Below are 43,976 nucleotides of genomic sequence, written 5' to 3'. Positions count from 1 at the left end.
CCGATGGTACTGCAGGGGGGACCCTGTGGGAGAGTAGGACACCGCCGGACTCCTTTTAGACAAGAAGGCCACCCAATGCTGGGTGGCCTTCTTGCGTTAACACGTGAGGCTTCGCCTCAGCGGGCCAGGCGCGCCTCGAGCGTGGCAGCGGTCTCGCGCACCGCGTTCGCCAGCACGACCTCTGCACCGTCGTCGCCGGCCCAGGTGACCGCGACCGCGGCGACGGGCCAGCCGGCCGCGTCGCGTACGACGGCGCCCACCGAACGCAGACCCTCCGCGACCTCGCCGTCCTCCGTCGCATACCCCCGCGAGCGCACCTCCCTGAGGTGATCGCGCAGCTCGCCGGGGCGTCGCGGGCCCCGCCCGGTGCGGTCGGAGAAAGCAGACGTGTCCGGGTACAGCGCGCGAACCTGTTCGCGGGGCAGAGCGGCGAGCATCGCCCGACCGGTCGCTGTCAGGTGCGCAGGGAGCCGCACGCCCACGTCGGTCACCAGGGCCGGCCGCCGCGGAGCGCGCTCCTCGACGATGTACAGCACGTCGCCGCCGCTCATGACCGCCAGGTGCGCGCTCTCCCCGAGCTGGTCGGAGAGGCCGGCGATGAGCGGTCGTCCGAGCCGTGCCAACGGCTGCTGTCGGGCGTAGCCTCCGGCCAGCTCGAAGGCCGACGTCCCGAGTCCCCACCGACGCTCCTCGCGGAGGTGCAGCACGAAGCCGTGGGCGGCGAGCGTGCGCAGCAGGTGATAGACCGTCGATCGCGGAAGCGTCAGCTCGCGGGCGATCGCGGACGCCGCGACCGGTGCCGGCCGGCCCGCCAGATAGCTCAGGATGCGCAGGGTCTGCGCCGCGGCGGGCACCTGGGCGTCGTCGCTCTCGGACATGTCTGGGATCACAGACACAGGTTGCCACGAAGCCGCGCGCGCGTCGACCCGGCGGGTGTGGAATCGAGACATGAGCGATCCAGCCCCTGTCCTCGTCGGCGCCGCCCCCCTTTCCCCGGCCGAGGTCGTCCGCGTCGTCCGTCACGATGTGCCCGTCGTCGTCGACCCCGCTGCGCTTGCCAGGGTCGCCGAGACCCGGCGTGTGATCGACGGCCTCGCCGCGGACCCGCACCCGCATTACGGGGTGTCCACGGGCTTCGGTGCGCTGGCGACGACGTTCATCGCTCCGGAACGGCGACTGCAGTTGCAGGCGAGCCTCATCCGCTCCCACGCCGCCGGGACCGGCACCGAGGTCGAGCGGGAGGTCGTGCGCGGGCTCCAGCTGCTGCGCCTCCAGACGCTCTCGTCCGGGCGCACGGGGGTTCGTCCCGTCGTGGTCGAGACCTATGCCGCGCTGCTCAACGCGGGCATCGTGCCGGTGGTCCGCGAGTACGGATCGTTGGGGTGCTCCGGGGATCTCGCGCCCCTCGCCCACATCGCCCTCGCGGCCATGGGCGAGGGCGATGTGCGCGACGCCACGGGCCGACTCGTCCCGGCGGCTGATGCCCTCGCGGACGCCGGCATCGCGCCCCTCACGCTCGTGGAGAAGGAGGGACTGGCCCTCATCAACGGCACGGACGGGATGCTCGGCACTCTGGTGCTCGCGCTCCATGACCTGGAGATGCTGCTGCTCACTGCCGATGTGGCGGCGGCGATGTCCGTCGAGTCGCAGCTCGGCACCGATGCGGTGTTCGCCGCCGATCTCATGGCGCTGCGTCCGCAGGCGGGACAGGCCGTATCCGCGGGCCACCTCCGGGCCCTGCTCGCCGGGTCGCCGATGGTCGCGAGCCACAAGGGCCCGGAAGACGGCCGGGTGCAGGACGCGTACTCGCTGCGGTGTTCCCCGCAGGTGCACGGCGCCGCACGTGACACGCTCGGGCATGCTGAGATGATCGCGGAGCGCGAGCTCTCCAGCGTCATCGACAACCCGATCATCACCCTCGACGGGCGCATCGAGTCCAACGGCAACTTCCATGGGGCGCCCGTCGCCGCCGTCCTCGACTTCCTCGCGATCTCGGTCGCCGACGTCGCGTCCGTGTCCGAGCGCCGCACGGACCGGGCCCTGGACCCGGCGCGCAGTCACGGACTCCCGCCCTTCCTGGCGGCGGAGGTCGGGGTCGACTCCGGCCTGATGATCGCACAGTACGCAGCGGCCGGCATCGTCTCCGAGCTGAAGCGTCTCGCCGTTCCCGCCTCGGTCGACTCCATCCCCTCCTCGGCGATGCAGGAGGACCACGTCTCGATGGGCTGGGCCGCAGCGCGGAAGCTGCGCCGGGCGATCGACGGCCTCTCCCGCGTCCTGGCGATCGAGATCCTCACCGCCGCCCGCGCCCTGGATCTCCGCGCGCCGCTCGAGGCGGGGCCGGCGACCGGAGCCGTGCGCGACCTCGTCCGCACGGTCGCCGCGGGCCCCGGCCCCGACCGCCACCTCTCGCCCGAGATGGAAGCCGTGACCGCCCTCGTCCAGTCGGGTGCCATCGCCCGTGTCGCAAAGGAGCACATGCATGACTGAGGAGAACGCAGCGCGCACGGTACGCGCAGCCCGTGGTGCCGAGCGCACCGCCAAGAGCTGGGGCGCGGAAGCGGCCAAGCGCATGCTCATGAACAACCTCGATCCCGAGGTCGCCGAGCACCCCGAAGCTCTCGTGGTCTACGGCGGGACGGGCAAGGCGGCGCGTAGTTGGGCGGCGTACGAGGCGATCGTCCGCACGCTCGACGAGCTGGAGCCGGACGAGACGCTGCTCGTCCAGTCCGGCAAGCCGGTGGGCGTGTTCCGCACCCATGAGTGGGCGCCGCGCGTGCTCATCGCCAACTCGAACCTCGTGGGCGATTGGGCGACATGGCCGGAGTTCCGCCGTCTGGAGGAGCTGGGGCTGACCATGTACGGCCAGATGACCGCCGGCTCCTGGATCTACATCGGCACGCAGGGCATCCTGCAGGGGACGTACGAGACGTTCGCGGCGGTGGCCCGGTCGCTCGGGCGGGACTCCCTGCGAGGGACGCTGACGCTGACTGCCGGCGCGGGCGGGATGGGCGGGGCGCAGCCTCTGGCCGTGACCCTCAACGAGGGCGCGGTCCTGATCGTGGACGTCGACGAGACGCGGCTCGCGCGCCGCGTCGAGCACCGGTACCTCGACGAGTACACCACCGACCTCGATGCGGCGGTGGCCCGGGTCGTCGCGGCGAAGGACGCCGGTCACGCCCTCTCGGTCGGCGTCGTGGGCAACGCCGCGGAGATCTTCCCCGAGCTCCTGCGTCGGGGCGTGCCGATCGACGTCGTGACCGACCAGACCAGCGCCCACGACCCGCTCGCCTACCTGCCGATCGGCATCGACGTGGACCGCTGGAAGGGGGAGGCGGCGCGCGACCCCGAGGAGTTCACCCGCCGGTCGAGGGAATCCATGGCCGCCCACGTCGCCGCGATGGTCGGCTTCCAGGACGCGGGGGCGGCTGTCTTCGACTACGGCAACTCGATCCGCGCGGAGGCGCAGCTCGGCGGCTTCGACCGGGCGTTCGCGTTCCCGGGCTTCGTCCCCGCCTACATCCGCCCGCAGTTCGAGGAAGGGCGAGGACCGTTCCGCTGGGTAGCGCTGTCCGGGGACCCGGAGGACATCTACAAGACGGACCGCGCGATCGCCGAGCTCTTCCCCGAGGATACCGCCCTGCACCGCTGGCTCGACAAGGCGGGGTCGGCCGTCCACTTCGAGGGCCTGCCGGCACGCATCTGCTGGCTCGGCTACCAGGAGCGGCACCTCGCCGGACTCAAGTTCAACGAGATGGTCGCCTCGGGAGAGCTGTCCGCGCCGATCGTCATCGGCCGCGACCACCTCGACTCCGGCTCCGTCGCATCGCCGTACCGGGAGACCGAGGCCATGAAGGACGGCTCCGACGCGATCGCCGACTGGCCGCTGCTCAACGCCCTCCTCAACACCGCCTCCGGAGCGTCGTGGGTGTCGCTGCACCACGGCGGCGGGGTGGGGATCGGTCGCTCGATCCACGCCGGGCAGGTCACGGTGGCGGACGGTTCGGCCCTCGCGGCGGAGAAGCTCGCCCGGGTGCTGACGAACGACCCCGGGACCGGCGTCATGCGGCACGTGGACGCCGGGTACGACCACGCCAAGGAGGTCGCGCGCGACCGCGGACTGAAGGTGCCGATGCTGTGACGACGACGCTCATCTCGGGGATCGGGGAACTGACCACCAACGCCGCCGAAGCCGACCCGAGCGGCACGCTCCACGACGCGGCCGTGCTGATCGACGGCGAGCGGATCGCGTGGGTGGGCTCGTCGGCCACGGCTCCCGCGGCCGACGAGGTCGTCGACGCCGGGGGCCGGGCCGCGATCCCCGGATTCGTCGACAGTCACAGTCACCTCGTCTTCGGCGGCGATCGGGCGGCGGAGTTCGAGGCGCGCATGGCGGGGCAGCCGTACGCGGCGGGCGGCATCCGGTCGACGGTCCAGGCGACGCGGGCGGCGACCGACGACGAGCTGCGCGCCCGACTGCGCGGGTTCATCGAGGAGCTGTGGACGCAGGGGACCACCACGGTCGAGATCAAGAGCGGCTACGGTCTCGCCGTCGCGGAGGAGGAGCGCCTCGTGCGCCTCGCCGCCGAGGTGACGCCGGAGGTCACGTTCCTCGGTGCGCACGTGGTTCCGGTCGAGTACGCCGACGATCCCGACGCCTATGTCGATCTCGTCGTCGGGCCGATGCTCGACGCCTGCGCCCCGCACTCCCGATGGATCGACGTCTTCTGCGAGACCGGCGCCTTCACGGTGGCGCAGTCACGACGGATCTTGGAGGCGGGCATCACCCGGGGCCTTGCTCCTCGGGTGCACGCGAGCCAGCTCGGTCCGGGCGACGGCGTGCGGATGGCGGTCGAGCTGGGGGCGGCATCGGTGGATCACGGCACCTACCTCACCGACGCGGACGTCGCCGCGCTCGCCGCGTCGGACACGGTGCTCACGCTGCTGCCCGGCGTGGAGTTCTCCACGCGCCAGCCCTATCCGGATGCGCGCCGGCTCCTCGACGCAGGCGTGACGGTCGCGCTGGCGTGCGACACGAACCCGGGGTCCAGCTTCACGTCGTCCATGGCCTTCTGCATCGCCATCGCCGTGCGGGACATGGGCATGACCACGGCGGAGGCGGTCTGGGCCGCCACCGCCGGCGGGGCGCGGGCACTCCGGCGCGACGACATCGGCCGGATCACTCCCGGGGCGCGCGCCGACCTCGTGCTGCTCGACGCCCCCTCCCGCGTGCACCTGGCGTATCGCCCGGGTGTGCCGCTGGTGCAGCGCGTCTGGAAGGACGGCCTCGCGGTCGTGTGAGGGCCGCTCGGGCTAGCGCGCCGCGAGGCCGGCGAGCAGCTCGAGCACGCAGAGGGCAGCGAGTCGCACGGTTCGGGCGTCCTCCGCGTCCGCGGTCGCATCGACCTCGGCGATGTCGGCGCTCCGGACCCGCGGGTCGGCGGCGACCGCCCGGGTGAGGGCGCGCAGCTCCCACGCCGCCAGGCCTCCGGGGACGCTGGCCGGGCATCCCGGGGCGACCGCGCGGTCGCACACGTCCACGTCGATGTCGAGGTGCACCCGGGCGGCGTCGCCCGCCCCCGCGATCTCGACCGCCTCGGCCACGACGTCGGCGATGCCGCGACGGCGCACGTCGTCGAGGGCGACGACCCGGATGCCCCAGTCGGCCGCGCGGCGGGCGTAGGCGGCGGAGTTCGCGAAGTCGGCGAGGCCGATCTGCACGATCCGGGTGGGGTCGATGCGTGCCGTCGGGACGCCTGCCGCGGTGGGGACGTCCTCGACGAGTCGCCGCACCGGGGTGCCGTTGGACACGCCGTCGCGCAGGTCGAAGTGCGCGTCGAACGTGATCAGGCCCGTGGCCTCCGCCCCGAGCGCGACCGGGTAGGTGAGGGAGTTGTCGCCGCCGAGGGCGATGACGAGGTCCGACGCGTCCGCGAGCTCCCGGACCCGCTCGATCGTCCGCGCCTCTCCCGCGTCGCCGTCCGGCTCCGGAACGTCCCCGGCGTCGGCGATGCGGAGCACCTCGTCGAGGTCGACCGTCGGCGGGCCGAGCACCGTCGTGCCGTAGCGGGGGAGCGCCTCGCGGATCGCGGCCGGTGTCGCGTGCGCCCCGGTCGGGGACAGGGAGGTGCGCCAGGTCGGGACGCCGAGGAGCACCGCATCGGCCGTCTCCTCGAACGCGGGCCAGGCGCCGGCACGCGGCCAGAGCGGATCGTGGGACAGTGCCATGTCAGACTCCCGGGATCAGGGCGTGGGCGACGGTGAAGATCGCGAGGCCGGCGAGGGCGCCGACGACGGTGCCGTTGAGGCGGATGTACTGCAGGTCGCGGCCGACCATGAGCTCGATCTTCTCCGTGGTCTCGGCGGGGTCCCAGCGCTCGACGGTGTCGGTGATGATCGAGGCGATGTCGTGTCGGTACCGGTCGACGAGGAAGACGGCCGCATCGGAGACCCACGTGTCGACGCGGCGCTGCAGGGCGGCATCGGTCGTGAGCCGCTCGCCGACCTCCTGCAGCGCCTGCACGGCGCGGCGCCGCAGGCCGCTCTCCGGATCGGCGAGGGACGTGAGGAGTCCGCTCTTGGCGGTGTTCCAGGCCTCTGCGGCGAGGGCGCCGACGCGCGGGCTGTCGAAGAGGGCGGCCTTGGCGTTCTCCAGCTTCTCGCGCGTCGCGGGATCGTTCTGCAGGGCGTCCGCGAGGCGGGACAGATACCCGTCGATCGCGAGGCGGGCCGGGTGCCGCGGGTCGACCTGCACGGCGCGGACGAACTTGACCGCCTCGTTGTACACCGTGTCGTCGATGAGGCGGTGCGCGATCTTCGGCATCCACCCGGGGAGCCGCCGGGAGACGAGCCCGGTGAAGGAGGCCGCGTTCGCATCGAGCCATCGCCCGATGCTGTCCACCGCGAGGTCGACGGCACCGTGATGGGCTTCGGCGTCTACGATCTTCTCCAGCCACGCCCCGGCGGGCGGCCCCCACTCCGGTGCGACGAGGTGCTCGCGGGCGAGGTCAGCGAGGAGGTCGCGCACGTCGTCGTCGCTCAGCGCGTTCAGCACCGCGGTCGCGATCGTCGCTCCCTCGGCCGCCACGCGCTCGGCATGCGGGGTCTCGCGGAGCCACTCCCCGGCGCGGACGGCGATCGCGGTGCTGGTGAGTTTGGTGCGCACGACGTCGGCGGCGAGGAAGTTCGTCTCCACGAACTCGCCCAGCGTGCGGCCGATCTCGTCCTTGCGGTTCGGGATGATCGCGGTGTGCGGGATGGGAAGGCCCAGCGGACGCCGGAACAGCGCGGTCACCGCGAACCAGTCCGCCAGCGCGCCGACCATGCCGCCCTCCGCCGCGGCTCGGACGTACGCGAGCCCGCCGACCCGCTCCTGGAACGCGAACGCGACGATGAAGGCGAGGGCCATGAAGATGAGCGCCCCGAGCGCAACGGCCTTCATCCGCCGCAGCGCGCGCCGGCGCTCCTGGTCGGCGACGGAGAGCAGCGTCGTGGGTGTTCGCGGCATGACGTCATCCTTTCACGGGGCGAGTAGCCTCGATACGTGATCGAAGACATCAAGAAGCGCGCCCTGCACCGCACCAGCATCCTCGAGGGTCAGATGCGCGGCGTCGCGCGGATGATCGAGAGCGAGGAGTACTGCATGGACATCATCACGCAGTCCCGCGCGATCCAGCGCTCCCTCGAGTCGCTCAACCGTCTGCTGTTGGAGAATCACCTGCGCACCCACGTCACCCACATGTTCGAGGACGGCGGCGAGGAGCGCGACAAGGCCGTCGGCGAGCTCCTCAAGGCGTTCGACTTCGACCGCAAGTAGCGGCCGGCGGGGGACGCCTCTCAGCCGACCGCGTACCCGTCGGCGACCGCCAGCGCCTCCTCGATCGCCGCCAACCCCCGCACCAGCTCCGCCTCCTCGATCACCAGCGGCGGGGCGATGTGCACGCGGTGGAAGTGCGTGAAGGGCCACACCCCTGCCCGTTTCGCGGCGGCGGCGAACGCCGTCATCGGTGCGGCGTCGGCACCGGTCGCGTTGAACGGCACCAGCGGCTCCCTGGTCTGCTGATCCCGCACGAGCTCCACCGCCCAGAACAGACCGCGGCCGCGCACCTCGCCCACGCTCGGATGCGATCGCGCCCACGAGCGCAGGGTCGGACCGACGATCCGCTCGCCGAGGTCGCGCACCCGTTCCAGGATGCCGTCGCGACGGAACACCTCGAACGTGGCCACACCGGCCGCGCAGGCGAGAGGGTGCCCGGAGTACGTCAGTCCGCCCGCGAACGGGACGGTGTCGAAGGCCGCGGCGATGCGGTCGGAGATCACGACGCCGCCGAGGGGCACGTAGCCCGAGTTCACGCCCTTCGCGAAGGTGATCAGGTCGGGGCGGCCCTCGAAGGCGTCGATCCCGAACCACTCGCCGAGCCGGCCGAATCCCACCATCACCTCGTCCGCGATGAAGACGATCCCGTAGCGGTCGCAGAGCGCGCGCACCCCGGGCAGATAGCCGGGTGGCGGGAGCAGCACGCCGTTGGTGCCGACGACCGTCTCGATGATGATCGCGGCGATCGTCTGCGGCCCTTCGAGCTGGATGGTCTGCTCCAGATGCGCGAGGGCGCGCTCCGTCTCCTGCTCGAGCGTCTCGCTGTGGAACGGGGAGCGGTAGAGGTACGGTCCGAAGAACCGCACGGCCCCGGTGTCCGTGACGTCGTTCGCCCAGCGGCGCGGGTCGCCGGTGAGGGAGATCGCGGTCGCGGTGGAGCCGTGGTAGCTGCGGTACATCGACAGCACCTTCCGGCGGCCCGTGGCCTGCCGGGCCATGCGCACCGCGTACTCGTTCGCCTCCGCGCCGCCGTTCGTGAAGAACACCTTCTCGAACCCGTCGGGAGCGACCTCGGCGATGAGGCGGGCGAGCTCACCGCGCACATCGTTGGCCATCGACGGCTGGATGGTCGCGAGCCGCCCGGCCTGCTGCTGGATCGCGGCGACGAGGTCCGGGTGCTGGTGGCCGAGGTTGAGGTTCACGAGCTGGCTGGAGAAGTCGAGGTAGGCGGTGCCCTCGTAGTCCCAGAACGTCGAGCCCCGACCGGTGGCGACCGGCAGCGGGTCGATCAGCGCCTGCGCGCTCCAGGAGTGGAAGACGTGGGCGCGGTCGTCGGCGCGCACCTGCGCCTCGGCGTCCGGGGCGGGGAGGGGGGAGGAGAGTCCGTGGCGGTCGGTGAAGGTCGTCATCGTGATCGCTCCTCGTCAGTGGTTGCTCGGGAAGCCGAGGTCGATCTGCGACGGGGTGTGGTCGGGCCACCGCGTCGTCACGACCTTCGACCGTGTGTAGAAGTGCACGGACTCCGGGCCGTAGATGTGCGCGTCGCCGAAGAGGGAGTCCTTCCACCCGCCGAACGAATACGCGCCGATGGGCACCGGGATCGGGACGTTGACGCCGACCATGCCGACCTCGATGTCGAACTCGTACTGCCGTGCCGTCCCGCCGTCGCGCGTGAAGATCGCGGTCCCGTTGCCGTAGGCGTTCGCGTTGACGAGCGCGACAGCCTCCGCGTAGGAGCCCACGCGCACGACGGACAGGACCGGGCCGAAGATCTCGTCGTCGTAGACGCGCATGCCGGCCGTGACGTCGTCGATCAGGCTCACGCCGAGGAAGAAGCCATCGCCGTCGAACGGCTTCGTCGTGCCGTCGACGACGACCGTGGCGCCCTCGCCGGGAGCTTCCGTGACGTAGGAGGCGACCCGGTCACGGTGCTCCGCGGTGATGAGCGGGCCCATCTCGCTCGCCGGGTCCGTGCCGGGGCCGATCGAGAGGCCGTCGATGCGGCGGGCGATCGCGGCGACGAGATCGTCGGCGATGTCGCCCACGGCGACGAGCACGGACACCGCCATGCAGCGCTCGCCCGCGGAGCCGTACGCTGCGGAGACGGCGGCGTCGGCGGCCGCGTCGATGTCGGCGTCGGGCATCACGACCATGTGGTTCTTCGCGCCGCCGAGCGCCTGGACCCGCTTCCCGGCGCCGGACGCCCGTTCGTAGATCGAGCGGGCGATCGGGGTCGAGCCGACGAAGCTCACCGCCTGCACCCGCGGGGAGTCGAGAAGCGCGTCGACGGCCTCCCGGTCGCCGTGCACGACGTTGAGGACGCCGTCCGGGAGACCGGCCTCGCGGAACAGCCGTGCGAGCCAGACCGCCGCGGACGGATCCTTCTCGCTGGGCTTGAGGACGACGGTGTTGCCGCACGCGATGGCGGAGGCGACCATCCACAGCGGCACCATGACCGGGAAGTTGAACGGGGTGATGGCCGCGACCACGCCGACCGGCTGCTTCACGGAGTGCACGTCGACCCCGCGAGCGACCTGCTCGCTGCGCTCGCCCTTGAGCAGGTGCACGAGACCGGCGGCGAACTCGACGTTCTCGATGCCGCGGGACACCTCGCCAGCGGCGTCGGACAGGACCTTGCCGTGCTCGGACGTGACGATCGCCGCCAGCTCGTCCGTCCGTTCCTTCAGGAGCTGACGGAGCCGGAAGAACACGTCGGCGCGCTTGATGAGGCTCGTCTCCCGCCACGCCGGGAGGGCCGCGGCCGCGGCGGCCACGGCAGCGTCGACCTCGCCGGCCGATGCGAAGGCGACCTCCTTCGTGACGGCTCCTGTCGCCGGATCGAAGACGAGGCCTCGGCGAGCGGCCTCGCCCGTCTCGGTGCCGTTGATGAGATGACGGACGATGTCCATAGGGACTCCTTCGCAGAGGGTCGCGTCTCGCACACTCTGACCGAGGGTCGCTACGCTGGGGCTCGGCCCATGCTGACAGGAAACAGAGCAGGTGCGAAGTGGCAGAGCGTCAGGACTTCGCGGTGGATCGGACAGATCGTCCGGATCGATCGCCTTCGGTGCTGCGCGTCGGGGACGTGCTCGCGCTCCCTGCGGTGCAGGAGGGGGCGCCGACCGTCCTCGTCGGTGGGCCGGCGCTCGACGCCGGGGTGCGGTGGGTCCACGCCTCGGACAGCGCCGCCGTCGCCCGCCTGCTCGACGGCGGGGAGCTGCTGCTCACGACCGGCGCGGCCTGGCCGACGAGCCCCGCAGCGCTGCGCGTGCTCGTGGCGGAGCTGGCGGCGGTCGGGGTATCCGGCATCGTCGTCGAACTCGGCTCGCGGATGCCCCGCGTCCCGGCCGCGGTCGTCGAGGCCTGTGCCGCCTCCGGCCTCGCTCTGATCGCGCTCGGGGTGGAGGTCAAGTTCGTCGCGGTGACCGAGGCCGTGCACCGGGCGCTGATCGAGGCCCAGACGGCAGCGCTCCGCAAGCGTCAGCGACTGCACGACCTCTTCACCGCCCTCAGCCTCCGTGGCGCGCCGGCCGACCTCATCGTTTCCGAGGTCGCCCGCGCACTCGACGCCCCGGTCCACCTCGAGAATCCGGCGGGAGAGGTCGTCGCGATCGAAGCGCTCCGCGTCCCGGTCGGTGAGGCCCTCCGACAGACGGAGCGGGGTGGCGATCGGGTGCCCGTGCAGGCGCGCGGTGTGCGCTGGGGCCGGCTGGTCGCAGCGGAGGGTCCTCCGCATCCCGCCGGTCGGGCCACCGTTCTGGAGCTGGGGGCGACGGCCCTCGCCTTCGGCTGCCTCGCCGATGGGGAGGGGGCGTGGACCGTGCTCGCCCATCGCCGCCTCGTCGAGGATCTTCTCGGCGCGCGGTTCGCCCGCGAGGAAGACGTCGAGGTCCGGCTCCGGAGACTCGGACTCGACCCGTCGGGCGGAACCGTCTCCGGCCTCGTCTTCCGCACCGACGAGGACGCGGAGAGGCTCGTCGCCCGCGCGCGTGCGGCGGGACTGTCCGTGGTGGGGGCCCGGCGCGGAGCCGACGTGGTCCTCCTCGTGGCCGCCGGAGCCGATGCGCTGACCGATGGCGTCCTCGCACGCCTCTCCGAGGGTGCGCCCGTGACCGTCGGACCGGGCGCCGAAGGCGTCCTCGGGCTCCTGGCCTCGATCCGCGCCGCGCTCGACCTCGCCGCACGGCCGTCCGGGGGCGACGTGCCGGTGGTCCGCCGCGTCGCCGACCGGCCGCTCGAACGCCTCGTGTCGGCCCTGCGCGACGATCGGCGGCTCCAGGCGCACAGTGAGCAGATGCTGGATCCCCTCGTCCGTCACGACCGGGATCGCCGCGGAGACCTGCTCGCGGTCCTTGCCGCCCTCGTCGCGCACCCCGGCAACCGCTCCGCGGCGGCGGCCGCGAGCCACCTCTCCCGTTCGGTGTTCTATCAGCGCCTCGCGCTCATCGGCGACCTGCTCGGCGCGGATCTGGACGACGGGGAGACCCTCGCCGCTCTGCACCTCGCCCTCCTCGCCCGCCGCCGCGAGGAGACGCGGCAGCGCTGAGGCCGACCGTCAGCGTGTGCCCCAGGCGAACTGCTGCTTCTGGAGCTTCGCGTAGATGAAGGTCTCGGTCGACACCACCCCCGGGATCGGGCGGATGCGATCGTTGACGAGTGCCAGCAGATGGTCGTCGTCCTCGCACACCGCCTCGACGAGCACGTCGAACGATCCGACCGTGATCACGACGTAGTCGACCTCGTCGATGTCGGCGATCGCCTCCGCCACGCCTCGGGCGTCCCCGGCCACCTTGACGCCCACCATCGCCTGCCGGTGGAAGCCGAGCTGCATCGGGTCGGTCACCGCGACGATCTGCATCACCCCGGACTCGGTGAGCCGCTGCACCCGCTGCCGGACGGCGGCCTCGCTCAGGCCGACGATCCGGCCGATCTCGGAGTACGAGCGCCGCCCGTCCTCCTGCAGCATCTCGACGATGGTCTTGGAGATCGCGTCGAGGGTATGGTCCTTCTTCGACGGTGCCATGGTGTGATCTTGGCACCGTGCACGGTCGTGGACAACGGGGTGTGCGTGCGCCCGCTCAGGCCTCGATCGGGCCCAGCCAGGCGCTCGCCGCGGTGGCGTGCGCCGACTCCGGGTCGGAGGGGTGGAACGCGCCGGCGAGGACGTCGCGGTAGAGCCGGGAGAGCTCGTTGGCGCTGAAGTACGAGCCGCCGCCGGCCACCAGCATGGCCTCGTCGACGACCTGCTTGGCCATCGTCACCGCGCGATGCTTGACGCCCGAGAGTGCGGGGAACCAGCCGGCGCCGCGGTCCGCGCGCTCGTCGACATCGCGGGCGAGGGCGGCGATCTGCGGAGGGAGTGCGTCGTAGGTGAGGACCATGTCGGCGATCCGCCAGCGGATGTCCGGATCCTGGCTGTACGCGGCGCCGCTCTTCTTGGAGCGACGCCGGTGGGCCGTCGCCACGGCCAGCTCGAGGGCCCGCCGGGCGATGCCGGTGTAGACGGAGGCGAGGAGGATCTCGAAGACCGCGAAGATGCCGAAGACGATCGGGTCGGGGCTCGGGCCGGGGTCGATGCGCCGCACGACGTGCGCCGCGTCCGCGACGGCCCCGTCGAGGCGCGTGGTCCGGCTCTGGGTGCCGCGCATGCCGAGGGTGTCCCAGTCGTCGGCGGTGGTGACCGCGGACGTGCGGTCGACGAAGGCGAACACGAGCTTCGGCGCGTCCGGGCTCGTGGTGTCGAGTCCGTGCAGGCCGAGCTTCGTCCACACCGGGGCGAGCGAGGTGAAGATCTTGGTGCCGGTGAAGGCGTAACCCCCGGCGCCGTCCGGGACTGCCGCCGTGTCGCTCCCGAACAGCACGAGGTCGTTGCCGCCCTCGCTGATGCCGAACGCGAAGACCTCGCCGGCCACGGCGCCGTCCTGCACGAACTCGAGACCGGGGACCCCGCGGTCCGAGAAGACCTTGGCGACGCCGGTCCAGACGAGGTGCATGTTGATTGCCAGAGCGGTCGCGGGCGCGGCCCCCGCGAGCCGCTGCTGGAGCAGGGCGGCCTGCTCGAGGCCGAGTCCCGCGCCGCCGCGCTCCCGGGGTACGAGGATCGACAGGTAGCCGGCCGCGCGGAGCTCATCCAGGTCGGCCTGGGGGAAGGTGTTCTCCCTGTCGTGGATGGGGGCGCGCTCGCGGATGCGGTCGAGCAGGTCGTCGGGGAGATACGCCGACGGGTCGAAGTCGGTCATGTCAGAGCCTCCAGCAGCTGTCGGATCGATTCCTCCGGGCGGTCGCGATGCACCGAGTGGCCGGCGCCGGCCACGACCGACAGGGAGATGCGGGGGTTGCTCGCGAGCACCTCGTCGGCGAGGGCTCCGGTGAAGATGCTGGAGACGGCGGGATCGCCCCCGATCACGTGCGTGGGCACGGTCAGACGGGCCGCGTGTGCACGGACGTCCCACGGCTGGTTCTGCGCGCTGGTCTGCTCGACCGCCCACGCGCTCGCCCGCCGGACGGCGTCGACCTTGAGCTCCTGATCCTGCGGGTGCCAGTGCGGGTGCTCCTGCCGCACCGCGTCGAGGCGGTTGTCGGCGAAGGCGCGTTCCTGGCTGCGGCGGACGTCGGCCGCGTCCTGCTGGACGACGTGGATCGCGGGATCGATGAGGACGAGGCGTCGTGTCCAGTCCGCGTCGTCCGCGGCGGCCACCGTCCCGGCGGCACCGCCGAGCGAGTGTCCGACGACCGCGTCCCAGGCGCCCGCACCGGGAGGGCGCGTGGCGGCGAGGTCTGCGGCATACGCTGCGACGGAGTAGTCGAGCGTCCGCGGGGCGTCGCCGTGGCCGCGCAGGTCCACCGCCGTCGCGTGCCAGCCGGCTGTCGCGAGGGCGTCGCCGAGCCGCCACATGAGCGCGCCGGACGATCCCAGGCCGTGCACGAGGAGTGCGCGTCGCGGTGCAGCGGCATCGCCCCAGCTCAGGCGGGGGAGGGTGACGGGAGCGGGCATGGCACCAGCCTACGACCGCGCCGGGTCGCGGCGGGCGGCGTCAGCGCGCGGGCTCCAGGGGTGGCAGGTCGGCCGCGATGCGGAGCACCCGCGCGGCGGCCTCGTGTCCGGCGGCCAGGCGGGTCTCGAGGTCGGCGCCGTCGAGCGTCGCGGCGAGGAACCCGGAGGCGAAGGCGTCGCCGGCGCCGACGGGCTCGACGACGTCGACGGTCGGCGCGGGCACGAACACCGGGTCCGCGTCGCCGAGGAAGGCCGTCGCGCCGACGTCGCCGTCCTTGACGACGAGCAGTCCGCAGTGCGGGAGGTGGGCGCGGATCTCCGCTGCTGTGGCGGTGCCCCAGATGCGCTCGCCCTCATCGCGGCCGACGAAGGCGATGTCGGCGGCGTCGGCCAGACGAGCCAGGGTGGCGGACGCCTCCTCGGGGCTCCACAGAGCCCGGCGGTCGTTCACATCGAACGAGACGACGGCCCCGGCGGTGCGCGCATCGGCGAAGAGCTGGTCGACCATCGCCACGCAGGTCGGCGATAGCGCCGGGGTGATGCCCGTGGTGTGCACGATGCGTACGCCGGCGAGCTGCGCGGGCGACAGGAACCCCGGTGCCATGCGCGAGGCAGCGGAGCCGCGGCGGTAGTAGTAGACGGCCGAGGACTCCACACCGGGATCCTTGAACATCACACCGGTCGGCGCCTCGGCGTCGATCTCGGTCCACAGCTCGACGCGACGCCGTTCCAGCTCGGCGGTGAGACGTCGGCCGAGGGGATCGTCGCCGAGGCGGGAGGCCCAGACGGCGCGGTGGCCCGCGGCCGCCACGCCGACCGCGACGTTCGCCTCCGCGCCCGCGTGCGTGATCGACGCCGCGTCGGCGGACGCGAGGTCGGCGCCGGTGGGCGTGATCAGCGCCATCGACTCGCCGACGCACACGATCGCGGGGGAGGAGGACGGGACGGAGGGGCTCATGAGGGGGTGACCGCCAGGGGCTCGGTGTCGGGATGGGGGCTCGCGTCGCGGTGACGCAGATCGGGGAAGGAGCGCACGAACACGATCGAGACGAGCAGTCCGACGCCCGCGAAGATGGTGGCGGCCAGGTAGGCGCCGCGCCAGTCGCCGACGTCGACGAGGAAGCCGGCGACCGCCGATCCGGCTGCGGCGCCGATGAGCTGTCCGGTGCCCGCCCAGCCGAAGGCCTCGGCGGTCTCGCTGAACTTCACGCTGGCCGTGGTGATGGCGAACAGCACCGCGAGGGCGGGAGCGATGCCGATGCCGGCGAGGATGAGCGTGCCGCCCAGCCAGAAGACGTTGAGCATCACCATCGTGAGGGCCAGGCCCACGGTGACGATGAGCAGGCGGCGCGCCATGGCCCACGGGCCGATCGGGATGTGGCCGAAGGCGAGACCGCCGGCCAGGCTGCCGGCGGAGAAGACGGCGAGGATGAGGCCCGCCGCGAGGCTGCCGTGCTCGAACGTCGCGACCACGCCGACCTCGACCGCCGAGCAGGCGCCGATGAGGAGGAAGCCGATGACCGTCGCGAGGAGCACGGGCGGCTTGAGGACGACCTTGCCCAGCGCATTGCGGCTGCGGGGGATGCGCACGCGGCCGACCTCGGGGGAGAGGATGAACCACGCGCCGCCGGCGACGAGGACGATCGCCACCAGGAGCAGACCCTCCATGGTGCCGACCTGGGTGGAGACGAGGGTGATGACCACCGGGGCCAGCACCCAGATGATCTCCTGCAGGGACGCGTCGAGGGAGAACAGCGGCGTGAGCTGGCCGGCGTTCACGAGCTTGGGGTAGATCGTGCGGACGGCCGCCTGCACGGGCGGGGTCGACAGGCCGGCGATCATGCCGAGAGCCATGTAGCCGGGGACGGAGAGCGGCAGCAGTCCCAGGCCGAGCACCGCGATGACGCAGACGGACAGGGTGAGGGTCAGCACCCGCCGCATGCCCCAGGCGCCCATCCAGCGGCTGGTGATGGGGCCGGCGACCGCCTGGCCGACGCTGGTCGCGGCGAGCACGAGGCCCGCCGATCCGTACGATCCGGTCTGCTGCTCGACGTGCAGCAGGATCGCCAAGGACATCATCCCGTTGGGGAAGCGCGCGGTGAGCTGGGCGGCGATCATGCGGCCCACTCCCGGCGTGCGAAGAAGATCCCGATAGCCCGCCACCAGACAACGGTACCGGGCCGCGGGGACGTCGGGGAGACGGGCCGGGGACCGCGTCGCCGCGACACGCCGTGGACACGCCGACGGACGAATTCCACAGGCGTGGGGATGTCCGAAGCCCCTCGTAAGGTGCCGCCTGTGGATGGATCCCTCACAGGCTCCTCCCAGCCGCGATTTCCCGCGGCTCGACGACCACGGGAGAGGGGGTCCGCCTGTGGAAGAAACGGTGGACAACCTGTGTTGTATCTGTAGAGAGCGGTGGAAAAACTACACGGATGTAACTACTACCCCTTGTGGTCGCACCGAATGTCCGTCCCTATATGTAGTATTGAGATCCCGGCGGAGGTCTGCCGGAGAAACCAGAGATTTGAGGGGTTCAGATGTCGATCACGGTGTACACCAAGCCTTCCTGCGTCCAGTGCAACGCGACCTATCGTGCCCTGGATGCCAAGGGCATCGAGTACGAGATCCACGACCTGTCGGAGGACCCGACGGCCCTGGAGCAGGTCAAGGCGCTCGGCTACATGCAGGCGCCGGTCGTCGTCACCGACGAGGACCACTGGTCGGGCTTCCGTCCCGACAAGATCGACGAGCTCGCGTCCCGCCTGGCGTGACCCTTCGGCGTCGCTCAGGGACCGGGGTGAATCATGCACCTAGTCGCGACCGCAGCGCCGCTCCTGGTCTACTTCTCGAGCGTGTCGGGTAACACCGCGCGCTTCATCGAGAAGCTCGGGCTTCCCGCCCGACGCATCCCCCTCCACCGGAACGAAGAGGACCTCGTCGTCGACGAGCACTTCGTCCTGGTCACCCCCACCTACGGCGGGGGTGCCGGGCGCGGGGTCGAGAAGGGGGCCGTGCCCAAGCAGGTGATCCGGTTCCTCAACGACGAGCGCAACCGGCGTCACATCCGCGGGGTCATCTCCGCGGGCAACACCAACTTCGGCGACGCGTTCTGCCTCGCCGGCGACATCATCAGCCGCAAGTGCCACGTGCCTCACTTGTATCGGCTCGAGATCTTCGGCACACAGGACGACGTGGATCGCGTGAGCGACGGATTGGAACGACGGTGGAATCTTCAGTGACCGAGACAGTGGCATTCAAGGTGAACCCCGCATACGAGGGCCTGGACTACCACGCCCTCAACGCGATGCTGAACCTGTACGACGCGAACGGGAAGATCCAGTTCGACGCCGACAAGCGCGCCGCGCGGGAGTACTTCCTGCAGCACGTGAACCAGAACACGGTGTTCTTCCACTCGCTCAAGGAGCGCCTGGACTACCTCGTGGAGAAGGAGTACTACGAGGGCGCCGTCATCGAGAAGTACTCGTTCGACTTCGTGCAGAAGCTCAACGACCTCGCCTACTCGAAGAAGTTCCGCTTCGAGACGTTCCTCGGCGCGTTCAAGTACTACACGAGCTACACGCTGAAGACGTTCGACGGCAAGCGCTACCTCGAGCGCTTCGAGGACCGCGTCGTGATGACCGCGCTCGCCCTCGCGGACGGCGACGAGAAGCTCGCCGTGAACCTCGTCGAGGAGATCATCTCCGGTCGCTTCCAGCCGGCCACCCCGACCTTCCTCAACGCGGGCAAGGCCCAGCGCGGCGAGCTCGTCAGCTGCTTCCTGCTGCGCATCGAGGACAACATGGAGTCGATCGCCCGCGGCATCAACTCCGCGCTGCAGCTCTCCAAGCGCGGCGGCGGCGTGGCCCTGCTGCTGTCGAACATCCGCGAGTCGGGTGCCCCGATCAAGCAGATCGAGAACCAGTCCTCGGGCATCATCCCCGTCATGAAGCTCCTCGAAGACAGCTTCAGCTACGCCAACCAGCTCGGCGCGCGTCAGGGCGCGGGTGCGGTGTACCTCAACGCCCACCACCCCGACATCATGCGCTTCCTCGACACCAAGCGCGAGAACGCCGACGAGAAGATCCGCATCAAGACGCTGTCGCTCGGTGTCGTGGTGCCGGACATCACGTTCGAGCTCGCCAAGAACGACGAGGACATGTACCTGTTCTCGCCGTACGACGTGGAGAAGGTCTACGGCGTCCCGTTCGGCGACATCTCGGTCACCGAGAAGTACCGCGAGATGGTCGACGACCCGCGCATCAAGAAGACCAAGATCAACGCGCGCGAGTTCTTCCAGACCGTCGCCGAGATCCAGTTCGAGTCCGGCTACCCGTACGTCATGTTCGAGGACACGGTCAACAAGGCCAACCCCATCAAGGGGCGCATCAACATGTCCAACCTCTGCAGCGAGATCCTGCAGGTGAACACGCCGACCACCTACAACGACGACCTGTCGTACAAGGAGATCGGCAAGGACATCTCCTGCAACCTCGGCTCGATGAACATCGCGCTGTCGATGGACGCCGACGACCTCGGCCAGACGGTCGAGACCGCCATCCGCGCGCTCACCGCGGTCAGCGACCAGAGCCACATCGGCTCGGTCCGCTCGATCGAGGACGGCAACGACCGATCGCACGCGATCGGCCTCGGCCAGATGAACCTGCACGGCTACCTCGCTCGCGAGCACGTGTTCTACGGCTCGGAGGAGGGTGTCGACTTCACGAACATCTACTTCTACACCGTGCTGTTCCACGCGCTGCGCGCCTCGAACCAGCTCGCGATCGAGCGCGGCACGACGTTCGACGGGTTCGCCGACTCCACCTACGCGTCCGGCGAGTTCTTCGACAAGTACATCGACCGCGCCTGGGTCCCGGAGACCGAGAAGGTCAAGGAGCTCTTCGCGGGCAAGCACATCCCGACGCAGGAGGACTGGGTCCAGCTCAAGGCGTCGATCCAGGAGCACGGCATCTACAACCAGAACCTGCAGGCCGTGCCGCCGACCGGCTCGATCTCGTACATCAACAACTCCACGTCGTCGATCCACCCGATCGCCTCGAAGATCGAGATCCGCAAGGAAGGCAAGCTCGGTCGCGTCTACTACCCGGCGGCGTTCATGACGAACGACAACCTGGAGTACTACCAGGACGCGTACGAGATCGGCTACGAGAAGGTCATCGACACGTACGCCGCGGCCACGCAGCATGTCGACCAGGGTCTGTCGCTGACGCTGTTCTTCAAGGACACCGCCACCACGCGTGACATCAACAAGGCCCAGATCTACGCATGGCGCAAGGGCATCAAGACGATCTACTACATCCGTCTGCGTCAGCTGGCGCTCGAGGGCACCGACATGACCGAGTGCGTCTCGTGCATGCTCTGACACTTCGACAGGCTCAGTGACCCAGGAACTAGGACAAGAATGACTCCGCACTCCCCGCTCAAGCTGGTCTCCAGCGTGCAGGCGATCAACTGGAACCGCATCCAGGACGACAAGGACCTCGAGGTCTGGAACCGTCTGGTGAACAACTTCTGGCTGCCGGAGAAGGTGCCGCTGTCGAACGACGTGCAGTCGTGGAACACGCTCACCCCCGACGAGCAGCTGCTCACCATGCGGGTGTTCACCGGGCTCACGCTCCTCGACACGATCCAGGGCACCGTCGGCGCGGTGTCGCTGATCCCCGACGCGATCACGCCTCACGAGGAGGCCGTCTACACGAACATCGCGTTCATGGAGTCGGTGCACGCGAAGAGCTACTCCTCGATCTTCTCGACGCTCGCGTCGACGAAGGAGATCGACGAGGCGTTCCGCTGGTCCACGGAGAATGCGAACCTTCAGAAGAAGGCGCAGATCATCATGGACTACTACCAGGGAGACGACCCGCTCAAGCGCAAGGTCGCCTCGACGCTGCTGGAGTCGTTCCTGTTCTACTCGGGCTTCTACCTGCCGATCTACTGGTCGTCGAAGGCGAAGCTGACGAACACGGCCGACCTCATCCGCCTCATCATCCGCGACGAGGCCGTGCACGGGTACTACATCGGCTACAAGTTCCAGCGCGGACTCGAGACGGCCGACCAGGCGCGCAAGGACGAGCTCAAGGACTACACGTTCTCCCTGCTCTACGAGCTCTACGACAACGAGGTGCAGTACACGCAGGACCTCTACGACGGCGTCGGGCTGACCGAGGACGTCAAGAAGTTCCTGCACTACAACGCCAACAAGGCCCTGATGAACCTGGGCTACGAGGCGATGTTCCCCTCCAGCGTCACCAACGTGAACCCGGCGATCCTGTCGGCGCTCTCCCCGAACGCGGACGAGAACCACGACTTCTTCTCCGGCTCGGGCTCCTCCTACGTCATCGGCAAGGCCGAGGCCACGGAAGACGACGACTGGGACTTCTGAGTGCGTGTGTGCGGCGTCACGCATTGTGACGCCGCACCTCGGTGATCTTCGCGCACGTATTAGGACAGCACTGGTTCGCTACGTGGCATGAGACCCCTTTGAGAGTGGAGTGCGAGGCGTAGACGAAGGGGCGGGGATGAGCTGGTTCAAGAGGCTGTTCGATGGCGGAAGGACAAAGACGGACGAGGCACCGGCCGTGCGAACTCGGGCCCAGTCGCCGTACTTCGCCATCATCGATGTGGAGACCACGGGCCTGTCGCCCAAGAGGGACCGTGTGCTCGAACTCGCGGTGGTGCGTGTAGATCAGCGGGGCCAGATCGTCGACGAGTGGTCGACGCGGTTCAACCCGGAGGGCCCCGTCGGAGCGACTCACATCCACGGCATCACGGAGGCAGACGTCGCCCATGCGCCACTGTTCCGCGATGTTGCGTCCTCCATCGTCCCTTACATCTCCGGTCTTCCTATCGCTGCACACAACGCGCGCTTCGACCTCGGGTTCCTCCGTGCGGAGTTCCGACGGGCGGGGTGGGACGTCCCGTGGCTTCCTGCATACTGCACGCTCGACGGCAGCCACCACTATCTCCCGAACCTCGATCGACGTCGTCTGATCGACTGCTGTTGGAGCGCCCGAGTACCTCTGAACGACGCGCACTCGGCTCTCGGGGACGCTCGTGCGACAGCCGGCCTCTTGCGCCACTACCTCCAGGCTCAGGGGCGAGTGTCGCCGCACCCCGCGCTCATGTCGGTTCCGAACGAGGCGCGCGGCGTCGTCTGGCCGACAGGACCCAGCCGCCCGCCGCTTACGTTCTTGCCGGACGAGTCGGCGACTCGTCGCCGCACTCGGCGGACCGTCACGGCACCGGAGCGACCCGCGCTCATCGCACAGCTGACGAAACTGAGCCTCGCGGAAGTACTGGACGAGGGCGCTCCAGTCGGGTCCCTCACCTACGTCGAGACCGTCCTCGACGCTCTTGAGGACGGCGTCATCACCGACGCTGAGGCGGCCGCGCTCCAAGACCTCGTCGAGGCGTACGACCTCAGCGCGACTGACATCACAGCGGCGCACACCGCGCTACTCCTGGCGCTAGCCCACAACGCGCTCGACGACGGGCATGTCTCTGGTGATGAGCGAGCGCAGCTCGAGGCCATCGCTTCGGCATTGCAGCTGCCCTCGAAAATGGTGCCGGGCCTCATCGCCGAAGCTGATGCTGCCCGCGCTGCGCGTCTGAGCGCAGGCCTGCGGCCGCTGCCGGCAACGTGGGTGTACGGAGACCCTCTGCGCGTGGGGGACAAGGTCGTGTTCACGGGCTTCGTGGGGCAGGACCGACAGCGTGCACGACTCGAGGATCGCTCTCGGGAGCTGGGTGTGCGAGTTCTTGGCTCGGTATCGGGATTGACGGCGATGCTGGTCACCGACGGGTCGTTCTCCGGCGGAAAGCTCGAGCGCGCACACGAGCTGGGAACCCGCATCGTCGCCCCTGAGACGTATGCTGCCCTGTTGAAGCACCTGCAGCCCGCGCTCACTGCCGCCCCGAAGGTCGCACCGAAAGCACCGGCCGCGCAACGCAATGATCCGGGGGTGGCCGCCGGGTCGCCGGCGGAGATCCGCGCGTGGGGGATCGCTAACGGCTATGCGGTCGGTGTACGAGGCAGACTGTCCGCGGAGCTGAAGGCCGCGTACGAGGAAGCGACATCGCTGACCGGGGTGTGAGATCGCTCGAATGGCGCGGACCATTCTGTGGCGCTGTGCTGCGCAGTAGCGTGGCGGATGTGAACACGGTTCTGGACGTCAGTGGGGAGATGTTCGACGTACGCGAATCAGAACCTTCAGATGGGGTGCACGCCTACCATTTCACGTGGACCAACGGGCCCGAAGACGGTACGTACGGTTTCTCGCTCGGGGGTAGCAAGCTCACAGCCGAGCAGCTGGAACGAGCGGCCCGGAGTTTTGTTCAGTCGTTCTTTACGCCGGACGGCCTCGGTGCTTCCGACTTTCCCTCCTTCATGGAAGGCCGAAGATCATCGAAATGACCCGGGTCGCGGGCCTCTTCCCTCCGGCGGCTATCGGGTAGACCTCAGCGTGCACTCAGGACGAAGGCCAGAACCGCTCCCAGAAAGGTGCCCGCGAGCATCGCGGCGGCCGTCCAGCCGACGATGCGACCTCGGGCGGCCTCGCGTTTCGTCGCGTACACGCCCGCGCCGAGGCCACCCGCCGTCGCTGCCGCCATCGTCACGCCGACGACGAGCGCCTGGACCCCGTAGTCCGGCGTCGGCGGAGCAGGATCGACGGGCGGAGTCGAAAAGCGGTAGGTCATGACGAGGCCGAGGGCGATGAGCGAGACGGCGGTCATCGCTGCAATCAACCACCACGCTGTCGATTTACACATGAGTCACCCGCTCTCGCGCTTCGATTCCGGTCGCGGCGTCGCTCGCATCAGCCGCCGTCCCCGAGCACGGGGACGCCCCAGATCCGTGCCGCATCGGAGATGAGGCGATCCATGCCGTCCGGCGACTCCCGGCGGAGCGGCGCGTCGTCCCTGGTCACCGGCACCGGGATCGCGACCTGTCCCGCTTCCTGCGAAACCACGATCACCAGGGTCGGATAGAGGAAGGCGCCCTCCTGGATGCCACCCCTCGTCACGCCCTGGATCCGGTCCCGGGGAACGCTGTAGGCCGTGAGGAGACGCGCTCCGCCGCGGACCAGCCGAAAGCCCGAGGGCTCGATGACCCCGGTGGGGCTCGCCGTGAGCAGGCCGCGCGGTGCGGCGCCGAGTCCCAGAAGGGGGATCGTGCGCGAGAGGTACGCGGCCACACCGTTGAGCGCGTAGGAGCCGAAGATCCGTGCCTGCGGCTCACGCTCCCGCAGCGCTCGCCGCTGGGCGCGCTGCAGTCGTCGGATGCGTCCGAGCACGATCCAGATGATCAGCCCGGCGAGTGCCACCCCAGCGCCGAACACGAGCGAGGTCGCGACGGGCGGCTCGCCGTCGAACAGGGGACGCACGAGCGTCCCCCAGACGAAGAACGCCGCCAGTGCGGCAGCTATCGCGAGCATCAGTCTGTTGGCGGGCGGGTTCTGGCGCACGAGATCAGCCGCCCCACAGGAACGCGGCGGCGGGAAGGAGCGCCACGACGCCGAGCACGGCTCCGACGACGGGCCACGCATACCCTCCGCCGTCGGCGCGGGCGAAGGCGAGCCCGATCACGCCGAGGACGAGGGCGATGCCACCGAAGAGGACCTCGAGCGGCAGCGTGAGGAACACCAGCCAGCCGTAGTTCGGGTCCGCCGTCGCCGCCAGGACGAAGACGATCGCGGTCGGCACGATGCCGACGAGCGCCACGACGGTGGCCGCGACCCCGCATCCGAAGGAGCGGCGACGGGGCAACGGAGGGATCTGAGTCACGGGGCGATCCTAGCGATCACTCGATCTCAGCGACGGCGAGCTCCGACCGGTCGGCAGAGGAAGCCCTTCCCTTCTGCATCGGTTTCGGCTGGACTGTGCGCATCGGTGTCGAACCAATCGGAGGGTGGGACAGATGTACCGCAGCAATGGGAACTACGAAGCATTCGCACGACCTCGGAAGCCGAAGGGGGCCGACGACAAGACGGTCTGGCTGGTCGGCGGCGGTCTCGCCGCGATGGCGGCCGCGATCTTCATGATCCGCGACGGGCAGGTCGCGGGGGAGCGGATCACGATCCTCGAAGAGCTGGGGCTGCCCGGCGGCGCCCTGGACGGCATCAAGTACCCCGAGAAGGGGTTCGTCATCCGCGGCGGCCGTGAGCTGGAAGACCACATGGAATGCCTGTGGGACATGTTCCGCTCCATCCCGTCGTTGGAGATCGAGGGTGCCAGCGTGCTCGATGAGTTCTACTGGCTCAACAAGGACGACCCCAACGTGTCCCTGTGCCGGGTGACCGAGAAGCAGGGGCAGGACGCGCATACGAACAAGCTCTTCACCCTCTCGGAGAAGGCGCAGAAGGAGATCGTCGCCGTCATCCTCGCCACCCGTGAGGAGATGGAGGGCAAGCGGATCGACGAGGTGTTCGGCGACGACTTCCTCGGCAGCAACTTCTGGCTGTACTGGCGGACCATGTTCGCGTTCGAGGAGTGGCACTCGGCGCTGGAGATGAAGCTGTATCTGCACCGCTTCATGCACCACATCGGCGGGCTGCCCGACCTCTCCGCGCTGAAGTTCACGAAGTACAACCAGTACGAGTCGCTCGTGCTGCCGATGCGGAAGTTCCTCGACGACCACGGCGTGCAGTTCCGGTTCCATCACACCGTGACCGACATCCAGTTCGACATCGAGGACGGTCGCATCCAGGCGACGCGCATCGACTGGATCGCCGACGGCGAGCCGGGCGGCGTCGATCTCGGTCCGGACGACCTGTGTCTGGCGACGATCGGGTCGCTGACGGAGAACTCCGGCAACGGCGACCAGCACACCGCTCCGGAGCTGAAGACCGGCCCGGCCCCGGCCTGGGACCTCTGGAAGCGGATCGCCGCGAAGTCGCCCGCGTTCGGGCGACCGGAGGTGTTCTGCAGCGACATCGACAAGACGAAGTGGGAGTCCGCCACCGTCACCACCGTCGACGAGCGCATCCCGAAGTACATCGAGAAGATCTGCAAGCGCGACCCCTTCAGCGGCAAGGTCGTCACCGGCGGGATCGTCACCGCCAAGGACTCGGCTTGGCTGATGAGCTGGACGGTCAACCGGCAACCGCACTTCAAGGCGCAGAAGCCGAACGAGATCGTGGTCTGGGTGTACGGGCTCTTCGTCGAGACGCCCGGCGACTACGTCAAGAAGCCGATGCAGGAGTGCACGGGCGAGGAGATCGCGCAGGAGTGGCTTTACCACCTCGGTGTGCCGGTGGAGGACATCGCCGAGCTCGCCGCGTCGGCGGCCAAGACGGTCCCGGTGATGATGCCGTACGTGACCTCCTTCTTCATGCCGCGCCGGGCCGGCGACCGTCCGCAGGTGGTCCCGGAGGGAAGCGTCAACTTCGCCTTCCTCGGACAGTTCGCCGAGACGACGCGCGACACGATCTTCACCACCGAGTACTCCGTGCGCACGGCGATGGAGGCCACGTATCAGCTGCTCGACGTGGAACGCGGCGTGCCGGAGGTCTTCAACTCGACCTACGACATCCGCTACCTCCTCAAGGCGACCGCGCGGCTGCGCGACGGCGAGGCCGTCCACATCCCCGGCCCGAACTTCCTCCAGGGTCGCCTCCTGGACAAGCTCGACAACACGCAGATGGGAGAGCTGCTGACGGACTTCGGGCTCATCCCCGCGCACGGCGCGACGGTGCCGCGCCCGCGGGACGACGACGCGATCGCGTGAGCATGCGCTCAGGCGGCGACGTACTCCTGGCGGACTCGGCCCGCCGTCGCCAGCTCGATGTATCCGAAGTCGTGGTCGGAGTTGAGGATCACGGCGTCGTTGGCGACGGCGTACGCCGCGATCAGGCAGTCGAAGGCGGCCGCGGCTCGCAGGAATCCGTTGGTCCAGAGCGCCTGCTGGATGTCCAGGGCGACCTGCTCGTCGGGATGCTCCCAGGCGGGGAGCAGTTCCTCCATGTCTTCCCGCAGAGCGGCGTACTCCTCCGCGTCACGGGCCGAGTGGCAGTACTCGAGCACCTGCGGCGGGCAGGTGATGAGGAGGTGGTTCGGCGAGAGGGAACGGAGGCGGTCGGCGATCGCGGCGCTTCTCCCTGCTTTCTGCCAGATGCTGTTGTCGACGAGGTAGATGGTCACCGGGGAGTGCTCGCGCTCTGTCCAGCGCCCTCGCGTCGCTCTGGCACCGGCTCGGGAGCTACCGTCGGTGCGTCGATCTGTTCGGCCTCGAAACGGCGGCCGATGATGCGCTCGACGGCGGCGGGCTGGCGACGTACCGCGATGAGGGTGCGCAGGGCGAGATCCACGGTCTCGCGGTTGGAGGTCGTGCCGGCGAGCTTCTTGGCCTGCTTCAACTCGTCGGGGTCGATGTCGATGGATGTGACGGTCATGGTCGTTCCTTCCTCCCCGCGATCTTGTATAAGGCAGTATATAAGACTGTCGGCCGGCGGCGGTCGGCCGACGACGGGAGGGGAGGACACATGCGTTCGACGCGACCGATGCCCGGGAACCCGTGGCCGCACGACATGACCCTCACCGTCGAGGACCGACCGCACACGCTGCTGGAACTCCTCTGGATCCGCGAGGCGCACGGGCTGGATCCCACCGATGACGCGCTCCCGCCGCCGCTGGTCGACCGACCGACGACGGCCGTGCGGCGCGTGGACGAGGAGACCCGGGCGCGCTGGACGGAGGTCTGGCCCCGCATCTGGGGCGACGCGGTCGCGCACGCCGCGACCGACCCGGACCCGGCGCTGCTTGACCGCGCCGTCGCCACGACGCTGAGTCCCGCCGAACGGGAGACGCTGCTCGGGCGGATCGTCGGGCCCACAGCGCGGGACGCGTTCGGGGTGGAGGTGTCCGATGATGCGGCGTACCGCGCGTGGGAGCGGCGCGGTTCCGAGGCGCATCTCGCGACGCACCTCACGACGCTCGCGGACAGCCCCGAACGCCGCGACGTCGCCACCCTGGCCGACGCGTGGCGTCGCGGCCTCGCAAGGGTGGTGACGCTGCCCTGCCGGGGGACGTACGTCCGGCAGATCGGACCACACGCGCTCCTGGTCACCGATGAGGTGCGGAGCGATGCCGCCGCGTACCGCGTGGCCCTGGACTCGTTCGGTCGAGGGCCCTCGGAGCGCCCGTCGAGGGCGTGAGGCCCCGCAGGCCGAGTCAGAGGACGAGCGGGAGGAACGACACGATCAGGCCGACGGCACCGACCGCGGCGAAGACGACCCCGACAGTCCGCAGGACCCGGCGCAACTGCGGCGGCTCACCGATCCGGATGCGAGCCGGGTCGTTCGAGCTGTGGAACCCGTCGAGCCATCCATCGGTGGTGGCCGTGGGCTCGCTGCGGCGCAGCGGTCTCTCGTGGAAGTCGCCGCCCGCGAACCAGCGAGCGGTGGGGCGGCCGTCCCGATCGATCACGGCGATCTCGACGGGGATCCACTGCCCCTCGACGAGCCGGATCAGCAGAGCCACGATGAGGAACGGGATTCCGACGCCGAGGCCGATCCAGGACAGCACCTCACCGACGACGGAGAGGGTGTCCACGAGCTGCACGACTCCATCGTAGAGAGAGGAACCAGGCTCGTGCCGGGACGGGCTGCGTCGCATCGCGGGCTGCACGAGACGCTGGGCCTCATTCCCGTCCCTCGCATGGCGCACGCTGCGCGCCGATAGTCTGACCCGCATGACGGATTCCGCAGACGTCGCGACATCGCGCCCGATGGATGGCTGGCTCGATGCCCTGAGCCAGCCCACCGGATCGCCGGGCGGAGGAGCGGCGTCGGGAGTGATGCTCGGCCTGAGCGCTGCCCTGATGTCCATGGTGGCCGCATACACCCCCCATGAGCCCGCCGCCATCGAGAGCGCCGACCGCCTCGTTCGCCTTCGTGCCGAGATCCTGCAGGCGGTCGAAGCGGACGGACCGGTGTCGGCGGACCTCGGGGCCGCGCTCGCTCTGCCGATGGACGACGCGGCGCGGGAGAAGCGCGTCCGTACAGCGGCCGTCGACGCGGCGCAGTCGGTCGCGCGGCTCGGGCGCCTCGGCCTCGCCCTGCTCCCGGAAGCGCGTACGCTCTCGGACCACGGCAACCCGCACCTGGCGGTGGATCTCGCCGTCGCGACGGAGGCTCTGCACGGCGGGCTGTCCGGGGCCTCTCTGAACCTGCGCGCGAATCTGCAGCTCGCCCGCAGGCACGGGGCCACCTCGCCGATGCTGACGTCCCTCACGGAGGATGTCGCGCGTGTGGCCGAGGCGCGCACTCAGGTCGGGAGGATCACTGCCGAGCTCTCGGAGCGTCTGGACTGACGCGGGCACCGAGCGCGCATGAGGGACTCACCCCTGCCTGAGGCGATACGAGGGTCGGCGCAGCGCGCGTACCGAGGGATACGTCTCCGCCCCGGGGAGTGGGCGCCGATCGATGTCGAAGCGCAGACTCGCGTCGTCCTCAGGGTGAGGTGACTCGAGCCGCACGTCGGCGAACGGGCGCCACCTCCCACCCGGCGAGGCGAAGTACAACCGGAGCTCCCACGGTTCGTCGCCGACCGCTCGGCGGAGCTCGCGGAGTCCGCCCGGAAGCCGCCGCGCCGGTACGGTGCGCGCGCACAGCATGATCGGCCCGCTCGGCGTCCGGTACGGGACGACACTGCTGAGCGTCGCTCGGGTCGGCGTCAGACGGGGGAGGAGTAGGAAGCGACCGGGCACGCCGATGCCCGTGGACGCCAGCTGAAGGTCGACCTCGTCATCCCCCCGCGCCCACCGCAGACCGAGCCCGTAGACATCGGGCGCCCACGTCGGCAGTCCGATCGAGCGCGAGACTCGAGCGACGACGGGCACCTCAGCGGCCCGCGGATCGTCGATCCCCGCGATGCCGGATCCGGGATCCGGCCGCATCACCAGTCCCCCGTCGAAGACGGCACCGTGCGCGTGGATCGGCCGAGGACGTCGGACGAGGAGGATGGCCGCTATGGCCGCTCGAAGGACCATGCCCAAGACCCGGGACAGGAAAGCGCTCATGCCGCCATGATGATCCCGGCTCCCTTGCGGATCGACCCCTTGGCATCGTCCCTCGGTGACCGGCTACCATGTCGACGCGCGGAGTTCGGCGGTCCGGACGGTCTCCTGCTTCGGTCAGCAGGGCGGGTCTTGATAGCATCCCGCCCATGAGCACGCCGGACTCCGATGCCGCTCGGCCCGAGCACGACCGCGCCGCGATCAAGGAGCGCGTGTACGCGACCTTCACGGGCCTCGCCATCGTGCTCGTGCAGAACGCCAACGTGGCGCACATCAGCGCGCTGCAGGCCACGGTGACCCTGTTCATCGGCATCGTCGCGATCGCGCTGGCGGGCTTCGCCGCCGATCTGGTCGCGCACCTCGCGACGCATGGCAGCTTCCCCCGGGGATCGGACCTGCGCGAGGTCCTGGGGCTCACCGGCACGGCGCTCGGCTCGGCGGCGGTCCCGCTGCTCGTCCTCCTCGCCGCCGTGCTGGGATGGATCGAGCTGCGGACAGCGCTGACCATCGCCTCGGTCGTCTACGTCGCGATCCTCGGGCTCATCGGGTACGTCGCCGTCCGCCGTACCGGGGTGAGGTGGTGGCAGCAGCTCATCGCACTGGGCATCCTCGTCGGGCTCGGCGGCGTCGTCGTGCTGGTGCAGCAACTCGCGCACGGACACTGACGGACACAGCCGTTGCGCGGACCGTGCGCATGGTTCATCCTGAACGTGCTGCACGGATCGACTTGGGGGGCCTCGACGGTCACGCTGCGGCTGACGGAGCGCCTGCCACTCACCTCCCTCCCCCGGCGGGCGCTCCGCTGCGAGAGCGATCCCCGGAGGGGCCGCAGCGGCTCGACTCACCCGGGTGATCATCCTCTCGGCCCCTGTGATCGCATGGCGCTCAGGCTTATCGTCGGTGAGCAACGGCGGGCTGTCGCAGTCGGAGAACCCGTCACTCGGATCATCGGCGAGATCGAGGGACACCATGCACACGGAGACCAGGCGCGCACGCTCGCGGACAGCAGGGGCACTTCTGGCGACGGCCATCGCGGCGGCGATGGTGCTCTTCGGCGCGACGCCGGCGTCCGCGCTGTGGGATCCCGACCCCGTGCTGCCGCGGGCGGGCTTCTTCACGCAGGTCACCATCACCGGCTCGCAGTACCCGACGAACGTGACGGGCGAGCTCACGACCCTGGCGCCGACTCCCGGCGCGTACCCGGCGACCGGCGCCTCGGTGGAGGCCGTGAGTCCGCAGCTCATCACCATCGCCGACCCCGTCTCCGGAGCGACCGCGTCGGCCTACTGCATCGACTTCAGCACGGAGACCGGCATCGGCGCCGGCTACAACATCGGGGAGTGGGACGCGTCGAACGTGCCCAACCTCGACTACATCAACTACATCCTGAACAACTACTTCCCCTTCAACACCGCGAACCCGCTCTCCGGTCTCCCGCTCTCGCAGCAGGTCGCCGCGGTGCAGAGTGCGATCTGGTACTTCAGCGACGGCTTCGTGCTGGCGACGGGGACCAACGCGACCATCCGGAACGCGACGGCCGCCGTCGTGCAGGCCGCCCTCGACAGCGGCGGCCTCCCGGAGCCGTCCGTGCCGACGCTCGCCATCGACCCCGACACGACCACGGTGCCCGAGGACGGATCGATCGTGGGCCCGTTCACCGTCTCCGGCACCACCAGCGGGGCGCTCGACGCGGCTGTGGGCGTGGAGGTCTTCCTGGATCAGGCGGGAACCCAGCCTGTTCCCGTCGGTACCGCGGTCGCTTCCGGCACCCAGCTCTGGGCGCGATGGACCGGGCCCTCCGCACCCGTGAACGGATTCCGGATCACCGCCCAGGCATCGCTGACGCAGGGCACCGTGTATCTCTACGACACGGAGTCGTCGGACAGACCTGCGGCGCAGAAGCTCGTCCTCGCGCAGACCACGACTCTCCCGCTCCGCGCCGGGGTTCGAGCGACCCCGTATGCCTCCGGGGAGATCTCCGTGCAGAAGATCATCGCCGGAGACGGCGCGGGGCTCCAGGACGCCATCACCATCGACCTCACCTGCACTCCCGCGCCGGCTGAAGGCGTCGTCGTCTCTGCCACGATTCCCGCGGGGGCCACGACGGCGGATCCCATCGTCTTCTCCGGCCTGCCGGACGGGGCGACGTGCACGGTCAGCGAATCCGCGGACGGCGCCAACGACGCGGTCACCCTCGCCGCGCAGACCATCGAACCGGAGACGGTGACGGTCGACGCGGCCGCGACGGAGCCCGTCGTCGTGACGGTGACCAACACCTACGAACCCGTCGAATCGCCGAGCGGTGGCGGCGGTGAAGGCGGCGGCAGTGACGAGGGTGAAGGGCTCGCCGCCTCCGGTCCGACACTGATGACCGGTCCGCTGACGGTCGCCGGCCTCGGGCTCCTGCTCGCCGGTGCCCTCCTCCGGATCCGTCGTCGGGCGAACCTCCGCTGAGCAGGTGGGGCGCGGCCCGGCCGCGCCCCACCCCGGCATCAGGACCGCGGGGCTTCGTCTCGCTGCGGTTCCCCTCCGTCGTCCTCGTTCGCGATGCGGATGCGCCGACCCTCCTCGATGTCCTTCCGTTCCTTCTCCGCCCGCTTGTCGCTCTGGCGGGTGTCGCGCGCGGGAAGCTGGATGTCGCGTTCGGCGGCGATGCCGGCCTGAAGCTGGCGACCGCGTTCCAGTTCGGCGTCGAACTCGGCGCCGAACAGGAGGGCGAGGTTCGCGATCCATAGCCAGAGCAGGAACACGATGACGCCCGCCATCGATCCGTAGGTGCGCTCGTAGTTGGAGAAGGTGGTGACGTAGAGCACGAATCCGAGGGTGGCGACGGCCAGCACCACGATCGCCACGAGGGCACCCACGCTGATCCACCGGAACTTCGGCTGCTTGGCATTCGGGGTCGCGTAGTACAGCATCGCCACGAGGAAGACGACGACGAACAGCAGCAGGGGCCACTTGGCGATTCTCCACGCGAGTTGCACGCCCTCGCCTGCGCCGATCGCGTCGCCCAGCGCCGACACCACATCCCCGGAGAGCACGAGCACGATGGCGACGATCGTCAGGGAGACCACGGTGATGAGCGTGACGAGCAGCTGCATGGGACGCAGCTTCCAGAACGGCCGCCCCTCCTCGATCTCGTAGATGCGGTTCATCACCCGGCTGAACGCTCCGACATACCCCGACGCCGACCAGAGAGCGAGGAGGATTCCGAACACGAGCGCGATCCCGGCGCCGGGCGCCTGGGAGATCTGCTCGATGGGCCCGCGGAGGGCCTTCGCGGTCTCCGGCGGTGCCACGTCGCCGATGATCCCCAGCACCGCGTCGGCGGCGGCCCCGCCCTGGCCGAACACGCCGAGCAGCGAGAAGACGGCGATCATGGCGGGGAAGATCGAGAGCACCGCGTAGTACGTGAGGGCCGCCGCGCCGTCCATGCACTGGTCGGCGGAGAACTCCCGGACGCTCTTGACGAGGACGTACTTCCACGACCGCTTCTGCAGATCGGTCGGGCTGTCCGGCTTCTCGTCGTGCTCGGGCGATGGAGCGGACGCGGATCCGCTTCGTCCTGTGGCTGCCTTCGACATGGCTCCTCCTCGGCGTCGGCGCGAGCGCTGCTCCCGCGATCCAGTCCTATGAGGAGAGTGGGTGTTCGGACACGGGGGTTGCGCGAACCCGAGACGAGGGGGATGCTGTGCCGGCCTCCACCGACCCTTGCCCTGCCACGGTCCCCGCCCCTACGGTGAGGTGACGGGTGGCATCCGCACCCGGGGCGGGGGCCGTTCGATGCGAAAAGTCCGATTCGGAGTCCTGGGCGTGCTGCTGGCCGCTGTGGTCGGCGTCGGTGGTGCTCTTCCCGCCGTCGCCGCTGAGCCCACCGCCAGGCTGTCGCTCTTCAAGGCGATCGAGAACCTCGACACCGGCGCCAGTCTCGGCGACCGCACGCTGTGGACGATGCACGCGGTCAACGTGGCCACGGGGGAGACCTTCACCGGCGACGGCCTCAACGGCGTGCAGTCGCGCCTCATCCCGCCGGGCACGTACCGGATCTTCGAGACCGGCGGTGTGGCGGGCTACGCCTTCTTCTCCTGGAACTGCGACGGCGACGTGACGACGCAGCCGGAGCGCACGATCACCATCACCGCGAACCAGTCGATGACGTGCACGGTGCAGAACAACGCGATCCGGAGCAGCCTCACACTCGTCAAGAACGTGCAGGGCGGGGGTGCGACTCCGTCGGAGTGGACCCTGCGGGCGCAGGGGCCCTCGACCATCGAGGGTGCGGGCGGCTCGGCTGCGGTGCAGAACCAGCCGGCGCGGATCGGCACCTACACGTTGAGCGAATCCGGCGGACCGGGAAGTTATGTGCCGGGGCCGTGGACCTGCGAGCGGCGGGACCTGACGACCGGTGCGGTCACCGCCGTCGCGGTGACCGGTGATCAGTTCGAGATGACCCTCGGCGGTGCGGTGACCTGCCAGATCACGAACACCGGGGATCTTCCCCACCTGACGCTCGTCAAGGACGTCGTCGACCCGGCGGCGACCGGATACCCGCTGGCCGCCCCATCGGACTTTGTCCTGACCGCGACCGGACCCGAGCGGATCTCCGGCCCTTCCGGCTCGGACGCCGTCGACCATGCCTCCATCGACCCCGGCGCCTACACGCTCGCCGAGAGCGGCCCCGCCGGATACAGCGGTGGCGCGTGGACTTGCGTCGACGCCACGAGCGACGGCGGGCTCGACGGGGCGCTCCTCTCCGTGCGCGAAGGCTCCGACATCACCTGCCGCATCACCAACACCTTCGCGGGCGGCTGGCTCACTCTCGTCAAGAACGTGGTGGGCAGCGACCAGCCGCCGTCCGACTGGACCCTGACCGCCGCGGGCCCGGAGACGGTGACCGGCGGCTCCGGATCCGCTGCGGTCACCCGCGTCCCGGTGCCGGTCGGCGACTACACGCTCGCCGAGGCGGACGGTCCTGCCGGGTATGCGGACGGGCCGTGGTCGTGCACCGGTGGCACCCTGACCGCCGACACCGTAACCGTCGTGGCGGGGGCGGATGTCACGTGCACCGTCACGAACACCCTCGAGGTCGGCCAGCTCACCCTCGTGAAGAACGTCGTGAACACGGGTGGCGGTCCGCTCGCGGCGGAGGACTGGGAGCTCACGGCGAGGTCGGCCGACACCGTCATCAGCGGTACCTCCGGCTCGGGCAAGGTCAGCTTCGCGGCAGTGGCTCCGGGGACTTTCACGCTGTCGGAGGCGAGCACCGCTCCGGAGGCGGGCTCCTATGCGAGCGAGGGCTGGTCATGCGTCGATGACGAGGGCACCCCCGTCGGCACCGGCGACACCGTCGAGGTCGTGCCGCTGGAGAGTGTGATCTGCACCGTCACGAATCGCTGGACCCAGTCGACCCTGACGCTGCGCAAGCAGGTCGCGTCCGCTTTCGGGACTCCGGCCCTCCCCTCTGCGTGGACCCTGTCCGCCACCGATGGCACCGCCACGGTCTCGGGACCGGCGAACTCCCCGGCGGTCACCCAGGCGGCCGTCGCCCCCGGCGCCTGGACGCTCAGCGAGCTGGACGGGCCCACCGGCTACGACCCGCTCGGCTGGAACTGCTCCGGCGCGTCAGCGACGGATGGTGTCGTCCAGGTGCCGCCGTCCGCCGACGTCGTGTGCATCATCACCAATGCGTCGATCACTCCGCACCTCACGCTCGTCAAGCAGGTCGTGAACGGCGAGCGCGGGCGCGCCGTGCCCGCCGACTTCGAGCTGAAGGCGCGCGGCCCCGGCAACGCGGCCCTCTCCGGTCCCAGCGGGTCGGAGTTCGTCACCGACATGTCGCTTCCGCCGGGCGACTACATCTTCTCGGAGGACGGTCCGAGCGGGTACGAGGGCGAGTGGTCCTGCACCGGCACGACCTGGGACGGGATCACGGCGACGCTGGGATTCGGGGACGACGCGATCTGCACCGCGACGAACACCTTCGTCGGCGGCACTCTGACGCTCCGGAAGGCCATCGTCGGGAACGCCCCCGGGGCCCCGACTGGTCCGGCCGACGCCACGGACTGGACCCTGCGCGCTATCGGCGGCGGAGAGTTCCCGCGCCCGCGCATCGAGGGGGTATCCGGCGACACCGCGGTGACCCTCGCTCCGCTCGGAGCCGGTGCGTTCCGGCTCTCGGAGCGGGCGGTCGCGGGCGTGCCCACAGCGGACTACCGCAGTGACGGCTGGGAGTGCACCGGAGGAGCGCTGGAGGGCGACATCGTCCAGGTGATCGCAGGGGCCGACACCGTGTGCACGGTCACGAACGTCTACGACCCCCGCTCCGGTCCCGACCCCGAGCCCGAACCGGAACCCGAACCCGAGAACCCGGATCCCGGAACGGACGGCGGCTCCGGGCCGGGGACCGGGTCCACCGGCGGATCCGCCTCCGACCTCGCGACGACGGGTCTCGCGCCGGGTGCGGCCGCGGCGGCCGGAGCCGGTGGTCTGCTCGTCCTCCTCGGAGCCGCGCTCCTCGCGGGGCGGCGTCTCCGGCGAACGCGCCACGGACATCCCGGATCACGCTGATCCGGCTCCTCCGCACACGCACGGTGGGTCCGCCCGGAACGGGACGGACCCACCGTGCCGAGCCTCAGCCGGCGGCCGGCGCGATCTCGTTCGGCGTGACCTCCAGCTCGGTGCTCGTGAGCACCTCGCCGGTGGTGAGGTCGACGGCGTGCACGCTGTTCGCAGCCGGCTCGGTCACGTAGGCGATGTCGCCCGCGACGACGATGGCGGGGTGCGGGTCCTGCCACTCGGCGGGTCCCTCCCACGCCTCGATGACGGGGTAGGAGTCGGTGACCTCGCCGGTCTCCGGGTCGAGCACGTGGATGGCGCCATCGGCCCCGAGGATGTAGGCCAGGTCGTCCGGGCCGCGCACGACGTCGCGGAAGGTGTACTCCGCCCCCTCGGGAAGGGACACGACCTCGAAGGTCATCGCCGCGGTGTCGATGAGCGTGACGGCGCGGAGCAGGTAGCCCTCGGCGTCGGGGTCGTTCTTGTAGTCACCCACGACGATCGGGCTCGTCTCGCTCACGTACGCATTGCCCATGCGGCCGTACGGCTGGTCGGGAGCGGCGAACTTGGTGATCTCGCCGTCCTTGTAGACGAGCGCGCCGTCCTCGCAGCCGAACACCACGACCTCGTCCGCCGCCGTCCCCTCGCCGTGGACGCCGGGGCACTGGTCGGACGAGGCGATCTCCGCGCCCTCCGCATCGCGCACCACGATGCCGCTGCGACCGTCCGCATCGCCCACCGTGGTGAGGAACGTGCCGTCCTCCAACAGCACCGAGACGCCGTGGTGCGCCTCGACGCCGTCCACGGTCTCCACCTCCGGCATGCCGCCGTCACCGAGATCGGCGGTGTCGAAGATCGTGGTGTCGCTCGTGCCGTCGGCGTAGAGGACGGTCTTCCCGCCGTGGCGGACGACGTGGCCGGGGGTGTCGGCCTCGAACACGGTGTCGGTCAAGGTGGCGTCGTCGGTCGACCCGGCCCCGGTGTCGAGCACCTGGAAGCCCTCGCTCATCGTCACCATGACATGGCGTCCGTCACCGGCCGGGTTCAGGCGGGTGAACGGCTCGGAGTCGAAATCGGCGACGGTGTCGAGGGTCTCGCCGTCGAGGACGAGGATGCCGCCGTCGTACGAGATGGCCACCCGGGGGCCGGGGTCCGACTCCGGGGCATCGCTTCCGGCGGAGCCGGACCCGGGGCTGGTCGAGCAGGAGGCGAGCGTCACGGCGGCGCCGAGGGCGACGGCCCCGACCAGCGCCCGGCGCAGGGGGAGTGTCTTCATGCGGTGCTTCTTTCTTGTGAGGGGTGGTCTCAACGGGTGAGACCGGAGGTGATGCGCGCGGTGTTGACGCGCATCATGGTCAGGTAGTCCGGGGCGCCGCCGTCTTCCGCGGTGAGCGACTCGGTGAACAGCTCGATCACCTCGACGTGGACGTCGGCCTCTTCGGCCAGCGCCTGGACGAGCCGGTCGGGGGAGGAGGACTCCGCGAAGACGGCGGGCACGCCGGTCTCCTCCACGGCGTCGACGAGGTCGGCGAGGTCGGAAGCCGAGGGGGCCGCGAGCGTGGTCCCGCCCGGGATGACGGCGCCGACGACGTCGAAGTCGAACCGGTCGGCGAGGTAGCCGAAGACGTGATGATTGGTGACGAGCGCCCGACGGTCGTCGGGGATCCGGGCGAACGCGCTCGTCATCTCGGCGTCGAGCGCCATCAGCTCGTCGCGGTAAGCGGCGACGTCCGTCGCGAGGGTGTCGGCGTCGACCCCGTCGAGCGCGACCAGGGCGGGCTCCAGGGCGTCGACGACGTCGACCATGCGCCCGGGGTCGGTCCAGAAGTGCGAGTCCGGCATCCCTGCGGCGTCGCCGTCGCGGTAGTCCAGGACCTCGATCGCCTCACCGGCCACGAAGGAGGGCACGTCGGCGGCGACGGCCGCGTCGAGATGCTGCTGCAGGCCCTCCTCGAGCCCGAGTCCGTTGGAGACGAGAAGGTCGGCATCCCGGAGCGTGGCGGCCTCCTGCGCGGAGATCTCGAACGAGTGCGGGTCCGCGTTCGGCTTCATGAGGGTGACGACGCGCGCCTGACCGCCGACGAGCTCGCCGACCACGTCACCCAGGATGTTGGTCGTGACGACGACCACCGGCCGTGCATCGGCGGGGGTGGCGCAGGCGGTCAGGGCGGCTGCGATGAGCGCGGCGAGGACCGTGGCGACGGTGGCGCGGAGGAGGCGCATGTCAGCGTCCCGTCTCGGCGACAAACGCCGGGGCGTCGTCCGTGTCGAAGCTACGCGCGAGGCGGGCGTCGTCGGCGTAGTCGATCTCGAAGAGCCGGTGCTCCGCTGGCCCGTTGAGGTAGGCGCGGTGCTGGTCGGCGATGAGGGTCGGGGTCTCGCCCGCGGCCAGCGACGCGGCCACCAGGGGAGAGGTCTCCGCCCGCACGCCCCCGTCGACCGCATCGAGCACGAGCACGCGGCCGTCCTGCGCGAGGGCGAGCAGCGTGTCGTCCTCGTCGCCGACGGCCGTCACCTGCACGAGTGGGGCGGGAGCGGTGAGGAGGGTCCAGGAACGGGTCCGGGTATCGAGGAGGCGGATGTCGGTGGCCCCGGCGAGGCCGGCGACGGTGGGGCGGCCCTCGCGGTTGTGGAAGGAGGACACGGCCCCCGCTGCCGCATGCTCCGGGTAGGGGATGCGGTCTACGACGACGCCTCCGTCCTCCACGTGCGCCAGGAGGGCGCCATCCGCGCAGCCGATGACCGCGCCGACCCGGGTCGTGACCGTGCCGGCCGGCGCGACGCAGGTCTCCCGGAGCCCGGTGCGCTCGCCGTCCGCGGTGTAGCCGACGACGACTCCGCCCGTCTCCCCGTCGGTCTCGGTCACCAGCGCGAACGACCCGATCGGCACCACCGATCCCTCGTGGGGAGCGCGCTCGATGCGGAACCGCTCCCGGATCTCCCCTTTCGACAGGGCCTCGGTGTCGAGGAGCACGGCGTCTCCGGAGTCCGCGAAGGAGATGCCGATGCCGCCGGTAGTCGAACTGTTCGTCGTCGCGACCGTCGCCGGGCCGTCGCCCGCGACCGCGCCGAGCAGGGCGGGTTCGGCGCGGTAGTAGTGGAAGTGGTCGACGTGATCCCACGTCCAGACGCCGCTGTCGACCACCTCGACGCCGTCGCCGGTGTCGGCGAAGAGGTACCGGCCGTCGGTCGTCATCGCTGCGGGAGCCGCGATCGTGCCGAGCGCGGTGACGCTCTCGTCGAGGAGGTCGAGGTGGGTCACTTGGCCCTCGTGGTCGATGGTCGTGAGGCCGAGCTGCGGCTCGGCCACCTCCTCGGCTCCGGCGATCGCGCCATGTCCGTCTGCGGAGGAGGAGGGGGCGGTCGGGCTCGGCATCGAGGATCCGGCGCAGGATGCGAGGCCGAACGTCAGGGCGACGGCGGCTGCGAGAGACAGGAGACGGGAGGGCATGAGGTCCTTTCGGGGCTCAGGAGAGGGAGGTGCGCGCGGTGCGGAGCGCGGAGGATCGTCGGACAGTCACGGCGCTCCGCGCCGCCCAGGACAGCGCGGCGAGGCCGATCGCGGCTGCGGCCACCGAGGCCCCGGCCGCGGTGGCCGCGAACCAGGACGTGAGCAGTCCGACCACGACCGCGGCGACCCCGAAGGCGGCGGCCAGGACCATGCGCGTCGGCAGCCGCGTGGTCCACTGTCCGGCGGCGACCGCCGGCGCGAGCAGCAGCCCGACGACGAGCAGCGAACCGACCGCCTGATAGGACGCCACCACCGCGAGCGTCACGAGTCCGACGAGGGCCGCCTGGGCCCACCGCGGGTGGAGTCGGAGCACCGTCGCGATCCGGGCGTCGAGGGCGAGCGCGACGAACGGCCGATGGCAGAGGACGGCGGCCGCCACTCCCAGGACCGCGGCCGCGGCGAGCAGGAGGAGATCGGCGGGGGTGATCGCGAGGATGTCGCCGAACAGGATCGCGGTCGCGTCCGTGGCGAAGCTCCCGGAGTGGGAGATGATCAGCACCCCCAGCGCCAGCATCGAGACGAAGAGCAGGCCGATGCTCGTGTCATAGGAGAGGCGGGCGCGCCGCTGCAGGGCGCCGATGCCGATGCTCATGGCGACGGCGCTGAGTGCCCCGCCCGCGAGGACGGGCATGCCGAGCACCGTGGCGAGGGCGACGCCGGGCAGCATCCCGTGAGCCAGCGCCTCGCCGAGGAATGCCATTCCGCGGACGACGACCCAGGTCCCGACGACCCCGCAGAGGACGGCGACGAGCGCGCCGCCGAGGAGCCCGCGCTGGAAGAACTCGAGCGTGAACGGGGCGAGCAGGGCGGCGAGCGAGAGGGTCACGGAACGCGAGCCTATTCTTAGTTGAGAATGATTATCAAATTCATAAACTGGAGACATGACGATCGAGACCGTGACCCCCGGCCCCTCTCTCCGACTCGACGACGTCGCCGTCCGGATCGGGGATCGCGATGTGCTGCGCGGCCTCACCCTGGCGGTCGAGGCGGGCGAGTTCGTCGTCGTCACGGGTCCGAACGGCGCGGGGAAGTCGACGCTGGTGGAGGTGGTCGCCGGGGTGCGCTCACCGATCCGGGGGCGGCGGAGCGTGTCCGGTGCGATCGCCTTCGTGCCGCAGCGTGCCGTGGTGTCTCCCGGCCTTCCGCTCACGGTTCGGGATGTCGTTGCCGTCGGAACCTGGGGGCGGCTCGGCACCTTCCGGCGACAGGATCGGCGGGCTCGCGCCGCCGTGGCGGCGGCGATGGAGCGCACCGCCGTGTCGGGGCTGCAGCGGCGGCCCTTCGCGGCGCTCTCCGGTGGCCAGCAGCAGCGGGTCCTCCTGGCTCAGGGCCTGGCCGCGGAGGCCGGAATCCTGCTCGTGGACGAGCCGACGACGGCCCTCGATGCCGAGTCGGTGCGGCGCATCCGGGCCGTGCTCCGCGAGGAGTCGGATCGCGGGACGATCGTCCTCTGCGTCACGCACGACGCGGCGGTGATCGCGGATGCCGACCGCGAGGTCGCCCTCCGCGACGGTGTGCGCGAATGTGCTCCCCGGGAGCGGGCGGTCACGCCGTCAGAGGCCGTGACCCATGTCGAAGTCGGAAAGCGCCGGGACCTCGATGTCGCCCGGCGATGACGTCTCGCTCGGCGGCTTGGGGAACAGGCGGTGGGACCGCAGCTCGTCGACCTCGGAGGAGAAGTCCGGGTCGGCGTCCACGGTGTGGTGAGGGCTGACGAGCACGTCGTTGCCGACGCCGACGAGGAGGTCGGCCCAGTCCTTCTCGCCCTCCAGGAGGATCGGGATCTCGACCGCTTCGGACTCGCCCTCCCTGGCGATGGCGGCGGCCAGGGTGAGCAGGGTCTCCGCGACGTCGTCAGAGGTGAGAAGCTGCTGGCCGGCGTAGGAGACGAGTTTCATGAGGGCATCATCGCGCCTCTGCACGTCATCGCGCACGGGGGTTGCGCTTGACGGGGGGAACGGTTAGATCGCTCCCTCTTCGAGTATCTAACTGGGTGAGGCACCGCACGTCAGCGCAGGTAGGCGTCGACCAGGAGGGCGCCACGGATGTCGCGGAGCCGGTCGATCAGCCGGGCGATGCCGCTCGCGCCGAGGGAGGTGAGCGGGAGGTCGAAGGGTCCGAGGGGCTCCAGCTTCCCCATCCGCACCCGCACGACCTCCCAGCCGGCGCCCCGCACCGCGCGATCCTTCCGGCGATCGGCCTCCTCCCTCTTCCCGACGTGCTCCAGCCCGTGTCGGCCGACCGTGTCGTACTCGATCGCGATCCGCAGTTCCGGGAGCAGGATGTCGGGCCAGACCTCGGTGTGCCGGAAGAACGGCCGCGCGACCTTGATCGCGTTGACGCCGTCGGGGAAAACCAGTCGCGCCGCCAGCGCCTGCCGCAGCTTCCCCTCCGCCGCCGAGGCCGGTTTCGGAGCGCACGCGCTCAGGAACGCGGTGCCCGTCGGCAGCGCGGGAGTCTTCGTGCACAGCGCTGGCGCCTGTCTCTTCGGGCGTGCGGGGAGTGCCCGCGCTTCTCCGAGGATCACGGGCTGCGGACGCGCCAGCGCCGTGCATTCGGGGCACCAGGACGAGCGCCGTCGCACCCGCCCCGGGCGTTCGCGCTGCTCGGTCGGCGTCGCCGCGAACAGGTGGCCGACGGCACACTCCCAGCAGAGCAGCACATCGGCCCCCAACGGGATCTGCGAGAGCGCGATGCCGTGGTTGAGCTCCGGGTGGTACTGGCGGATGAGCTCGGGGTAGGCCGCCCACGCCGCCCGGTAGGTGCCGACCGCGTAGGGCACGTCGAGTCCGCGCGAGAACTGGCGTCTCGCCCACCACTGCTGCACGGACTCGGGCACGACAGCGACGGTAGGCGTGGCCACGGACATCGCCGCTGCGGAGTCACCAGGGTGAACATCGACGGCGGCTCTGTCCTGTGCGCGGGGGCGCGCCTAGGGTCGGTGGCGAAGACCGGTGCCTCTGCGCGCGTGGAGAGCATCTCCGATCGCAACGAAAGCAGGAAACCATGGCTGAACTGATCGTCATCTCCTATGACACCGAGAGCGACGCGGAAGGCGCCTACAACCGCGTCCAGGCACTGCAGGACGACCTCGTCGTCGAGCTCGCCGGTCTCGCGCTCGTGAAGGTCGACGGCGAGGGCAAGACGAAGGTGGAGTACCCGGGCGCCGGGAGCAGGATCGGCCTCGGCGTCGCCTCCGGTGCTCTGTTCGGTGCGCTGATCGGCATCCTGTTCTTCATCCCGGTCGCCGGCCTGGTGTTCGGCGGCCTCCTCGGGGCCCTGTTCTCCGGTCTCGACAAGACGGGTATCGACGCCGAGTTCCGCGACCGCGTGAAGGCCACCGTGACGGCCGGCAAGTCCGCCGTCGTCATCTACGCGCTCAAGCTCACCGAGGACAAGTTCGCCGAGGCGCTGGCCCCGTACAACGGCACCGTCGTGCAGACCTCGCTGTCCAAGGAGGACGAGGCCGAGCTGGTCAAGGACCTCGGCGGCCACTGACCCCGACCGATGCGCCCGCCGTGGATCCGTCCGCGGCGGGCGCATCGTCGTCTCCGGTGTCGGTGGGGCGTGCAAGGCTCCGAGCGTGGACACACTGAGCCTCCGACCCTGGTCGGCCGACGATCTCCCTCTCCTGCGGGCGGCGAACACCCCGGAGATGACGGCGCACCTCAATGGGCCGGAGAGCGCGGCGGAGGTGCAGTCGCGACACGAGAGATACCTGCGCCTCGTCGCCGAGGGCGAGGCCCTGATGTTCGCGATCGTCGACGACGAGGGGCAGCCTCTCGGCTCGATCGGCGCGTGGCGGATCGCGTGGCAGGACGAGCCGGCGTGGGAGACCGGTTGGTTCGTGCTGCCCGCCGCGCAGGGCCGGCGGGTGGCGGCCCGCGCTCTCGCTCTGCTCGTTGACGTGCTGCGTGGCCGAGCGGAGGACGGGCGGCTCCTGCTCGCGTTCCCCGGGGCCGACAACCCCGCGTCGAACGCCGTGTGTCGTCACGGCGGGTTCACCCGGCGGGGAACGATCACGGAGCAGTTCCGCGGGGCCGAGCTCACGGTCAACGAGTGGGTG

At 70.4% G+C, this 43,976-nt stretch carries 43 protein-coding genes; 19 read left to right on the top strand and 24 right to left on the bottom strand.

Features of this window, described 5'->3' with window-relative positions:
- Window positions 1-116 precede the first annotated feature (116 nt).
- Window positions 117-878: an IclR family transcriptional regulator gene (locus DW296_RS01660; protein WP_136050818.1), complete on the bottom strand. Its 762-nt coding sequence runs from the start codon at window positions 876-878 to the stop codon at window positions 117-119.
- A 70-nt stretch (window positions 879-948) separates the two neighbouring features.
- Between DW296_RS01660 and hutH the strand changes: the two genes are divergently transcribed.
- Genes hutH through hutI form a run of 3 tightly spaced genes read left to right on the top strand, consistent with a single transcriptional unit; the run spans window position 949 to window position 5,301 of the window.
- Window positions 949-2,490: a histidine ammonia-lyase gene (hutH, locus tag DW296_RS01655; protein WP_136050817.1), complete on the top strand. Its 1,542-nt coding sequence runs from the start codon at window positions 949-951 to the stop codon at window positions 2,488-2,490.
- The gene (gene hutU / locus DW296_RS01650; protein ID WP_136050816.1) at window positions 2,483-4,141 is read left to right on the top strand and encodes a urocanate hydratase; all 1,659 of its coding nucleotides are present in this window, start codon (window positions 2,483-2,485) and stop codon (window positions 4,139-4,141) included. The genes hutH and hutU overlap by 8 nt, the downstream gene beginning before the upstream one ends.
- A complete protein-coding gene (gene hutI, locus DW296_RS01645) occupies window positions 4,138-5,301 on the top strand; it encodes an imidazolonepropionase (RefSeq protein WP_136050815.1) in 1,164 nt (387 codons plus the stop codon). Before hutU ends, hutI begins: the two co-directional genes overlap by 4 nt.
- Before the next feature lie 12 nt (window positions 5,302-5,313).
- On the opposite strand, the gene DW296_RS01640 is transcribed toward hutI, so the two are convergent.
- Complete coding sequence (locus DW296_RS01640; RefSeq protein ID WP_136050814.1) at window positions 5,314-6,228, bottom strand: agmatinase family protein; 915 nt, start codon at window positions 6,226-6,228, stop codon at window positions 5,314-5,316.
- A gap of 1 nt (window position 6,229) precedes the next feature.
- Window positions 6,230-7,507, bottom strand: a complete 1,278-nt coding sequence (locus tag DW296_RS01635) for a DUF445 domain-containing protein (protein WP_136050813.1) — start codon at window positions 7,505-7,507, stop codon at window positions 6,230-6,232.
- Window positions 7,508-7,543: 36 nt separating this feature from the next.
- On the opposite strand from DW296_RS01635, the gene DW296_RS01630 reads away from it, so the two are divergent.
- Window positions 7,544-7,816 carry a metal-sensitive transcriptional regulator gene (locus DW296_RS01630; protein WP_060922948.1) on the top strand — a complete coding sequence of 91 codons (273 nt, stop codon included), beginning with the start codon at window positions 7,544-7,546 and terminating at the stop codon, window positions 7,814-7,816.
- A gap of 20 nt (window positions 7,817-7,836) precedes the next feature.
- Here the strand turns inward: DW296_RS01630 and DW296_RS01625 are convergent, their stop codons facing one another.
- Window positions 7,837-9,225, bottom strand: coding sequence for an aspartate aminotransferase family protein (locus DW296_RS01625; RefSeq protein WP_136050812.1), 1,389 nt, complete (start codon window positions 9,223-9,225; stop codon window positions 7,837-7,839).
- A 15-nt stretch (window positions 9,226-9,240) separates the two neighbouring features.
- A complete protein-coding gene (locus tag DW296_RS01620; protein WP_136050811.1) occupies window positions 9,241-10,725 on the bottom strand; it encodes a CoA-acylating methylmalonate-semialdehyde dehydrogenase in 1,485 nt (494 codons plus the stop codon).
- Window positions 10,726-10,883: 158 nt separating this feature from the next.
- Between DW296_RS01620 and DW296_RS01615 the strand changes: the two genes are divergently transcribed.
- Window positions 10,884-12,362 (top strand): PucR family transcriptional regulator, encoded by a 1,479-nt coding sequence (locus DW296_RS01615; RefSeq protein ID WP_240742951.1) that lies wholly within the window; start codon window positions 10,884-10,886, stop codon window positions 12,360-12,362.
- 9 nt (window positions 12,363-12,371) lie between these two features.
- On the opposite strand, the gene DW296_RS01610 is transcribed toward DW296_RS01615, so the two are convergent.
- From DW296_RS01610 to DW296_RS01590, 5 genes are read right to left on the bottom strand one after another with little or no spacing between them, the layout of a single operon-like run.
- Window positions 12,372-12,839 carry an Lrp/AsnC family transcriptional regulator gene (locus DW296_RS01610; RefSeq protein WP_025102615.1) on the bottom strand — a complete coding sequence of 156 codons (468 nt, stop codon included), beginning with the start codon at window positions 12,837-12,839 and terminating at the stop codon, window positions 12,372-12,374.
- Between the two features lie 55 nt (window positions 12,840-12,894).
- The gene (locus DW296_RS01605) at window positions 12,895-14,055 is read right to left on the bottom strand and encodes an acyl-CoA dehydrogenase family protein (RefSeq protein WP_136050810.1); all 1,161 of its coding nucleotides are present in this window, start codon (window positions 14,053-14,055) and stop codon (window positions 12,895-12,897) included.
- Window positions 14,052-14,810, bottom strand: coding sequence for an alpha/beta fold hydrolase (locus DW296_RS01600; RefSeq protein WP_136050809.1), 759 nt, complete (start codon window positions 14,808-14,810; stop codon window positions 14,052-14,054). Before DW296_RS01600 ends, DW296_RS01605 begins: the two co-directional genes overlap by 4 nt.
- Window positions 14,811-14,850: 40 nt before the next feature.
- Window positions 14,851-15,768 carry a sugar kinase gene (locus tag DW296_RS01595; RefSeq protein ID WP_136050808.1) on the bottom strand — a complete coding sequence of 306 codons (918 nt, stop codon included), beginning with the start codon at window positions 15,766-15,768 and terminating at the stop codon, window positions 14,851-14,853.
- The gene (locus DW296_RS01590) at window positions 15,765-16,928 is read right to left on the bottom strand and encodes an MFS transporter (RefSeq protein WP_051582162.1); all 1,164 of its coding nucleotides are present in this window, start codon (window positions 16,926-16,928) and stop codon (window positions 15,765-15,767) included. Before DW296_RS01590 ends, DW296_RS01595 begins: the two co-directional genes overlap by 4 nt.
- 422 nt (window positions 16,929-17,350) lie before the next feature.
- Between DW296_RS01590 and nrdH the strand changes: the two genes are divergently transcribed.
- From nrdH to DW296_RS01565, 5 genes are all read left to right on the top strand, one after another.
- Window positions 17,351-17,584 (top strand): glutaredoxin-like protein NrdH, encoded by a 234-nt coding sequence (gene nrdH, locus DW296_RS01585; protein ID WP_017202656.1) that lies wholly within the window; start codon window positions 17,351-17,353, stop codon window positions 17,582-17,584.
- A 33-nt stretch (window positions 17,585-17,617) separates the two neighbouring features.
- The gene (nrdI, locus tag DW296_RS01580; protein WP_136050807.1) at window positions 17,618-18,052 is read left to right on the top strand and encodes a class Ib ribonucleoside-diphosphate reductase assembly flavoprotein NrdI; all 435 of its coding nucleotides are present in this window, start codon (window positions 17,618-17,620) and stop codon (window positions 18,050-18,052) included.
- Window positions 18,049-20,193, top strand: coding sequence for a class 1b ribonucleoside-diphosphate reductase subunit alpha (gene nrdE, locus DW296_RS01575; protein WP_060922464.1), 2,145 nt, complete (start codon window positions 18,049-18,051; stop codon window positions 20,191-20,193). Before nrdI ends, nrdE begins: the two co-directional genes overlap by 4 nt.
- A 39-nt stretch (window positions 20,194-20,232) precedes the next feature.
- On the top strand, window positions 20,233-21,213 hold the full coding sequence (nrdF, locus tag DW296_RS01570; RefSeq protein WP_060922463.1) for a class 1b ribonucleoside-diphosphate reductase subunit beta: 981 nt from the start codon (window positions 20,233-20,235) through the stop codon (window positions 21,211-21,213).
- Between the two features lie 136 nt (window positions 21,214-21,349).
- Window positions 21,350-22,924 carry an exonuclease domain-containing protein gene (locus tag DW296_RS01565; protein ID WP_136050806.1) on the top strand — a complete coding sequence of 525 codons (1,575 nt, stop codon included), beginning with the start codon at window positions 21,350-21,352 and terminating at the stop codon, window positions 22,922-22,924.
- Between the two features lie 364 nt (window positions 22,925-23,288).
- On the opposite strand, the gene DW296_RS01560 is transcribed toward DW296_RS01565, so the two are convergent.
- From DW296_RS01560 to DW296_RS01550, 3 genes are all read right to left on the bottom strand, one after another.
- Window positions 23,289-23,564 (bottom strand): hypothetical protein, encoded by a 276-nt coding sequence (locus DW296_RS01560; RefSeq protein ID WP_136050805.1) that lies wholly within the window; start codon window positions 23,562-23,564, stop codon window positions 23,289-23,291.
- An 83-nt stretch (window positions 23,565-23,647) separates the two neighbouring features.
- Window positions 23,648-24,295, bottom strand: coding sequence for a hypothetical protein (locus tag DW296_RS01555; RefSeq protein WP_136050804.1), 648 nt, complete (start codon window positions 24,293-24,295; stop codon window positions 23,648-23,650).
- 4 nt (window positions 24,296-24,299) lie between these two features.
- Window positions 24,300-24,614 carry a hypothetical protein gene (locus DW296_RS01550; RefSeq protein ID WP_136050803.1) on the bottom strand — a complete coding sequence of 105 codons (315 nt, stop codon included), beginning with the start codon at window positions 24,612-24,614 and terminating at the stop codon, window positions 24,300-24,302.
- A 133-nt stretch (window positions 24,615-24,747) separates the two neighbouring features.
- Between DW296_RS01550 and DW296_RS01545 the strand changes: the two genes are divergently transcribed.
- Complete coding sequence (locus DW296_RS01545) at window positions 24,748-26,556, top strand: oleate hydratase (RefSeq protein ID WP_136050802.1); 1,809 nt, start codon at window positions 24,748-24,750, stop codon at window positions 26,554-26,556.
- 8 nt (window positions 26,557-26,564) lie between these two features.
- Here the strand turns inward: DW296_RS01545 and DW296_RS01540 are convergent, their stop codons facing one another.
- Together DW296_RS01540 and DW296_RS16380 are read right to left on the bottom strand one after the other, a co-directional pair.
- The gene (locus DW296_RS01540) at window positions 26,565-26,969 is read right to left on the bottom strand and encodes a PIN domain-containing protein (RefSeq protein ID WP_025102564.1); all 405 of its coding nucleotides are present in this window, start codon (window positions 26,967-26,969) and stop codon (window positions 26,565-26,567) included.
- On the bottom strand, window positions 26,966-27,220 hold the full coding sequence (locus DW296_RS16380) for a type II toxin-antitoxin system VapB family antitoxin (protein ID WP_168428957.1): 255 nt from the start codon (window positions 27,218-27,220) through the stop codon (window positions 26,966-26,968). Before DW296_RS16380 ends, DW296_RS01540 begins: the two co-directional genes overlap by 4 nt.
- A 135-nt stretch (window positions 27,221-27,355) precedes the next feature.
- Here DW296_RS16380 and DW296_RS16375 point away from each other — a divergent pair, with 135 nt between their 5' ends.
- Entirely contained in the window at window positions 27,356-27,982 is a 627-nt protein-coding gene (locus DW296_RS16375; protein ID WP_168428956.1) for a hypothetical protein, read from the top strand.
- Window positions 27,983-27,998: 16 nt separating this feature from the next.
- Here the strand turns inward: DW296_RS16375 and DW296_RS01530 are convergent, their stop codons facing one another.
- Window positions 27,999-28,388: a hypothetical protein gene (locus DW296_RS01530; RefSeq protein ID WP_136050800.1), complete on the bottom strand. Its 390-nt coding sequence runs from the start codon at window positions 28,386-28,388 to the stop codon at window positions 27,999-28,001.
- Between the two features lie 130 nt (window positions 28,389-28,518).
- On the opposite strand from DW296_RS01530, the gene DW296_RS01525 reads away from it, so the two are divergent.
- Window positions 28,519-29,139, top strand: a complete 621-nt coding sequence (locus tag DW296_RS01525; RefSeq protein ID WP_136050799.1) for a cyclodeaminase/cyclohydrolase family protein — start codon at window positions 28,519-28,521, stop codon at window positions 29,137-29,139.
- A gap of 27 nt (window positions 29,140-29,166) precedes the next feature.
- Here DW296_RS01525 and DW296_RS01520 read toward each other — a convergent pair whose 3' ends face one another.
- On the bottom strand, window positions 29,167-29,847 hold the full coding sequence (locus tag DW296_RS01520; RefSeq protein WP_136050798.1) for a hypothetical protein: 681 nt from the start codon (window positions 29,845-29,847) through the stop codon (window positions 29,167-29,169).
- A gap of 146 nt (window positions 29,848-29,993) precedes the next feature.
- Here DW296_RS01520 and DW296_RS01515 point away from each other — a divergent pair, with 146 nt between their 5' ends.
- Window positions 29,994-30,509, top strand: coding sequence for a hypothetical protein (locus DW296_RS01515; RefSeq protein ID WP_136050797.1), 516 nt, complete (start codon window positions 29,994-29,996; stop codon window positions 30,507-30,509).
- A gap of 304 nt (window positions 30,510-30,813) precedes the next feature.
- Window positions 30,814-32,298, top strand: a complete 1,485-nt coding sequence (locus tag DW296_RS01510) for a thioester domain-containing protein (RefSeq protein WP_136050796.1) — start codon at window positions 30,814-30,816, stop codon at window positions 32,296-32,298.
- A gap of 38 nt (window positions 32,299-32,336) precedes the next feature.
- Here the strand turns inward: DW296_RS01510 and DW296_RS01505 are convergent, their stop codons facing one another.
- Window positions 32,337-33,428, bottom strand: a complete 1,092-nt coding sequence (locus tag DW296_RS01505; RefSeq protein WP_136050795.1) for a YihY/virulence factor BrkB family protein — start codon at window positions 33,426-33,428, stop codon at window positions 32,337-32,339.
- A gap of 199 nt (window positions 33,429-33,627) precedes the next feature.
- Here DW296_RS01505 and DW296_RS01500 point away from each other — a divergent pair, with 199 nt between their 5' ends.
- Entirely contained in the window at window positions 33,628-36,411 is a 2,784-nt protein-coding gene (locus DW296_RS01500; RefSeq protein ID WP_136050794.1) for a hypothetical protein, read from the top strand.
- 64 nt (window positions 36,412-36,475) lie between these two features.
- Here DW296_RS01500 and aztD read toward each other — a convergent pair whose 3' ends face one another.
- The 4 genes from aztD to aztB are packed head-to-tail and all read right to left on the bottom strand — an operon-like array spanning window position 36,476 to window position 40,736.
- Window positions 36,476-37,675: a zinc metallochaperone AztD gene (gene aztD, locus DW296_RS01495; protein ID WP_136050793.1), complete on the bottom strand. Its 1,200-nt coding sequence runs from the start codon at window positions 37,673-37,675 to the stop codon at window positions 36,476-36,478.
- A 29-nt stretch (window positions 37,676-37,704) separates the two neighbouring features.
- Window positions 37,705-38,622: a zinc ABC transporter substrate-binding protein AztC gene (gene aztC, locus DW296_RS01490; RefSeq protein ID WP_136050792.1), complete on the bottom strand. Its 918-nt coding sequence runs from the start codon at window positions 38,620-38,622 to the stop codon at window positions 37,705-37,707.
- Window position 38,623: 1 nt separating this feature from the next.
- A complete protein-coding gene (locus tag DW296_RS01485; RefSeq protein WP_136050791.1) occupies window positions 38,624-39,850 on the bottom strand; it encodes an ABC transporter in 1,227 nt (408 codons plus the stop codon).
- A 16-nt stretch (window positions 39,851-39,866) separates the two neighbouring features.
- On the bottom strand, window positions 39,867-40,736 hold the full coding sequence (gene aztB / locus DW296_RS01480; protein WP_240742950.1) for a zinc ABC transporter permease AztB: 870 nt from the start codon (window positions 40,734-40,736) through the stop codon (window positions 39,867-39,869).
- Window positions 40,737-40,791: 55 nt separating this feature from the next.
- Between aztB and DW296_RS01475 the strand changes: the two genes are divergently transcribed.
- Window positions 40,792-41,526: a metal ABC transporter ATP-binding protein gene (locus tag DW296_RS01475; protein ID WP_136050789.1), complete on the top strand. Its 735-nt coding sequence runs from the start codon at window positions 40,792-40,794 to the stop codon at window positions 41,524-41,526.
- Here DW296_RS01475 and DW296_RS01470 read toward each other — a convergent pair.
- Window positions 41,464-41,808 carry a hypothetical protein gene (locus tag DW296_RS01470; protein ID WP_136050788.1) on the bottom strand — a complete coding sequence of 115 codons (345 nt, stop codon included), beginning with the start codon at window positions 41,806-41,808 and terminating at the stop codon, window positions 41,464-41,466. The genes DW296_RS01475 and DW296_RS01470 overlap by 63 nt on opposite strands.
- A 110-nt stretch (window positions 41,809-41,918) precedes the next feature.
- Window positions 41,919-42,749 carry a zinc-ribbon domain-containing protein gene (locus tag DW296_RS01465; RefSeq protein ID WP_136050787.1) on the bottom strand — a complete coding sequence of 277 codons (831 nt, stop codon included), beginning with the start codon at window positions 42,747-42,749 and terminating at the stop codon, window positions 41,919-41,921.
- A gap of 167 nt (window positions 42,750-42,916) precedes the next feature.
- Here DW296_RS01465 and DW296_RS01460 point away from each other — a divergent pair, with 167 nt between their 5' ends.
- Both DW296_RS01460 and DW296_RS01455 read left to right on the top strand, forming a co-directional pair.
- Window positions 42,917-43,408 (top strand): DUF1269 domain-containing protein, encoded by a 492-nt coding sequence (locus DW296_RS01460; protein ID WP_025102547.1) that lies wholly within the window; start codon window positions 42,917-42,919, stop codon window positions 43,406-43,408.
- A gap of 85 nt (window positions 43,409-43,493) precedes the next feature.
- Window positions 43,494-43,976 (top strand): GNAT family N-acetyltransferase (locus DW296_RS01455; protein WP_136050786.1); only part of this gene is annotated, 483 nt, incomplete at its 3' end.

It is taken from the genome of Microbacterium sp. K36 (assembly GCF_004794355.1).
GTDB classification, from domain to species: Bacteria; Actinomycetota; Actinomycetes; order Actinomycetales; family Microbacteriaceae; genus Microbacterium; species Microbacterium paraoxydans_D.
Note: the sequence above shows the minus strand (reverse complement) of the source record. Positions and strands in the feature narration are given on the sequence as shown.

Coding starts and splice junctions, on each gene's coding strand:
- DW296_RS01660 (WP_136050818.1), bottom strand. CDS start 878: ATGTCCGAGAGCGACGACGCCCAGGTGCCCGCCGCGGCGCAGACCCTG.
- hutH (WP_136050817.1), top strand. CDS start 949: ATGAGCGATCCAGCCCCTGTCCTCGTCGGCGCCGCCCCCCTTTCCCCG.
- hutU (WP_136050816.1), top strand. CDS start 2,483: ATGACTGAGGAGAACGCAGCGCGCACGGTACGCGCAGCCCGTGGTGCC.
- DW296_RS01640 (WP_136050814.1), bottom strand. CDS start 6,228: ATGGCACTGTCCCACGATCCGCTCTGGCCGCGTGCCGGCGCCTGGCCC.
- DW296_RS01635 (WP_136050813.1), bottom strand. CDS start 7,507: ATGCCGCGAACACCCACGACGCTGCTCTCCGTCGCCGACCAGGAGCGC.
- DW296_RS01625 (WP_136050812.1), bottom strand. CDS start 9,225: ATGACGACCTTCACCGACCGCCACGGACTCTCCTCCCCCCTCCCCGCC.
- DW296_RS01620 (WP_136050811.1), bottom strand. CDS start 10,725: ATGGACATCGTCCGTCATCTCATCAACGGCACCGAGACGGGCGAGGCC.
- DW296_RS01610 (WP_025102615.1), bottom strand. CDS start 12,839: ATGGCACCGTCGAAGAAGGACCATACCCTCGACGCGATCTCCAAGACC.
- DW296_RS01605 (WP_136050810.1), bottom strand. CDS start 14,055: ATGACCGACTTCGACCCGTCGGCGTATCTCCCCGACGACCTGCTCGAC.
- DW296_RS01600 (WP_136050809.1), bottom strand. CDS start 14,810: ATGCCCGCTCCCGTCACCCTCCCCCGCCTGAGCTGGGGCGATGCCGCT.
- DW296_RS01595 (WP_136050808.1), bottom strand. CDS start 15,768: ATGAGCCCCTCCGTCCCGTCCTCCTCCCCCGCGATCGTGTGCGTCGGC.
- DW296_RS01590 (WP_051582162.1), bottom strand. CDS start 16,928: ATGATCGCCGCCCAGCTCACCGCGCGCTTCCCCAACGGGATGATGTCC.
- nrdH (WP_017202656.1), top strand. CDS start 17,351: ATGTCGATCACGGTGTACACCAAGCCTTCCTGCGTCCAGTGCAACGCG.
- nrdI (WP_136050807.1), top strand. CDS start 17,618: ATGCACCTAGTCGCGACCGCAGCGCCGCTCCTGGTCTACTTCTCGAGC.
- nrdF (WP_060922463.1), top strand. CDS start 20,233: ATGACTCCGCACTCCCCGCTCAAGCTGGTCTCCAGCGTGCAGGCGATC.
- DW296_RS01565 (WP_136050806.1), top strand. CDS start 21,350: ATGAGCTGGTTCAAGAGGCTGTTCGATGGCGGAAGGACAAAGACGGAC.
- DW296_RS01560 (WP_136050805.1), bottom strand. CDS start 23,564: ATGACCGCCGTCTCGCTCATCGCCCTCGGCCTCGTCATGACCTACCGC.
- DW296_RS01545 (WP_136050802.1), top strand. CDS start 24,748: ATGTACCGCAGCAATGGGAACTACGAAGCATTCGCACGACCTCGGAAG.
- DW296_RS16380 (WP_168428957.1), bottom strand. CDS start 27,220: ATGACCGTCACATCCATCGACATCGACCCCGACGAGTTGAAGCAGGCC.
- DW296_RS16375 (WP_168428956.1), top strand. CDS start 27,356: ATGACCCTCACCGTCGAGGACCGACCGCACACGCTGCTGGAACTCCTC.
- DW296_RS01525 (WP_136050799.1), top strand. CDS start 28,519: ATGACGGATTCCGCAGACGTCGCGACATCGCGCCCGATGGATGGCTGG.
- DW296_RS01520 (WP_136050798.1), bottom strand. CDS start 29,847: ATGAGCGCTTTCCTGTCCCGGGTCTTGGGCATGGTCCTTCGAGCGGCC.
- DW296_RS01515 (WP_136050797.1), top strand. CDS start 29,994: ATGAGCACGCCGGACTCCGATGCCGCTCGGCCCGAGCACGACCGCGCC.
- DW296_RS01510 (WP_136050796.1), top strand. CDS start 30,814: ATGCACACGGAGACCAGGCGCGCACGCTCGCGGACAGCAGGGGCACTT.
- DW296_RS01505 (WP_136050795.1), bottom strand. CDS start 33,428: ATGTCGAAGGCAGCCACAGGACGAAGCGGATCCGCGTCCGCTCCATCG.
- DW296_RS01500 (WP_136050794.1), top strand. CDS start 33,628: ATGCGAAAAGTCCGATTCGGAGTCCTGGGCGTGCTGCTGGCCGCTGTG.
- aztD (WP_136050793.1), bottom strand. CDS start 37,675: ATGAAGACACTCCCCCTGCGCCGGGCGCTGGTCGGGGCCGTCGCCCTC.
- aztC (WP_136050792.1), bottom strand. CDS start 38,622: ATGCGCCTCCTCCGCGCCACCGTCGCCACGGTCCTCGCCGCGCTCATC.
- DW296_RS01485 (WP_136050791.1), bottom strand. CDS start 39,850: ATGCCCTCCCGTCTCCTGTCTCTCGCAGCCGCCGTCGCCCTGACGTTC.
- DW296_RS01475 (WP_136050789.1), top strand. CDS start 40,792: ATGACGATCGAGACCGTGACCCCCGGCCCCTCTCTCCGACTCGACGAC.
- DW296_RS01470 (WP_136050788.1), bottom strand. CDS start 41,808: ATGAAACTCGTCTCCTACGCCGGCCAGCAGCTTCTCACCTCTGACGAC.
- DW296_RS01460 (WP_025102547.1), top strand. CDS start 42,917: ATGGCTGAACTGATCGTCATCTCCTATGACACCGAGAGCGACGCGGAA.